Origin of the sequence: Blautia sp. NSJ-140 (assembly GCF_022868965.1) — a bacterium.
In the GTDB taxonomy this organism is placed as follows: domain Bacteria; phylum Bacillota; class Clostridia; order Lachnospirales; family Lachnospiraceae; genus Blautia_A.
Window position 1 is genome coordinate 230,687 of sequence record NZ_JALIFS010000003.1, and the last position, 57,671, is coordinate 288,357.

Annotated in this window: 57 protein-coding genes and 1 pseudogene (2 of these 58 running past the window's edge); 15 read left to right on the plus strand and 43 right to left on the minus strand. The window is 42.2% G+C overall.

Annotated features, from left to right (window positions below; genetic code table 11):
- Positions 1-563: the 3' portion of a bis(5'-nucleosyl)-tetraphosphatase (symmetrical) YqeK gene (gene yqeK / locus MUB50_RS05410; RefSeq protein ID WP_015525164.1), read on the plus strand. The gene continues 52 nt to the left of window position 1, outside the view; the window shows 563 of its 615 coding nt (coding positions 53-615); its start codon lies beyond the left edge, outside the window; the stop codon is at positions 561-563.
- Between the two features lie 5 nt (positions 564-568).
- Positions 569-934, plus strand: a complete 366-nt coding sequence (gene rsfS, locus MUB50_RS05415) for a ribosome silencing factor (protein WP_118515429.1) — start codon at positions 569-571, stop codon at positions 932-934.
- 173 nt (positions 935-1,107) lie between these two features.
- Here the strand turns inward: rsfS and lexA are convergent, their stop codons facing one another.
- Positions 1,108-1,728, minus strand: coding sequence for a transcriptional repressor LexA (lexA, locus tag MUB50_RS05420; RefSeq protein ID WP_015525162.1), 621 nt, complete (start codon positions 1,726-1,728; stop codon positions 1,108-1,110).
- Between the two features lie 214 nt (positions 1,729-1,942).
- Here lexA and MUB50_RS05425 point away from each other — a divergent pair, with 214 nt between their 5' ends.
- From MUB50_RS05425 to MUB50_RS05475, 11 genes are all read left to right on the plus strand, one after another.
- Positions 1,943-3,385 carry an HlyD family efflux transporter periplasmic adaptor subunit gene (locus MUB50_RS05425; RefSeq protein ID WP_118515431.1) on the plus strand — a complete coding sequence of 481 codons (1,443 nt, stop codon included), beginning with the start codon at positions 1,943-1,945 and terminating at the stop codon, positions 3,383-3,385.
- A 19-nt stretch (positions 3,386-3,404) separates the two neighbouring features.
- On the plus strand, positions 3,405-4,097 hold the full coding sequence (locus tag MUB50_RS05430; protein ID WP_118515432.1) for a YggS family pyridoxal phosphate-dependent enzyme: 693 nt from the start codon (positions 3,405-3,407) through the stop codon (positions 4,095-4,097).
- A 24-nt stretch (positions 4,098-4,121) separates the two neighbouring features.
- A complete protein-coding gene (locus MUB50_RS05435; protein WP_244790390.1) occupies positions 4,122-4,775 on the plus strand; it encodes a cell division protein SepF in 654 nt (217 codons plus the stop codon).
- Between the two features lie 4 nt (positions 4,776-4,779).
- A complete protein-coding gene (locus MUB50_RS05440; protein ID WP_021652062.1) occupies positions 4,780-5,532 on the plus strand; it encodes a YlmH family RNA-binding protein in 753 nt (250 codons plus the stop codon).
- A 20-nt stretch (positions 5,533-5,552) separates the two neighbouring features.
- Positions 5,553-6,644 carry a 3-dehydroquinate synthase gene (aroB, locus tag MUB50_RS05445; RefSeq protein WP_244790392.1) on the plus strand — a complete coding sequence of 364 codons (1,092 nt, stop codon included), beginning with the start codon at positions 5,553-5,555 and terminating at the stop codon, positions 6,642-6,644.
- Positions 6,641-7,177 carry a signal peptidase II gene (gene lspA / locus MUB50_RS05450; protein WP_244790394.1) on the plus strand — a complete coding sequence of 179 codons (537 nt, stop codon included), beginning with the start codon at positions 6,641-6,643 and terminating at the stop codon, positions 7,175-7,177. The genes aroB and lspA overlap by 4 nt, the downstream gene beginning before the upstream one ends.
- Positions 7,178-7,228: 51 nt before the next feature.
- Positions 7,229-8,143 carry an RluA family pseudouridine synthase gene (locus tag MUB50_RS05455; RefSeq protein ID WP_118624686.1) on the plus strand — a complete coding sequence of 305 codons (915 nt, stop codon included), beginning with the start codon at positions 7,229-7,231 and terminating at the stop codon, positions 8,141-8,143.
- 102 nt (positions 8,144-8,245) lie between these two features.
- Positions 8,246-8,887, plus strand: coding sequence for a cytidylate kinase-like family protein (locus MUB50_RS05460; RefSeq protein ID WP_021978034.1), 642 nt, complete (start codon positions 8,246-8,248; stop codon positions 8,885-8,887).
- A 142-nt stretch (positions 8,888-9,029) separates the two neighbouring features.
- Complete coding sequence (locus tag MUB50_RS05465) at positions 9,030-10,457, plus strand: AI-2E family transporter (RefSeq protein WP_138277544.1); 1,428 nt, start codon at positions 9,030-9,032, stop codon at positions 10,455-10,457.
- Positions 10,454-10,903, plus strand: coding sequence for a D-aminoacyl-tRNA deacylase (dtd, locus tag MUB50_RS05470; RefSeq protein WP_118515445.1), 450 nt, complete (start codon positions 10,454-10,456; stop codon positions 10,901-10,903). The genes MUB50_RS05465 and dtd overlap by 4 nt, the downstream gene beginning before the upstream one ends.
- 134 nt (positions 10,904-11,037) lie before the next feature.
- The gene (locus MUB50_RS05475) at positions 11,038-12,099 is read left to right on the plus strand and encodes a tyrosine-type recombinase/integrase (protein WP_118369250.1); all 1,062 of its coding nucleotides are present in this window, start codon (positions 11,038-11,040) and stop codon (positions 12,097-12,099) included.
- Between the two features lie 197 nt (positions 12,100-12,296).
- On the opposite strand, the gene MUB50_RS05480 is transcribed toward MUB50_RS05475, so the two are convergent.
- The 7 genes from MUB50_RS05480 to MUB50_RS05510 all read right to left on the minus strand — a co-directional run bounded on the left by MUB50_RS05480 (position 12,297) and on the right by MUB50_RS05510 (position 18,583).
- Entirely contained in the window at positions 12,297-12,554 is a 258-nt protein-coding gene (locus MUB50_RS05480) for a hypothetical protein (RefSeq protein WP_059085862.1), read from the minus strand.
- 159 nt (positions 12,555-12,713) lie between these two features.
- Positions 12,714-13,544: a rhamnulose-1-phosphate aldolase gene (gene rhaD, locus MUB50_RS05485; protein WP_118624684.1), complete on the minus strand. Its 831-nt coding sequence runs from the start codon at positions 13,542-13,544 to the stop codon at positions 12,714-12,716.
- A 284-nt stretch (positions 13,545-13,828) separates the two neighbouring features.
- The gene (locus MUB50_RS05490) at positions 13,829-14,701 is read right to left on the minus strand and encodes a DegV family protein (protein WP_118515451.1); all 873 of its coding nucleotides are present in this window, start codon (positions 14,699-14,701) and stop codon (positions 13,829-13,831) included.
- Between the two features lie 23 nt (positions 14,702-14,724).
- Positions 14,725-15,366, minus strand: a complete 642-nt coding sequence (locus MUB50_RS05495; RefSeq protein WP_177272860.1) for a GNAT family N-acetyltransferase — start codon at positions 15,364-15,366, stop codon at positions 14,725-14,727.
- Between the two features lie 199 nt (positions 15,367-15,565).
- Positions 15,566-16,576: a sensor histidine kinase gene (locus MUB50_RS05500; protein WP_118624680.1), complete on the minus strand. Its 1,011-nt coding sequence runs from the start codon at positions 16,574-16,576 to the stop codon at positions 15,566-15,568.
- On the minus strand, positions 16,573-17,244 hold the full coding sequence (locus MUB50_RS05505) for a response regulator transcription factor (RefSeq protein ID WP_118515457.1): 672 nt from the start codon (positions 17,242-17,244) through the stop codon (positions 16,573-16,575). The genes MUB50_RS05500 and MUB50_RS05505 overlap by 4 nt, the downstream gene beginning before the upstream one ends.
- Positions 17,245-17,254: 10 nt before the next feature.
- Positions 17,255-18,583, minus strand: coding sequence for a uracil-xanthine permease family protein (locus MUB50_RS05510; protein ID WP_118624678.1), 1,329 nt, complete (start codon positions 18,581-18,583; stop codon positions 17,255-17,257).
- A gap of 303 nt (positions 18,584-18,886) precedes the next feature.
- Here MUB50_RS05510 and MUB50_RS05515 point away from each other — a divergent pair, with 303 nt between their 5' ends.
- Positions 18,887-20,269, plus strand: a complete 1,383-nt coding sequence (locus tag MUB50_RS05515) for a citrate/2-methylcitrate synthase (RefSeq protein ID WP_227752265.1) — start codon at positions 18,887-18,889, stop codon at positions 20,267-20,269.
- Between the two features lie 220 nt (positions 20,270-20,489).
- Here the strand turns inward: MUB50_RS05515 and MUB50_RS05525 are convergent.
- The 6 genes and pseudogenes from MUB50_RS05525 to MUB50_RS05550 all read right to left on the minus strand — a co-directional run bounded on the left by MUB50_RS05525 (position 20,490) and on the right by MUB50_RS05550 (position 26,505).
- Positions 20,490-22,243: pseudogene (locus MUB50_RS05525) on the minus strand (alpha-amylase family glycosyl hydrolase).
- A gap of 175 nt (positions 22,244-22,418) precedes the next feature.
- The gene (locus MUB50_RS05530) at positions 22,419-22,649 is read right to left on the minus strand and encodes a hypothetical protein (RefSeq protein WP_015525138.1); all 231 of its coding nucleotides are present in this window, start codon (positions 22,647-22,649) and stop codon (positions 22,419-22,421) included.
- Between the two features lie 75 nt (positions 22,650-22,724).
- Positions 22,725-23,957, minus strand: coding sequence for an MYG1 family protein (locus tag MUB50_RS05535; RefSeq protein ID WP_177272862.1), 1,233 nt, complete (start codon positions 23,955-23,957; stop codon positions 22,725-22,727).
- 167 nt (positions 23,958-24,124) lie between these two features.
- On the minus strand, positions 24,125-24,544 hold the full coding sequence (locus MUB50_RS05540; RefSeq protein ID WP_177272863.1) for a twitching motility protein PilT: 420 nt from the start codon (positions 24,542-24,544) through the stop codon (positions 24,125-24,127).
- Between the two features lie 128 nt (positions 24,545-24,672).
- Positions 24,673-25,914, minus strand: a complete 1,242-nt coding sequence (locus MUB50_RS05545) for a DNA polymerase Y family protein (protein WP_118624674.1) — start codon at positions 25,912-25,914, stop codon at positions 24,673-24,675.
- Between the two features lie 42 nt (positions 25,915-25,956).
- Complete coding sequence (locus tag MUB50_RS05550) at positions 25,957-26,505, minus strand: hypothetical protein (RefSeq protein WP_118624672.1); 549 nt, start codon at positions 26,503-26,505, stop codon at positions 25,957-25,959.
- Positions 26,506-26,700: 195 nt separating this feature from the next.
- On the opposite strand from MUB50_RS05550, the gene MUB50_RS05555 reads away from it, so the two are divergent.
- Positions 26,701-27,222 carry a hypothetical protein gene (locus tag MUB50_RS05555; RefSeq protein ID WP_173753640.1) on the plus strand — a complete coding sequence of 174 codons (522 nt, stop codon included), beginning with the start codon at positions 26,701-26,703 and terminating at the stop codon, positions 27,220-27,222.
- 82 nt (positions 27,223-27,304) lie between these two features.
- Here MUB50_RS05555 and MUB50_RS05560 read toward each other — a convergent pair whose 3' ends face one another.
- The 29 genes from MUB50_RS05560 to MUB50_RS05700 all read right to left on the minus strand — a co-directional run.
- The gene (locus MUB50_RS05560; RefSeq protein WP_173753641.1) at positions 27,305-28,474 is read right to left on the minus strand and encodes a D-alanyl-D-alanine carboxypeptidase family protein; all 1,170 of its coding nucleotides are present in this window, start codon (positions 28,472-28,474) and stop codon (positions 27,305-27,307) included.
- Entirely contained in the window at positions 28,471-29,646 is a 1,176-nt protein-coding gene (locus tag MUB50_RS05565; RefSeq protein ID WP_118369262.1) for an FtsW/RodA/SpoVE family cell cycle protein, read from the minus strand. Before MUB50_RS05565 ends, MUB50_RS05560 begins: the two co-directional genes overlap by 4 nt.
- 3 nt (positions 29,647-29,649) lie before the next feature.
- Positions 29,650-29,889, minus strand: a complete 240-nt coding sequence (gene minE, locus MUB50_RS05570) for a cell division topological specificity factor MinE (protein WP_015525127.1) — start codon at positions 29,887-29,889, stop codon at positions 29,650-29,652.
- Between the two features lie 45 nt (positions 29,890-29,934).
- The gene (minD, locus tag MUB50_RS05575; RefSeq protein ID WP_015525126.1) at positions 29,935-30,723 is read right to left on the minus strand and encodes a septum site-determining protein MinD; all 789 of its coding nucleotides are present in this window, start codon (positions 30,721-30,723) and stop codon (positions 29,935-29,937) included.
- Between the two features lie 57 nt (positions 30,724-30,780).
- Positions 30,781-33,678, minus strand: coding sequence for a penicillin-binding transpeptidase domain-containing protein (locus tag MUB50_RS05580; protein WP_118369264.1), 2,898 nt, complete (start codon positions 33,676-33,678; stop codon positions 30,781-30,783).
- The gene (mreD, locus tag MUB50_RS05585) at positions 33,663-34,190 is read right to left on the minus strand and encodes a rod shape-determining protein MreD (RefSeq protein WP_021652034.1); all 528 of its coding nucleotides are present in this window, start codon (positions 34,188-34,190) and stop codon (positions 33,663-33,665) included. Before mreD ends, MUB50_RS05580 begins: the two co-directional genes overlap by 16 nt.
- On the minus strand, positions 34,180-35,076 hold the full coding sequence (gene mreC, locus MUB50_RS05590) for a rod shape-determining protein MreC (RefSeq protein ID WP_118515481.1): 897 nt from the start codon (positions 35,074-35,076) through the stop codon (positions 34,180-34,182). The genes mreD and mreC overlap by 11 nt, the downstream gene beginning before the upstream one ends.
- A gap of 13 nt (positions 35,077-35,089) precedes the next feature.
- Positions 35,090-36,103, minus strand: a complete 1,014-nt coding sequence (locus MUB50_RS05595; RefSeq protein ID WP_118515483.1) for a rod shape-determining protein — start codon at positions 36,101-36,103, stop codon at positions 35,090-35,092.
- 16 nt (positions 36,104-36,119) lie between these two features.
- Positions 36,120-36,827 carry a RadC family protein gene (gene radC / locus MUB50_RS05600; protein ID WP_118515485.1) on the minus strand — a complete coding sequence of 236 codons (708 nt, stop codon included), beginning with the start codon at positions 36,825-36,827 and terminating at the stop codon, positions 36,120-36,122.
- A gap of 105 nt (positions 36,828-36,932) precedes the next feature.
- Positions 36,933-38,534: an NAD(P)/FAD-dependent oxidoreductase gene (locus MUB50_RS05605; protein ID WP_118515487.1), complete on the minus strand. Its 1,602-nt coding sequence runs from the start codon at positions 38,532-38,534 to the stop codon at positions 36,933-36,935.
- The gene (locus tag MUB50_RS05610) at positions 38,531-39,736 is read right to left on the minus strand and encodes an NAD(P)/FAD-dependent oxidoreductase (protein ID WP_118515489.1); all 1,206 of its coding nucleotides are present in this window, start codon (positions 39,734-39,736) and stop codon (positions 38,531-38,533) included. The genes MUB50_RS05605 and MUB50_RS05610 overlap by 4 nt, the downstream gene beginning before the upstream one ends.
- Entirely contained in the window at positions 39,733-41,007 is a 1,275-nt protein-coding gene (locus MUB50_RS05615; RefSeq protein ID WP_244790400.1) for a methionine gamma-lyase family protein, read from the minus strand. The genes MUB50_RS05610 and MUB50_RS05615 overlap by 4 nt, the downstream gene beginning before the upstream one ends.
- Positions 41,008-41,028: 21 nt before the next feature.
- Positions 41,029-41,982: a tRNA (adenosine(37)-N6)-dimethylallyltransferase MiaA gene (gene miaA, locus MUB50_RS05620; protein ID WP_118515493.1), complete on the minus strand. Its 954-nt coding sequence runs from the start codon at positions 41,980-41,982 to the stop codon at positions 41,029-41,031.
- 27 nt (positions 41,983-42,009) lie between these two features.
- Positions 42,010-44,121, minus strand: a complete 2,112-nt coding sequence (gene mutL, locus MUB50_RS05625) for a DNA mismatch repair endonuclease MutL (protein ID WP_244790402.1) — start codon at positions 44,119-44,121, stop codon at positions 42,010-42,012.
- 5 nt (positions 44,122-44,126) lie between these two features.
- Complete coding sequence (gene mutS, locus MUB50_RS05630; RefSeq protein ID WP_118624914.1) at positions 44,127-46,745, minus strand: DNA mismatch repair protein MutS; 2,619 nt, start codon at positions 46,743-46,745, stop codon at positions 44,127-44,129.
- Between the two features lie 168 nt (positions 46,746-46,913).
- Complete coding sequence (locus tag MUB50_RS05635; protein ID WP_244790404.1) at positions 46,914-48,191, minus strand: tyrosine-type recombinase/integrase; 1,278 nt, start codon at positions 48,189-48,191, stop codon at positions 46,914-46,916.
- A 70-nt stretch (positions 48,192-48,261) separates the two neighbouring features.
- Positions 48,262-48,567, minus strand: a complete 306-nt coding sequence (locus MUB50_RS05640; RefSeq protein ID WP_244790406.1) for a helix-turn-helix transcriptional regulator — start codon at positions 48,565-48,567, stop codon at positions 48,262-48,264.
- Positions 48,561-49,097 carry a hypothetical protein gene (locus tag MUB50_RS05645; protein WP_244790408.1) on the minus strand — a complete coding sequence of 179 codons (537 nt, stop codon included), beginning with the start codon at positions 49,095-49,097 and terminating at the stop codon, positions 48,561-48,563. The genes MUB50_RS05640 and MUB50_RS05645 overlap by 7 nt, the downstream gene beginning before the upstream one ends.
- Positions 49,039-49,326 carry a hypothetical protein gene (locus tag MUB50_RS05650; RefSeq protein ID WP_244790409.1) on the minus strand — a complete coding sequence of 96 codons (288 nt, stop codon included), beginning with the start codon at positions 49,324-49,326 and terminating at the stop codon, positions 49,039-49,041. Before MUB50_RS05650 ends, MUB50_RS05645 begins: the two co-directional genes overlap by 59 nt.
- Before the next feature lie 381 nt (positions 49,327-49,707).
- Complete coding sequence (locus tag MUB50_RS05655) at positions 49,708-50,586, minus strand: ATP-binding cassette domain-containing protein (protein ID WP_244790411.1); 879 nt, start codon at positions 50,584-50,586, stop codon at positions 49,708-49,710.
- A gap of 3 nt (positions 50,587-50,589) precedes the next feature.
- Positions 50,590-51,246: a transporter gene (locus MUB50_RS05660; RefSeq protein WP_244790413.1), complete on the minus strand. Its 657-nt coding sequence runs from the start codon at positions 51,244-51,246 to the stop codon at positions 50,590-50,592.
- Complete coding sequence (locus MUB50_RS05665) at positions 51,243-52,313, minus strand: ABC transporter permease subunit (RefSeq protein WP_244790415.1); 1,071 nt, start codon at positions 52,311-52,313, stop codon at positions 51,243-51,245. Before MUB50_RS05665 ends, MUB50_RS05660 begins: the two co-directional genes overlap by 4 nt.
- Positions 52,314-52,429: 116 nt before the next feature.
- Positions 52,430-53,608, minus strand: coding sequence for a sensor histidine kinase (locus MUB50_RS05670; RefSeq protein ID WP_244790417.1), 1,179 nt, complete (start codon positions 53,606-53,608; stop codon positions 52,430-52,432).
- Positions 53,596-54,270, minus strand: coding sequence for a response regulator transcription factor (locus tag MUB50_RS05675; RefSeq protein WP_118516246.1), 675 nt, complete (start codon positions 54,268-54,270; stop codon positions 53,596-53,598). Before MUB50_RS05675 ends, MUB50_RS05670 begins: the two co-directional genes overlap by 13 nt.
- Before the next feature lie 93 nt (positions 54,271-54,363).
- Positions 54,364-54,966, minus strand: a complete 603-nt coding sequence (locus tag MUB50_RS05680; RefSeq protein WP_244790419.1) for a helix-hairpin-helix domain-containing protein — start codon at positions 54,964-54,966, stop codon at positions 54,364-54,366.
- Positions 54,957-55,496: a hypothetical protein gene (locus MUB50_RS05685; RefSeq protein WP_244790421.1), complete on the minus strand. Its 540-nt coding sequence runs from the start codon at positions 55,494-55,496 to the stop codon at positions 54,957-54,959. The genes MUB50_RS05680 and MUB50_RS05685 overlap by 10 nt, the downstream gene beginning before the upstream one ends.
- 23 nt (positions 55,497-55,519) lie before the next feature.
- Positions 55,520-56,179: a single-stranded DNA-binding protein gene (gene ssb / locus MUB50_RS05690; RefSeq protein ID WP_244790423.1), complete on the minus strand. Its 660-nt coding sequence runs from the start codon at positions 56,177-56,179 to the stop codon at positions 55,520-55,522.
- Between the two features lie 36 nt (positions 56,180-56,215).
- Positions 56,216-56,524 (minus strand): hypothetical protein, encoded by a 309-nt coding sequence (locus tag MUB50_RS05695; RefSeq protein WP_015525087.1) that lies wholly within the window; start codon positions 56,522-56,524, stop codon positions 56,216-56,218.
- Positions 56,525-57,006: 482 nt separating this feature from the next.
- Positions 57,007-57,671, minus strand: partial view of a DUF4179 domain-containing protein gene (locus MUB50_RS05700; RefSeq protein ID WP_118515513.1) — the 3' portion only. It continues 439 nt past the right edge of the window; only the last 665 of its 1,104 coding nucleotides appear in the window; its start codon lies off the right edge, out of view — the gene reads right to left on this strand; it ends in the stop codon at positions 57,007-57,009.

Consider the following 57,671-nt stretch of genomic DNA (forward strand, 5'->3'; position numbering starts at 1 on the left):
ATGAGGCCAGATTTGAGCATACAATGGGGGTTATGTACACTTGTGCTGCGCTTGCCATGGTTTATGATTATGATCTGGAGGATGCACAGGCTGCAGGACTTCTTCATGACAGTGCAAAGTGTATTCCTAATAAAAAGAAACTGAAGCTGTGCAGCCAGCATGATATTCCGGTATCAGATTTTGAAAAGGATCATCCGTTTCTTCTTCATGCCAAACTGGGGGCTTATGTGGCCAGCAGTAAATATGATATTAAAGACGAAGAGATCCTGACAGCGATCACTTATCATACAACAGGAAGACCGGGAATGAGTCTTCTTGAGAAGATCGTATATATTTCAGATTATATTGAACCAATGCGTGACAAGGCTCCGAATCTTGCGAAGGTGCGAAAGATTGCTTTTGAAGATCTGGATGAGTGTATGTATGAGATTTTAAAGGATACACTGGAATATCTGGAGGAAAATCCCAAGGAAATCGACAGTACGACCAGGGATGCTTATGTTTATTATAAAGAACTCCATGACAGAAAAATGCAGGATGCAGCCAACAGACAGGAGGATTAAAATTTATGAGTATCGAAAAAGATATGGTCCGGATTGCCTGCAAGGCACTGGATGATAAAAAAGCAAAGGATATCAAGATCATTGATATCCATGAGGTTTCCGTGATCGCAGATTATTTTGTGATCGCAAGTGCTTCCAACCAGAATCAGGTACAGGCAATGGTTGACAATGCAGATGAAATGCTTGGCCGTGCCGGATATGAAGCAAAACAGATCGAGGGAACCAGAAACTCCAGCTGGGTCCTCATGGATTACGGTGATATGATCATCCATATCTTTGATGAGGAAAACAGACTTTTCTACGATCTTGAGAGAATCTGGAGAGACGGCAAGATTCTTGATGCGGAAGAATTTCTTGGTGAGAATGAATAAAATTCGTTATATTAGTTTACTGTAAAAATATTATGTAAACTAAAAAAGGAAATCAAAAAGCAGAGGTTTTCTGCTGAAAAAGAAAAGAGAGATATCTTTGTGGGGCAGTACAGCTACCTTAAAGATATCTCTCTTTTTAGATCACATTACATTGGGATCAGTTGTTTATGCTTTCATGAAAAGAAACGAAATACACCAAATACTTTGCCGAGGATCTGCAGATTGCCGGTAATGATGATCGGTTCCATATTGTCGTTCTCCGGCTGAAGTCGATAATAACCATTTTCTTTGTAGAAAGTCTTAACTGTTGCAGAATCATCGATCAGAGCAACCACCATGTCGCCGTTTTCTGCTGTTGCCTGCTGCTTTACAAGAACCTGATCTCCATCAAAAATACCTGCATTGATCATACTGTCGCCTTTGACAGTCAGCATGAAACTTTGTTCATTGGGCATATATTCAGCCGGGATCGGAAAGTAAGCGTCGATATTTTCCACTGCCAGAATCGGCTGTCCGGCAGCAACAGTGCCTACAAGAGGAACATTGACAACCTCGCGGCGGACCAGATTGAAATTATCATCAATGATCTCGATCGCACGGGGCTTGGTGGCATCTCTGCGGATATATCCGTTTTTTTCCAGAGCTTCCAGATGGGAGTGAACGGAAGATGTGGATTTCAGGTTTACTGCTTCACAGATTTCACGGACGGAGGGCGGGAAACCTCTGTTAAGGATCTCGTTTTTCATATAATCCAGTATTTCCTGCTGCTTTTTACTGATTCTGCCATATGTCATGTGTACTTACCTCCCTGGGTTGATTTTATCTGCTGTCGACCATAATATGACAGCATCACGAAATTATATTTTAAATAGTATAACATACTTTTGAAAAAATGGCAAACGGATATTCGGAAAGTATGTTCGCACGTTTTAAAGCTTGTATTCATTTAAATAAAATGTTACAATAAAACGAACTTTAAGAGATGAACGATGTAAAGGAGGCATTCATTTGCCGGACAATAAAGTACATTCCGGAAAAACTCCGGGATTCTTAGCAAAGCTTCGTAAAATTTTTGGCCTGAACATTGGAACTGTAATGTTCGGAGCAATTTTTATCTATATGATCTTTAGTGTGATTCTTTATCTTACAGCTTCTCATATGGAATCTTATCAGGTTCCCTCCGGTCCGTTATCCATGAATGAGACATACACAGGGCTGGCGATCATGACAGAGAACGTAGTGCAGGCAGATGCAGGCGGTTACGTTACATATTACGCAAGGGAAGGTACCAAGATCAATGCCAACGGTGCTGTCTACAGCCTGAACAGCTCAAGATCTGCAGACAATGTAACCTCTCTGAGCAGAGAGGAACTGGCGGATATACGCAGTAATATGCAAAGCTTTTCCAAAGGATTTGATCCCAGCAAATTTAACAGTACCTATAGTTTTAAATATCAGCTCAATGGAAGCATCCTTCAGTATGCTTCAGATAGTTCGGGAGCTTCTTCTGCAAGTACGACGTCTGAAGATGGAGAAGAAGCCACAGTTACAACAATAGTTTCCAGTGATCCGAATATCCGCCGTGCGCAGACAGACGGAGTCATCCTGTATTCTACAGATGGCTACGAAACAAAAACCGTTGATAATGTCACAGCTGCTGATTTTGATCAGAATTCCTATCAGGAAACGGATCTGAAAACAGATGGACAGATAAAGGCCGGAGATGATATTTATACGATTATTACAGATGAACGCTGGAGTCTTTTGATCCCTTTAAGTGAGAAGCAGGCTGCTAATCTGAAGGAGCGTACATCGATCCGCGTCAAGTTCCTGAAAGATGATCTGACGCAGACAGGAGACTTTTCGATCATGGAGATCGATGGGGCTAAATATGGCAAGATCGATTTTAATAAGGGGCTGATCCGATATGCGTCAGACCGGTTTCTGGAAATAGAGCTTGTCACGAACAATGTGACAGGTTTAAAGATTCCGTTATCTTCTATCGTAACGAAGGAGTTTTATGCAATACCTTCCAAATATCTTACGACGGATGCTGAAACACAGCAATCGGGATTTATGCTTTCCGGCAGAAATAAAAAGGGCAACAGTACAAAAACCTTTGTCAGTGCCGGTATCTATGGCCGTGATGAGATCACAGACAAAGAAACACAGAAAACAAGCTATATTTATTACGTAGACAAGAATAAATTTAAAGAAGGCGATGCTCTTGTTGATCCGGATAGTGGAGAGAAGTTTATCATCGGAGATACAGAAGTTCTGGAGGGAGTTTTCTGTATCAATCAGGGATATGCGGTATTCCGCCGGATCGAGATCCTGGATGAAAATGAGGAATATGCAGTTGTATCAAAGGAAACCTATAATGGGCTTGTCCGATATGACCGTATTGTGAAAAATGCAGATAAAGTAAGTGAACAGGATATACTTTACTAATTAAAGGAGGCTTTATATCATGGTAGCGGAAAATTTGGCACAGGTGCAGAAAAATATTAATGAATCCTGCAATAAAATAAACAGAGATCCGAATGAAGTCACACTGATCGCAGTAAGCAAAACCAAACCGGTGGAGATGCTGAAGGAGGCTTATGATGCCGGAGCACGTGTCTTTGGAGAAAATAAAGTGCAGGAGATTGTAGATAAATATGATCAGATGCCTTCAGATGTCAAATGGCATATGATCGGACATCTTCAGCGTAATAAAGTAAAATATATTGTGGATAAAGTTGCAATGATCCATTCTGTAGATTCGCTTCGCCTGGCCGAGACGATTGAAAAAGAAGCAGCGAAAAAAGCGGTTATCGTCCCGATCCTTATAGAAGTAAATGTAGCGCAGGAAGAAAGTAAATTTGGTCTGAAACCGGAAGAAGTTTTACCGTTTATAGAACAGATCGCAGATTTTTCACACATTCAGATAAATGGGCTCATGACAATTGCTCCCTATGTTGATAATGCAGAGGAAAATCGCGAAATTTTCCGTGAACTTAAGAAATTAAGTGTTGACATTGCTGCTAAAAACATTAATAATGTTATTATGAGTGTTCTGAGCATGGGAATGACCGGAGATTACATGGTTGCCGTGCAGGAGGGCGCTACGATGGTGCGGGTAGGCACTGGTATTTTTGGTGCAAGAAATTACGCATTATAAGACTAATAAGATTGGAGATTTAAAATGGGCGTTTTAGACAAGTTTTTAGATGCCATCAAACTGAACGACGATTATGACGATGACGAATTGTTAGATGATAGCCTTCTTGAGGATGAGGACGATTATGACGACGATTTCCTCGATGAAGATGATGATATGGAAGAGAAACCAAAGAAGAAATTTTTTGAGAAATTTTCCAAGAAAAAAAATGACGAGGAAGAGGATTTTCTGGATGATGAGCCGGAAGATGAAACGGTTAAGGCACCTGTTGCCAAGTCATCTGCAAAGACAGCTGCAGCCAAGGCTCCGGCAAGACAGGACCGTATTTCCAGACCGGCACCTTCTTCCAAGATCACTCCGATGCGTACAAGCAAGCGTTCTTCCCAGGCTGCAAATATGGAAGTTTGTGTGATCAAGCCTACAACAATGGAGGAAGCAAGAGAAATTGCGGATACACTGGTCGATAATTCTACTGTTATCCTGAATCTTGAAGGAATCGATGTGGAGCTTGCACAGAGGATCATCGATTTTACTTCCGGTGCATGTTATTCACTTGGAGGAAGCCTTCAGCAGGTATCCAGCTATATTTTTGTACTTGGACCATATAATGTAGATATTACAGGTGATCTTCAGAATATCCTTGGCGGTTCTGTGCCGTCTGTAAGAGTGGGTTATTAACCTCATGGATAAAGAAGAACTTTTTGTTAAGAGAATCCGTGAACTGGCAAATCTGGCCTATCAGAGAGATATTACCACATTTACGGATTTTCTTAATTTAAATGAACGGAATATTTTAAACAGTCAAAATTTTCATAAGCTGGGTGTTACAGCGGAAGGTTTTGGCGGATACGAGAATGCAGAGCGTCAGATGGTAGCCTTTCACCCTGATGCTCTTGCTTTTACATGGGATTATCCCATTGATTGTATCCGGCTCGAGCCAAAAGCAGTGAAATTTTCAGAAGATCTGACACATCGGGATTATTTGGGAGCGATTCTGAATCTTGGGGTTGACAGGAGTGTTGTTGGGGATATTCTTATAGAAGATCATACTGCGAGCTTTTTCTGTCTGCGTCAGATGACAGATTTTTTTCTGGAGAATCTGTGTCGTGTAAGACATACCACAGTTGTGGCGTCGAAGATAGAAGATCCGGGTGATCTTCCGAGACCGGAACTGAAACCAGTTAGTGGAACCTGTGCATCCGTACGCCTGGATTCTCTGATCGCGCTGGCTTTTGGAACTTCCAGAAGCAGTATTGTGCATTGTATTGAAGAAGGGCTTGTTTTTGTAAATGGAAAACTGATCACATCCAATGGTTATGAGCCAAAAGAGGGAGACATCATATCCGTTCGGAAAAAGGGACGTTTTATTTATGATGGAGTATCCCGTCAGACAAAAAAAGGACGTCTTGGGGTACGGATTCTGCTTTATATCTGAACAGCTAGGAGGAAAACGCAATGGCAGCATCAAAATTACTTGTAAAACGAGAAGGTGATTTTCATTATCCCATCTGTTTTGAAGAAGATTTTTCTAATCTGGCACAGGTTATGAAGGAAGAGGGACTTGTCGACAGAAAAATCTGCATTGTGACAGATTCTAATGTGGGACCACTGTATGAAGAATCTGTAAGGCGGGTTTTAAGTGAGGTAAGTTCTGATATTTCTGTGTTCACCTTTGAGGCAGGAGAAAAAAACAAAAACCTTAATACCGTTTCGGCATTGTATCAGGTTCTGATCAAAAATGGTTTTGATCGAAAAAGTCTGCTTGTTGCATTAGGCGGTGGTGTGGTAGGCGACCTTACCGGATTTGGTGCAGCAACTTATCTCAGGGGGATTGACTTCATTCAGGTACCGACAACACTGCTTGCACAGGTAGACAGCAGTGTGGGTGGAAAAACCGGTGTAGATTTTCAGCAGTACAAAAACATGGTAGGAGCTTTTCACCAGCCACGTCTTGTTTATATGAATCTAAGCACTCTTTCTTCACTTCCGGCAGAACAGTTTGCCTGCGGAATGGGTGAGATTTTAAAAACAGGACTGATTTGTGATGGAGATTTTTTCCGCTATGTATGCTGTGAACAGAAAGAGATCAAAAAGCTGGACATGAAACAGATTGCCAGAATGGTACGCAGGTGCTGTGAGATCAAAGCCGGCGTTGTGGAGCGTGATCCAAAGGAACAGGGCGAGCGTGCACTTCTTAACCTGGGACATACTGTGGGGCATGCAGTAGAAAAACTTAAGAATTTCACCCTGCTCCACGGACAGTGTGTAGGAGTCGGATTGGTAGCTGCGGCATATCTTTCCATGAAACGAGGACTTCTGACCAGAGAAGAATATCAGGAAATCTGTCAGGGATGTTCGGATTACGATCTTCCGGTGCATGTAGAGGGCCTTATCCCGGAAGAAGTTCTTTCCGCAACAAAGAAAGATAAAAAAATGGAACAGGGACATATCAGGTTTATCCTGATGGATGGTATCGGAAAAAGCTTTATCGACAAAACAGTTACCGATGAAGAACTGCTTTCCTGTATTCAGGAGATAACTCTATGATCAGTCGTGTTAACCATCATCAGAAAATGTCTTTTAGTAAGTGTATGTCGGGAGACATTTTTTTACTGATCTTACTCGTGGCTGCAGATCAGGGAGCAAAATGGCTGTCATATCTGTATCTGAAAGGACAACCATCTGTTTCGCTGATTTCCGGCGTACTTGAACTTCATTATCTCTATCCTGAAAACAAGGGAATCGCGTTTGGAATGTTTCAGGGAAGTGTATTCTTTTTTGCCATTGTGAGTGTGCTGTTTCTGGGAGTGATCCTCTATGCATGGATCCGTATTCCGAAAGAGCGGTTTTATCTGCCTTTGCTCACCATTGCTACAGTACTTGCAGCCGGTGCACTGGGAAATTTTATTGATCGTTTTTTCAGAGGATATGTGATCGATTTTATCTATTTTTCCCTGATCGATTTTCCGGTATTTAATCTTGCGGATGTTTATGTGGTTGTAAGTGGAATTTTTCTGATCCTGTTTGTGTGCACGAAATACAGGGATGATGATTTTGCGTTTCTGAATATCAAACAGTAATTCGGGCAGAGAGACATATAATGCATTTGTCTGTTCTTGTAGGAGATATAAATGGAAATATATGATTATACAGTAGAAAAAGAAGAATCAGGTATACGAATCGACCGCTATCTTGCTGAGAAAGACAGCGGTCTTTCCAGGTCTTTCCTCCAGAAACTTCTGAAAGAAGGACAGATTACCGTGGGCGAGAAAGCTGCCAAATCTAATTATAAGGTTCGTGAAAATGACAGGATCCATCTGGAGATCCCGGATTCCAGTGAGCCGGATATCATTCCGGAGGACATTCCGCTGGATATTCTTTACGAGGATGAAGATGTACTGATTGTTAATAAGCCCAAAGGGATGGTTGTACATCCAGCAGCCGGGCATTATCAGGGGACACTGGTCAATGCAGTTATGGCACATTGTGGTGACAGCCTTTCCGGTATTAACGGAGTGATGCGGCCCGGAATTGTCCACAGAATTGATAAGGATACCACCGGAGCGCTGTTGGTATGCAAAAATGATATTGCTCACCGGGATCTGGCAGAACAGCTGAAATGTCACAGTATCCGCAGACGCTACCGGGCAGTTGTGCAGGGAAATCTGAAAGAGGATGAGGGAACAATAGAGGGACCTATTGGACGGCATCCGACAGATCGTAAAAAAATGGCCATCAATCATAAAAATGGTAAAGATGCAATAACACATTATAAAGTGCTGGAACGTTTTGGCGAGGCCACGTATGTGGAATGTCGGCTTGAAACAGGGCGTACCCACCAGATTCGTGTGCACATGGCCAGTATCGGACATCCGCTTCTTGGGGACACGGTGTATGGTTCATCCAGAAATCCTTATCATCTGGAGGGACAGGCACTTCATGCAATGATTCTTGGATTTGTTCATCCACGTACCGGTGAATATATGGAATTTACAGCCCCACTTCCGGAATATTTTGTTAAATTGCTGATAAAATTGCGAAAATAGCTGGAAAACACGTGAAATATATTGTATAATAACTATATTAAAGAGGAAGCAGAGTTAATATTTACAAATTCGCTGAATCTGGACAGAAAGGATGTGGCTGTTATGAGTAACAATACAACAAGTTCTATTATTACTATCGGTCGTAAATATGGCAGCGCCGGAAGGCAGATCGGCCAGGAAGTTGCTAAATATTTTGGAATCAAATGCTATGATAAAGAGCTGCTGGAGCACGCAGCCAATGACAGTGGGATCTGCAAGGAGCTGTTTGAGCATCATGATGAGAAGCCAACAAACAGTTTTCTTTATTCTCTTGTGATGGATACTTATTCATTTGGGTATTCCTCAGCCGGATTTACAGACATGCCTATGAACCATAAGATTTTTCTTGCACAGTTTGAGGCGATCAAGAAGCTGGCTTCAGAAGGTCCTTGTGTAATGGTCGGCAGATGTGCGGATTATGCACTTGCAGATAATCCGGATTGTTTCAGTGTATTTGTTCATGCAAACCTTGACTGGCGTATCAACCGTATTTCTCAGAAATACAATAAAAATGCTAAAGAGGCCAAGGACATGATCAACAAAACAGACAAAAGCCGTTCCAGCTACTATAATTATTACACCAACAAGAAATGGGGATCTGCGGACAGCTATAATCTTTGTCTGGATAGTAGCAAGCTTGGCATTGATGGAACTGCGAAGGCAATTATCGAAGCCATTCACATTTATGACAGCCTGAAAAAATAAACATCAGATTTCAGACACCCTGCCATTTTTTATGGCAGGGTGTTTCAGAATTATCCTATAAGTTATTAAAAGGAATGTTTATGTTTTTTTTAGACACAAACCAGAGATGCTATGTTATAATCACATGGTGGAGGAAATTACTATGAAAATTCGTTGGAACCATCGCTATGTGCAGTTAGGTGTGACTGCATTTCTGGTTATTGCTGCCAGTATTTTATTTTATTATGGGATTTTCCATATGAAATCTCTGATCACCGGAATTAAAACATTTTTCGGTATTATGGCGCCGATCATTTACGGAGCTGCCATAGCATATCTGCTAACTCCCATTGTTAATTTTCTGGAGCGGAAGATCATTTTTCCGATTTTTGAAAAAAGGAATAAAACACTTCAGAAAAAGGGGAGGAAAGTAGTACGCTGGATTTGTGTGATCCTTTCTGTATTTTTTATGTTTCTGGTCATTTATGCCCTTGTCATGATGATCCTTCCTCAATTGATTCGAAGCATCATGAATATTATCTACAGTTTTCCTCATTATGTAAGTGTAGTGGAAAAATGGTTAAACTCCGTCGTGGAAAAGGGATGGAAACTGAATCCGGATATGATCAGTCAGATCAATCAGTATTCCAGCAGATTACAGGAGTATTTGACAAATACGATCCTTCCCCAGATGCAGTTTATGATGAAAAATATATCTGCGAGCTTTCTGGATCTTCTTGTTTTTCTGAAGAATTTCCTTATTGGAGCGATCGTATCTCTTTATATATTGGCGGATAAAGAGGGGTTTATTGCCAAGGCAAAAATGGCGGTCTATGCAGCACTTCCAACCAAATGGGCAACTTTTCTTGTTCATTCCATGCGTTTTACGCATAAAACTTTTGGTGGATTTATCAGCGGAAAGATCCTGGATTCTGCAATTATTGGTGTATTGTGTTATGTTGGAACATCGATAATTGGAACTCCATATGCGATTCTGGTCAGTGTGATCGTCGGTGTTACAAATGTTATTCCGTTTTTCGGTCCATATCTGGGAGCAGTTCCATGTATTCTTCTTATTTTGCTGGTAGATCCCATTCAGAGTTTGTATTTCCTGATCTTTATTCTGATCCTTCAGCAGTTTGACGGAAATATTCTTGGACCAAAGATCCTGGGTGAGTCGACCGGACTGTCCAGCTTTATGGTTATTGTTGCAATCATGGTCGGTGGTGGTTTATTTGGAGTTCCGGGAATGATCGTTGGAGTTCCGGTATTTGCTGTGCTGAATGCTGCCGTATGGAAGCTGATCGGACGTAGTCTTGATGAAAAAGATATGTCTGCAGATGCTGAGTTTTATAGAGATATTGACTGTGTAGATCCTGTTTCCGGAAAGGTTCTGCCAATGCCGGTGAAAAAAAACGTATCAAAAGCACAGGAAGTTACAGTAAAAGCGGAAAAAAACAGAATCTGGTCCGGGGCTTGGGATGAAATTAAACGAATGTTTACATTTTTAGTTAAATTTATTCAGGCGAAATATGTAGGTTTTCGACTGAAGCAGAAAAACAGACGGAGACGGAGGAAGAACAGGTTATGAAGTTTGTAATTCAGCGTGTAAATCATGCAGAAGTCAAAGTAGACGGAGAAATTGTCGGAAAAATCGGAAAGGGTTTTCTTGTTCTGATCGGCGTTGGCCGAGAGGATACCAGGGAGGATGCAGATTGGTATCTGAAAAAGCTTCTGGGACTTCGTATTTTTGAGGATGAAAATGGAAAGACCAATTTGTCTCTGGCAGATGTAAACGGGGAATTGCTTTTGGTTTCACAGTTTACCTTATATGCAAACTGTCGTAAGGGAAACCGTCCAAGCTTTATAGAAGCTGGTGCACCGGATGAAGCAAATAAATTATATGAGTATATTATTTCGGAAGCCAGTAAACAGGTTCCGGTTGTGGAACATGGAATCTTTGGTGCAGATATGAAAGTATCTCTGGAAAATGACGGGCCGTTCACCGTTATTTTTGATGAAAATCTACGGAAGTAGCCGTTTACACTACCAATCTATTTGAAAAACTCGGGTTTGTCGTATAGATATAGATGGGTGCAAAACCACTTCTTTTAACAGGTGTTTCAGGTATTTCCTGCAAATTATGTAAATTTATATATTAAGGAGTTTTTATGGATAACAAAATTACTTACCACGAACAAAATGACATTGACAATACTTTAAAACTCCGTGAGGTTTTAAAAACGCTTCCGCCATTTTGCAGGGATTATTTCCGGGCTATTGATGCAACGACTACAACCAAGACCAGAATTTCCTATGCATATGATATTCGTATATTTTTTCAGTTTCTGTTAGATCAGAATCCAATGTTTAAAGACAAAAATATGTCGGATTTTACAGTTGATGTTCTGGATCAGATCAAAGCTGTTGATCTTGAGGAATATGAAGAATTTCTCAAAGTTTATAAATCCGCCGACTCTTCCAAAACGGAAACAAATGGTGAACGTGGCGTCAAACGAAAAATTTCTGCTTTAAGAAGTTTTTATGCTTACTATTATAAACATGAAATGATCACCACCAACCCGTCTGTTCTGATCGATGTGCCAAAGATCCATGAAAAGAATATTATTCGTCTGGATACAGATGAGGTTGCCATGCTGCTGGATTATATTGAGCATTGCGGAGATACGCTGACCGGGCAGAAACGGATGTACCACGAAAAAACGAAGGACAGAGATCTTGCTATTGTTACTCTCCTTCTTGGTACCGGGATCCGAGTATCCGAATGCGTCGGACTGGATGTTGAGGATGTAGATTTCAAAAACAATGGAATCAAAGTTACCCGGAAAGGTGGAAATGAAATGGTTGTATACTTTGGTCCTGAAGTAGAAAAAGCGTTGAAGAAATATCTGGAAGTCAGGGAGAATATTACACCTCTGGCAGGCCATGAGCACGCTCTCTTCTATTCTACCCAGCGTCGCCGGATCGGTGTTCAGGCTATCGAGAATCTGGTTAAAAAATATGCCAGAGAGATCACAACTACAAAAAAGATCACCCCGCATAAGCTTCGCAGCACCTATGGTACTGCCCTGTACCAGGAAACCGGTGATATTTACCTTGTAGCGGATGTTTTGGGACATAAGGATGTCAATACTACCAAGAAGCATTATGCGGCTCTGGATGATGCCAGACGGCGTCAGGCGGCCAAGGCAGTACGTCTTCGCGAGGACTGATATTTGGTATTGTTGGCATTGAGAAGCAGCTGTTTGGTAAAGAGCTATATAGTGAACCAGATGCTTTTATGTGCTTCCCTGTGTATGACATATAAAGATATAAAGAAATGGAGTTGATTTACATAATTATTATTACGTAAACCAACTCCCTCTTTTGTATTATATTCAATTTATATCCATACTCAAAACCGGTAGCATTATTTGTCAAAATCTGTCTCGAATACACCTTCCGGAGTACGCATGGTAAGAACACCCAGATTAAATTCACTGTCCATAATTGTGATATGATATTCAAAGATCACATCATCATCAAACTTGGAAAGCAGCACATAGCTTCCATTCTCTTTCCCATCGATCTGATCGCAGATGTCATCGTAAACTTCCTCTCCGGAAATCTTTCGCGGGTATCCGCTTGCCTTGATCTTCTCTTCGATCGCTTTATATAATTCTTCCATACCTTATCCATATCCTTTCTGATATTAATTTGCTGATAAACCAGATATGTTTTTATCATACCAGATTTATCAGCAAAAATCAGCAAATATTTGGTTGTTTCCGATAAAGTTTCAGATAGGAGTACAGTTATATGATATAAAACTGTGTAGCCGAAGAATTTATTTTTTCTCGTAGAGGAATTCTTCCGGCAGAGTTACTTTGAAATCCTTTGCAAGGGCGCGGAAGTCATTCGGTGTGATAGTCTGCAGCTTCTGTGGAGCCATAGATAAGATCTTAACCAGGATCTCTGCGGATTTTTCAACGGTATGAAGAAGTCCGAAGGTCAGGTCGAAATCTTCGCCTGAGCAGAACATACCATGATGCGCCCAGATAACAACATCATATTTTTTCATCAGTTCAGCGGTTTTGATCGCGATTTCTCTTCCGCCTGGAACCATCCATCCGATGACACCTACACCATCCGGGAATACTACCGGACACTCAGTTGCAGATTCCCAGAGTTCACGGGTAAATACCTTGTCATCCAGGGGAAGAACGAAGGTAAGTGCAATGGTATTGGTGGTATGTGCATGGTAAATAACACGATGTTTACCGTTGGTAAGTTTTTTCTTTACTTCATGGTTCATAAGATGTGTCGGAAGCTCGCTGGTCGGTCTTCCGCCTTCTACAAGACCCCAGCGGATACGGTAATTGGTTCCTGTCTCGTCAAGCTCAATGATCGCAAGACACACTTCCGGGTCAACGATGATATTACGGAAATATTTACCGCTTCCTGTTACCAGAAAAAATTCGCCTGCAAGTCCCGGAACTTCAACACCGATGGGGGTCCATTCTCCGGGTGCGTTCAGTCGTGGGCGGATCATTTCCACTTCTTCTGATTTCAGACGATAGCTTAAGTTTCCGCCGTTTCTTTCATGCCATCCCTGCTTATATCCATCATCTGCCATTTTGATAAAGCCCTGTACGAATTTAGACTCAAGAATTTTCATAATATATTCCCTCCGTGTTCTATGTGGTTTGTTGTTGAATTATAATTGTTTTAATATGGTTTCTTGTTGTTTGTGACTTTATTATATGACTGTTGATGTGGATTGTAAAGAGAAATTTGAAAAAAATATCAACAAATCCACATGTGAAGTATAAAAAACCATGTAAATATTCAACAAACCACATATGCGACAGATATAAAAGAACAGAGAACACAAGCGAGCAATGGTAATATTATGTGATTTAAATGTAGTTTAATGTTGTCTTATAAGGTATTGAGTCCTTTTTATAAAGGCATGCAGGAACATCCGATTCCCAGCCCATCCGGGCCAATATGGCAGGAAAGTCCAAGTGAAAGATCGTCACACATCACATCCATTCCCGGAAAGCTTTCCCGGATCTGTGAGATCCAGTCTGCGGTAACTTCCGCAGTACTGCTGGATGCAGCCATAAGATATACTTTTCCGGCATCATATTCTTTTTTGAAAGTTGTTTCCAATTCTCTGTGCATAGCATCGATCATGGCTTTTCTTGATTTTTTCATGCCTCTGCATTTCTGGAAAACATCCAGTTTACCGGTCCCAAATTTCATAACCGGTTTGATATTGAGAAGACTTGCGGCCAGTGCTGTGGTGGTATTGATACGGCCTCCCTTTTTCAGATATTCCAGTGTGCTTAATCCGACATAGATCACGGTTTTTTCACGGGAAGCTTCCAGAATATCCTTGATCTGCTGTGCTGTATATCCATCTTCCACCAGGTCTATCGCATCCAGAATGGAACGGTGAAGGGGTGTGGAAACACGCCCGTTATTTACCACAAACACCTTGTTTTCGTATTTTGGTTCCTGAGACAAGGCGGCAGCAGTCATGCAGGAACCGCTTAAACTACTGCTCAACGGAATGTAGAGGATCTGATCATAGGATAAAAGCATTTCGTCCCACATTTCCATAACTTCCTGTGGGGAAGGCTGTGAAGTTGAAACATCTGCTCCTTCACGTAGCTTTTCATAAAATCCTTTTCTGGAAAAATCCAGGTCTTCATGAAACAGTTCTCCATTCAGATAAAAAGGCATAGGAAGGACATGAATATCCAGTTCCTCTGCTTCTTGTTTTAAAATGCCACTGTGGCTGTCAGCCATGATTCCAATTTTTTTCATTTTCCATTTATCTCCTGCGTAATTCATGAATGTGTTTCGCAATGCGGTTCTTTTTTATAAAGAGCTACACTTTCCCGGAAACGTTTTTTGTTCAGCTCCCGCATCTGAGAAACCTCGTTTTTCTTTACGAAACCATGACTTTCCATAAATGTTCTTTGATCCAGCTGGTCCATATATATGGAATAATCCGTATCCTTCTCTGTTGAAATCTGTTTGAGAAGCCCGGTACCGATTCCGTTTCTGCGGTAATCTTTGCTTACATAAAGAAAGAGGATATTTCCGGGAGTCGGTTTCTCCGGGGAAACAGTCAATTGTTTTTTCATATCCTGAAGTTTGTTAAAATGCTCCAGATTCTTCCTGCCTTCCTTAGTAAATTTCAGGCGCAGGAAATGATAGCCTTTTTTCATACGGAAAACCGGGGCAAAATGGCCATGAGAGTCTTTACCGGTAATGAGCACCCCAACTACCTGATCACGGTAGGTTGCCACGGTAACGCTATCTCTGTATATCATATAGGTGTAAAAGAAAAGTCTGGTCAGACGTTTTTCGGTATGTGTTTCTTCAAACTCCCAGCGGTCTTTATAGTTTCTTCGGATAAATTCCCGGATCATTGAAAAATCTTCCTTTTCTGCTTTCCGGTAGGCAGGTGCTTTTTTTAATAACATATTCCATATCTCCTGTATTTTTTCATAAATAACTATTCTATACTTTAAAAGATGATCTGCAACTTAACATCAACTGTTTCTCAACAATTGTTGAAGTTTATGAAAAAGTTTATATAAAATAAAAAACAACGGAAGAACCTCATGAAAAATAAGGTGTCCGCTGTTTTTTGGGTTTATGGATATGTGTAAAGTATTTGTTTTACAGTATAACAGTAAAACGACAGCCGCTTCCGGGAATATTTTCCACGGAAACGGTTCCCTTGCACAGGTTCAGGATCTGTTTTACAAGGGCAAGTCCAAGACCGTTTCCTTCCTGTTTATGGGAACTGTCGCCCTGGTAAAATTTGTCAAAAATATGTTTCATGGAGTATTCACTGATCTGGGGGCCTTCGTTTTCTATGGAAAAACGGATCTTTTCTCCTTCCGGCATCATCCGGATATAGATCGTACCACCACAGGGACTGAATTTGATAGCATTGGAAATCAGATTGTCCCATACATGACAGATGAGATTTTCGTTTCCAAGATACTCCACATCCATCATGTCCACATCAAATTCAATTTCTTTTTCTGACCATTTCGGTTCCATCATAACAATGGATTGTCGGATCTGTTCATCCAGACGGTACCAATTCTGACGGGTCTGGATCGACTGGTGTTCGATTTTGGACAGCAGCAGGATATTTCCTGCCAGGTGGGAAAGCCTTCTGGTGTTAAAAAGGATTTTGTTGATGTACTGCTCCTGCTCTTCTGATATAGGCATGTCATCATCCTGCAGCAGAGTTGCATAACCCTCGATGGCACTGATGGGAGTTTTAAATTCGTGGGAAACATTGGAAACAAAGTCTGTCTGCAGAATCTCCGTTGCTTCCAGTTCCTGGACCATCAGATTGAAATTAGAATAAATATCCCGGATTTCCTTCATTTGCTTTTCAGTTTCCAGTCGGACGGAAAAATCGCCTTCTGCAACCTGTTGCATGGCTTTTTTCAGCTTTAGTACAGGCCCGAAATACCGGATACTGAGGAAGTTGTTAAGGACACCCCCTGCGGCCACGCTGGCCAGGATAATCCATACGATGTTCGGAACGTCTGAAATATGCAGCACATCCATAACGAGCCAGGATATCAGAGATACACAGACAAGCTCCGACATGATCATAAAGATAAAACGTAAACGAATGCTTAAATTTATGAAGGGTTTCTTTTTCATGCCTTTATCACCTTATATCCGACTCCACGGATCGTCATGATCTTAAAATCCGGATTATCGCGGAAGCGTTCCCGAAGCCTTCCGATGTGGACATCTACTGTGTGGGCATCACTTGCGGAATCATATCCCCAGATATCGTCCATAAGCTGTTGCCGGGTAAAGATTTTTCCCGGAAAGGAAACCATCTTATATAAGAGCATGAATTCTTTCTGAGGAAGTACCATACTTTCCGAGGAGGTGGATACCGTCAGGGAATCGCACTCCAAAATGGTATCTCCGATTCGCTGTTTCCGCTCATTGATCATCTGTGCTCTGCGGAGAAGTGCACCTACCCGCAAAACCAGTTCATTGATATTGACCGGTTTCACCATATAATCATCGGTACCGGACAGAAATCCCATACGCATATCATCAAAAGCATCTTTGGCAGTGACCATAAGTACAGGAATGGAATCTCCGGCATCTCTGAGTGAGCGGACCAGTTCATAGCCATCCATATTGGGCATCATTATGTCTGAAATGATCAGATCGTAGTAATCTTTTTCCAGGGCATCCAGCGCTTCCTGCCCGTCAGAGACCCCTTTTACTGTATAACCGTTTTTTAAGAGGACATGCTGGAAAAGCTGGCGGAGTTCCCGGTCATCTTCCGCAATGAGAATTTTAAACATTTTTACATTCCTATTCCTTGATTTTTTCAATGTCCATGTTTTCAGGCAGGATACAGCTTAAAACAATGGAGATGATAAATACAACAGCAACTACATTTTGCGCAAAAACGGACTGTATGATCGACGGGAAAATATTCCAGATCCCGCTCTCGCTTGCTGTGGTGAATCCGATTCCGACAGCAAGAGAAAGAGAAACAATAGTGATATTTCTCTGTGAAAAACCGCAGGAAGCGATCATCTGTACACCGGATGTCAGGATAGAACCAAACATCATAATGGTACATCCGCCGACAACAGAATCCGGAAGTGAGGCGAAAAAGTTTCCGATAGGCGGCAGCAGTCCGGCCAGGATCATACATACAGCTCCTGTCATAATGGTAAAACGGTTTACAACCTTTGTCATGGCAACTAGTCCTACATTCTGTGAGAAGGATGTTACCGGAGGACATCCGAACAGAGAAGAGATTGTGGAGGCATAACCATCACAGGCGAGAGAACCGGAAATTTCTTTTCCGGCGATCTCACGGTCCAGTCCGGAGGAAACCAGTGCAGAGGTATCACCGATGGTCTCTGCCGCAGATACCAGGAAGATAATGCAGGTGGAAACAATGGCTCCTGCATGGAATTCAGGTTTTACGGGAAGTAGGTGAGGCAGAGAGATAAGGCCACCGGATAAGATAGAACCAAGATCGACTTTTCCCATAAAGATGGCAATTATGTATCCTACTATCAGTCCAGCCAGTACAGATAACTGTTTTAAATACCCTTTGCTGAGGATATTCCAGAGAAGGCACACTGCAAGTGTAATGGTACCAAGAAGAAGGTTTCGGGCAGAACCGAAGTCTTCGCTATAGCCGCCGCCAAAGGATCTTGCGCCTACAGTAAACAGTGAAAATCCAATAGAAGTTACGACAGAAGCTGCTACAACCGGTGTAATGATCTTACGCCAGTATTTTGCAAGAAGACCAAGAGTTCCCTCCATGATACCGCCGATCATAACCGCACCGATCACGGCAGGATAGCCGTAATTAGCTGCAACAGTGCTTAAAACGGTGACAAAGGTAAAGCTGACTCCCATTACCACCGGAAGTCTGGAACCAATCTTCCATAATGGATACAGCTGTATCAGAGTAGCAATTCCCGCCACAAACATAGCATTTTGAAGCAGAATTGCGATCTGGGCCTGGGTAAGAGCCGGCTGAGCTGAGGCTGCGATCAGCGTGATCGGTGTCAGATTTGAAACAAACATGGCAAGGATGTGCTGAAGCCCAAAAGGAATCGCTTTGGCAATGGGAACGGTTCCATCCAGCCGGTAAATGTTGTTGATGCTGCTTTGCATTTCTTTTTAATTCTCCCTTCTACTATTATAAGAAAAGCCACAGAACAATCATAACACAGGTTCGGTATGGAAACCAGACAGATTTTGGTGAATAAATTTACTAATAGATGAAATAGGTCAGATTATGAATATTTATACACGAAAAAAAGAAATACCCTCTTGCATTTTCGGAGCTTTTACTGTAGAATTATTAACCAGGTGAACACAAATGTATGCCATACCCGAACACTGATTACAAAGATGTAACCAATCTTAACTGTATCAGTGTTTTTTAATATACAATGGGGAAACGAGGAAAAAATTATGGAAAAAAAGCATGAAATGATGAGTCTGGAGGACTCCGAACAGCTGAAAGGCAGAATGAAATTCTTTGAAAAGGAACTGGTAGAGAATCATCACATCGATCCCAACCTTTATGTGGAATACGATGTAAAAAGAGGACTTCGTGATTCCGCAGGTAAAGGTGTTCTCACAGGGCTTACTGAGATTTCCGATGTTACCGGCTATAAGCTGGTCAATGGCAGACGTATTCCTGCAGACGGTGCACTGTATTACCGGGGAATCAATGTGCAGGATATCGTAAACGGATTGAAGGACAGACGTTTTGGCTTTGAGGAGACGATCTATCTTCTGATTTTCGGTAAGCTTCCCAGCAAGGAAGAGCTTTCCAGATTCCTTGAGCTTCTTTCTGACATGGAGGATCTGGGAGGACGTTTTGTCCGTGACGTTGTCATGAAGGGAACCAATGCCAATATTATGAATGCTATGGAGCGCTGCGTACTTGCTCTCTATACATATGATGATAACCCGGAAGATATTTCTGTGGAGAATGTACTCCGCCAGTCTCTGGAACTGATCGCCAAGCTTCCTGAGATCGCGGTTTACTCCTACCATGCATATCGTCATTTCCGTAAAGATGAGACACTTTTTATCCGCAATCCGCAGAAGGGGCTTTCACTTGCCGAGAATATCCTTCTGATGCTTCGTCCGGACGGCAAATATACAGAGCTTGAGGCCAAGGTTCTTGATATCGCACTTGTACTTCATGCAGAGCACGGTGGTGGTAATAACTCTACTTTTACCACACATGTAGTAACATCTTCCGGAACAGACAGCTACTCTTCTACCTCTGCATCCATCGGTTCACTGAAGGGACCGCGTCATGGTGGCGCCAACCTGAAGGTCCAGAACATGTTTACAGATCTGAAGACCAATGTAAAGGACTGGGAAAGTGATGAGGAGATCACAGCATATCTGCAGAAAATACTGAATAAAGAAGCATTTGATCATGCAGGTCTGATCTATGGTATGGGACATGCAGTTTATACACTCTCCGATCCGCGAGAAGTGATCCTGAAGCGTTTTGCACAGGCTCTTGCAGAGGAAAAAGGAATGATGGAGGAATTTAAGCTCTATGATAAGGTTGAGAGTATTGCCGGAAAGCTGATCATGGAACACAGAAGGCTGTTCAAAAATGTTTGCGCAAATGTTGACTTCTACAGTGGTTTCGTTTACTCAATGCTTGGTATTCCGGAAGAACTTTTTACTCCGATCTTTGCCATCGCACGTATGCCTGGCTGGAGTGCACATCGTCTGGAAGAACTGATCAGTGCCAATAAGATCATCCGTCCTGCTTATAAGTATGTGGGGCATCATGCAGATTTTGTACCTTTTGATGAGAGATAATAAACAGAATGATAAAAGCAGTGGGGATTTCTGGCCTGTTTAAGGTAGAAATCTCTGCTGTTTTTTTATTCTCTTAAATTACAGAATAACAGGATCATAACTTTACATAATATATATTATGTGAAATAAATATCTTTTTTCACAAAAAAACAAGGCTTACCGCATAAGATATGATCGGATTGCCTTGTTTTTTATGGAATCTTACTTTATTATTTTTTTCCTATCGGAAGCTCTTCAGCCAGTTGACAAGTGAATCATGCCAGATGTTGTCGTATACGGTCTTTTTCATCTGGTCGTCTACAGGACCGTTTCCTGCCATTTTTGCAAGGATAGCAGCCTGAAGTTCGCCTACTGTCATTTCTTCCGGTGTTTTGTTTTGTGCGGATTTGGTGCAGCGGCCGTTTCCTGCAGATTGGAAGACTCTGCTTCAGGAGTTGACGGAACATCCGCCGGGTTTGCTGTATTGTCAGAAGCTTTATCTGTATTTTCAGCGTTTGAAGCTTCTTTTTCCGGGGCAGCTTCTGTTACAGTGTTGTTTTCAGCCTCCTGCTCCTCTTCTGCCTCAGATGCAGCGTCTTCGTTCTCTTTTGCTGCAGCAGTTTCCGGAACATCAGTCTGAACCGGTTTGTATTCCGGCATATCTCCTGCAGGAATCCAGATCTCACCGCTGTTTGCTGCAACACGGACACGGATCCGTCCGCTCTGTGCGGAAACCTTTTGACCTGTGAGAGCACCTACGTATTCCGGTGCACTTCCAGTTGGAAGGTTCATCTCTGCATCACTGTCATCATTATTCACAGTAACGATCACTCGTATGCCTTCCAGATCTCTTGCAAAGGCAAACTGACGGTTTGTAAGAGCCAGTTCTGCGTAGGAACCGTAGCTTAATGCAGGAGTTCCCTGGCGGACCTTTCCGAGGGCTGCGATCAGTGCAGTACATGGGTTCTTTGTTGCAGCATCCGCATAATCGTTAAGATCAAGTGCCGGACGTAAGCTGGCATCGGAAAATTTTTCTTTTTTTCCGTCAATACCGAATTCTGAGCCGTAATAAATGCTTGGAACGCCAGGTAAAGTATAAAGAAGTACATGTACAGGAGCAAAATGTGCTTTGTTCTGCAATTTGGTATGAATTCGCTCTACGTCATGGTTGTCCACGAAATTGTAGAGGTCAAGATCTCCCATATTCTGAAGATATTTTACTGTATGAGCGATTTCAAAATAGTTGTGGTCATTATGTCCGCTGTAAAGTGCTTTGTGAAGGGCATAGTTGGTTACACTGTGGAGAGTCTGCCCGTTTACCCAGCGGCTGTAATCTCCGTGAATAACCTCTCCCATAAGCCAGAAATCTTTCTTGACCTCGTCTGCGGTATGGCGGAGAATCCGCATAAAATCAAAATCCAGTACATCAGCGGCATCCAGGCGGATTCCGTCAATATCAAATTCGGAAACCCAGAAACGGATCACATCACAGATATAGTTCTGTACTTCCGGATTGCGCTGGTTCAGTTTTACAAGAAGATTGTATCCACCCCAGTTTTCATAGGAAAAACCGTCATTATATTCGGTATTTCCGCCGAAATTTACATTACAGTACCAGTTAACGTAAGGGGAATGCTCACGGTTTTTCTGGATATCCTTAAAAGCGAAGAAATCACGGCCTGTATGGTTGAATACACCATCAAAGATCACACGGATGCCTTTTTCATGGCAGGCTTTTACAAAATTGGTGAGATCTTCATTGGTTCCGAGACGGGAATCCAGTTTTTTGTAATCGGTTGTCTCGTAGCCATGTCCGACACTTTCAAAAAGCGGCCCTATATATAAGGCAGTACATCCGATCTCTTTGATGTGGTTGATCCACGGCAGCAGTGTGTTCAGTCGATGTACAGGAGTTCCGTAATCATTTTCTTTTGGAGCGCCTGTAAGTCCAAGTGGATAAATATGGTAGAAGATTGCTTCGTTGTACCAGCTCATAATATTACACCTCTGTTCTAAAAATTTATAATTTCCTGATAATTAGGGAAATTACACAAATATCTTCTCTATAATACCAGATTCCTATAATATAATCCAGAATAAATCAGCCAGTTTTTCAGCGAAAAATCCGGCAGATTGCTAATTGCCGGATTTTATCTGATGGATACTATGTTTATTCGTCAAATTCTGCAGTAACTATAAAGCCGCGTGGCGTATGCTCAATGCTTTTGATGATTCCCTCTTTGGATCTGATGCGGTCTGCGTTTCTGTAGCAGCCGGACATGGCTACTGCAGGCTCAATGATATAGCTGTAGTTAGTGGCAGAGAGAAATTCGGAGATTTTTACTTTATCTCCCACCTGGATCAGCCCCTGTCTTTCCATTTTAAATTTTTCTTCTCGCATAAATATGCCTTCTTTCTGTATAAATACGCAGTGCGAATATATCTGTAAATACAATTAATTACACGTTTAAGATCTTTAAGAACCGGATGGGATCCGTACCAGAAGCTTCTGTCCGTCTTTTTCTACTGCTGTAAGAACGGGAATATGTTTTTTTCGCAGAGCATGAACGATGGGATACAGGGAAAACATGGCATTATCTGCAAAAACTGCTTCTGGTTTGCAACTGAGGATTTCTTTAATCCTGTCTTTTATAAAGCTTTTCCATTCTGCCTTTTCCATGGAGAGTTCTCCATAGATCCCGTTCAGAGTCAGCTCCGGTAACCGGGGAACCGGCAGATGTACGATCCTGGCAGAAGAAAGATCCGGAAGCTTTTGAAGCAGTATGTCTGTTTCTTTATTTCCGCCAAGGCTTACGATCACAGCTTCTTCATGGAAGGCGGCAAGGCTGCTCCTGCAGGCAAGAACAGAATCCTCAAGGGTTCCGCATATCATGAGAAATCCTCCTTTATGACAAAAAGCTGCACTTTTAAGACCGGTTACCAAAGACAACTCCTCGCCTTCCAGGCCCAGCCAGGAAGAAGGAAAACTGCATTTGTAATTCATGGAATATTCTTTTTTCTGTGGCTGGATACAGTAACCGCCCCGGTTGGACGGAAAGATCACAAAAGCAATGTTGGTTTCCGAAAGGCGCTTTTGGCAGGGAATAAATTCCGGAAGTATAAGGATATTGGTATTTTCTGCCGGGGTATCGCCCGAAGCGAGGGAAGCAGCATGTTCTGTAAGAATTTCTTCCACCCGTCTGTCTGCACGTTCGTTTCCAAGGTAACGCTCGAATTTATTTTCCAGGATCATGCCTGCCACACTGACTGCCTGAAAAAAGGCTTCGTCATTGTTGCTTTTGGAATCCCATCCCGGGTTGAAATTGCCGATCAGTGTGGCAAGTTCATTTTTTTCACCGGTATTATCATTGATATCCAGAGGCTGGACAAAAGATTCATCAAATTTTAGTGCCAGCTCCTCACCTAGGATTTCCGGTCCAAGCTTCTCCCAGAGAAGGCCGAAGGCCGCATATGGGACGCCATTATCGCGAATACGGCTGTCTTTCTGATGATGATCATACTGTCCTCTGCCAATATCAAAAACAAGACCTTCATAGTTTTCAGGAACCTGGTTTCCACGTGTGATGGTGATCTCGGGATTCAGATATAAAAGCAGTGCGGCGGAAAAAACATCGTCTGCGTGAAATTTTCCGCTGTGGGTGAATGCGGATGCATTTTTCTGTTTGATTTTTTCCAGTAAATGATTCATATGAAACGCTCCTGTGTGTTTATTCTGCTCTTCAGTATACCACAGAAATGAAGAATAAACAAAGTCCTCTACAGTTAAAAAGGAATCCGTCCTGAAGACAGATTCCTTTAAAAATTTACGTTCTTTTATGCTTTATGTACAAAATAGGACGTTCATATTCAATTTTATTATAATGCGCAGATAATTTTATCCTGATATGCTTCCGGAACTTCTTCTTTATCCAGAGACATACTGATAATAAAGGAAACTTTGAAGGTTTTACCGATGGCACTTAACTGATCCAGTGTTTCGGTTGCGTCCTTTCCTTCAAGCTTGGCTGTTGTAAGGAAGCTGTCCAGATATATCTGCTCCAGATCATGATCCTGAGAGAGGATACCACAGATAAATCCTACAAATTCGTCCCCATTCTTAACCGGAAATCCGGAAACATCGATAAGGCGGACCTTGTTGTTCAGCTCATACATGTGCTTAGTACTCTTGTCTAAGTAAACAATACTGCCGTTGGCGTCTTTAACAGCTCCGTTTACTTTGTCTAACAGTACTTTTGTTTTTCCTTTGCCTTTCTTTCCTACGATCAGTTCAACCATCCTGTTTTCCTCCTTAGACACATATAATAATTTTGAATAAAATTGCTATTGATATGCTTCAAATTATAGTGCATTATGAATAAAATTGCAAGGGTTTTTTGAAAAAATCTGGTAATTTTAATCAGGTCTTACTGCTCTCTTTCATTTTCCATCTGTGCTTTTGCTTTCCTTCCGATCCGGGCAGTGCTGTTCATGATACTGGCCCGGGTAACCTTGTCGTTTCCGTACTTCAGACGGATTGAATCCAGTGCGGCATCCAGTTTCTGCTGGCGTTCCTTCCTGTGAGTATCCTCAAAAAAGGAAAGCTGTTCAAAGGAATCATCCGTAAGACCGGTCAGTGATACTCCCAGGAGCCGGAGTGGCTGTTTCATCCAGGATTCCTGAAAGAGATTTTGGGCATTTCTGTAAATCTCTTCTGTGATGTCGGTGGCATTTGGCAGTTTAGTCTGATGAGATTTGTTTTGAAAATCCAGGGTACGGAAGGTTACAGAAATGCAGGTGCATTTTTTCTTTTTGCGGCGCATGCGGGCAGCCAGAATATCGCATTGTTCCAACAGGATCGGAAGTGCCTGCTCCAGGGAGACAAGATCATCGTTAAAGGTAGTTTCCAGACTGAATCCTTTTGCTTCATCAGGTTTTGCTTTCACAGGGGAGTCATCCAGGCCACGGGCATACTGATATAACTGCTGTCCTGCCTTTTCACCGAGAAGTGCCTGTATTTTTGCTTTTTTTTCATGAGCCAGATCTCCGATGGTTCTGATTCCTGTATCCTGCAGCTTTTTTTCGGAGGATCTGCCAAGAAAAAGGAGTTCTCTCACTGGAAGAGGCCACATTTTTACAGGGATTTCTTCCGGAAATAAAGTATGCACTTTATCTGGCTTTTCGAAATCAGAGGCCATTTTGGCAAGAAGTTTATTGGTGGAGATGCCGATATTTACGGTAAAGCCGAGTTCTGTACGGATCTTATCCTTCAGTTCATGGGCAGTTGCCACCGGATCCGGGTAAATATAGGAGGTTCCGGTCATATCCAGAAAAACCTCATCAATGGAAAAGGATTCCATTACCGGTGCATAGGACGCACAGATTTTTTTGAAGGCTCTGGAACATTTATCGTATAATTCAAAGTCAGATGGAACGGCCACAAGATTCGGACATTTGCGAAAAGCCATAGCCATGGGCTCTCCTGTCTGAATCCCGTATTTTTTTGCGGGAATGGACTTGGCGACAACGATGCCGGTACGTTTACTGGGGTCTCCGCCAATACAGGAAGGGATGTCTCTCAGATCCGGAAGTCCCATCTTTACTCTTTTTGCTGCCTCCCAGGAAAGAAAAGCACTGTTTACATCAACATGAAAAATCAATCGTTCCATATAGGGTTCTTCTTTCAATTGTATAAAGTTTGTCTGTTATATCTATTTACAGATTTTTACAGACAACTGGTTAAAAAGGTTCCGATATTCCTCTTCCACCTGTGAAAAAGGGTATTGCCGGTATTGGATCGGAACATGGACAACCGGTTTTGGAGTGTCCGGTGTTTCATTCAGAAGATATTTCAGGTCATACCAGAGCAGGTCATTGTCGATCTCCTTCAGCTTCTGTTCTTCTATGGCAGAAAGTCCGGATCCTAGATATTTCTGATAGATAATGTTTAAAAGAGCTTCCTCCTGTTTCCGATACTCAGGAAGACTTTTCTTAAATGGTCTTGGAACATCGGACATATAACATTCGCTGGCATCGTGAAGAAGAGCCGCCAGTATAAGACGGCCGGAATAGCCGCGTGCCTCGGCTTCTTTGGCACAGAGGATGCAGTGCTGCCCTACGGAGAAAAAAGTCCGTACATGGCCATTTCCGCGGCATAGAAGAGAAAGCGCGTGTGCAATGTCCTCAATGCAGATCAGCTCTTCGGCCGGATGTGTCGGATCAAAGTGTTTTCCAGTGTATGTGGTAATGCAGTCGCCCATAAAATGTTACGCCTTTCTTTAAGCTTATGAATAAATATGATTATTTATTATAAACATCCAGAGAAAGTGTGTCTATATGATCGTGAAATAAATTCCGGGAACTGTTACAGAAAAACAAAAGAAATACAAGGCTGTTTTACAAATATGAGTGATTCTGTGCTATAATACAAAAAAACGACAGGGAGATCATCAGCGATGAAACATATGGAAGAAATGAAGATTGCCGGATTAGCCATGGCATTATGTATCGTGATGCTGGGAATCTATATTGTCGTCCCAAAGGATGGAACGGTTTCTCGTCTTACTGCTATTCCGGATAATAATGCGGCGGAGCCTGTTACAGATTCTACATCAGAGGGAACTTCTGATGCGGATTTTCCAATCTATACAGAGGACAGCTACAGCAGTGGGTCCGAGAGTTCGTATTCTTATGACGATACTGGGGACGGAGATTCCTATACGGAAGAGCCGACTTATGATCCAGGTGATAATTCTTACGATGGCAATACTGATAGTGAAGCGAATGGAGCAGATACCTCGGATACTTCAGATACATCTTCAGATGGAACCGGCGAAGGCGCAGGTAATTATGAAGATCCGGACAGTGGCTCCGGTGAAGTGGTCAATGACAATGATTACAGTGGTACTTCGGATACGGATCTTGATAGCAGTGAGCCCGAAGATACCGGCAGTGATGGCACAGTAGAAATTAACTGAATGTAAAAAAAGAATAAAAAAGCAAATCTGCGAAATAAAATTTCAAACAGATTTGCTTTTTTATTTTTGGTTTGTAATCCTGTCAGTTGATGTTCTGGAGCAAGGATGTCATTTCCTGATAAAGAACATCCTTTGAAGACGCACCCATGACGATGGAAATAAATGGCTTCCCATAAGCATTCTGGCTTAAAAGTGCGAGACAGTTACCGGCTTTATCGGTTGTTCCAGTTTTTCCTCCAAGGATAGTGACATCCTTAGGAGTTGCTGCCTCTCCGGTAAGATAATGATCTGTAGCGGGTAAGGTAGCACTTGCGTCGGAGCCATCGGAATGCTTATAGCTAACTGTATAAGATGCCATTTGTGTGATGTCTGTAAACTCCGGATAATTCAGGGCTTCTTTCAGCATCAGATAAATGTCATAAGGCGTTGTATAATGATTTTCGTCCTGAAGACCATGGGGATTGGTAAAGTGAGTTCCTGTACAGCCAAGTTCTGCAGCAAAGCTGTTCATCATTTCTACAAATTTATCTGTTGTTCCACCTATGTGTTCCGCAATGGCAGATGCTGCATCATTGGCAGAATAAACAAGAAGACAATGAAGAAGCTGATCCATGGTAACCTGATCTCCCGCCTGGAAACCAGCTACCTGAGAACCGGATTCCAGGGTAACATTCTCCTGTGAGATCGTTACTGTATCATCCATGTTCCCATATTTCAGTGCAAGCATAGCTGTCATGATCTTTGTGATGCTGGCAGGATAAACCTTGTTGTAGGCACCTTTTGCATAGAGTACCTTTTTATCACTGAGATTCAGAAGCACACCGGATTGGCTGTCATCCAGACTGACAGAATCCAGAGCAACATCTTTTGTAACAACACAGAGATTATGGGCGAAACCTGCCGCGCGCTGTTCTTCCTTGGAAGTCAGAGTATTATCAAATTCGGAGAATGCATTGAAAGAATTTGCAGGAGTGGAAAAATCACCGCCCTTCAGCATGTAAACGCCAAAACCGCCAGCTGTACATAGTACGATCAGCAGAAGAAGGAGAAAAATAGTGTTGCGGATCCTTTTACGACGCATCCGTTTCATCCGTGTATTCTGAGCTTTACGTCTGGCAGAAACAGTTCTGTCAGACGGCGTGGTGGAAGTTCTTTTTGTCCCCCTGGAGGCTGTATGTGCAGCCCGGGAAGCCTGACCTCTGGAAGGATTGCCAGAACGTACATGAGTTTTTACAGGTTCTTTACGTGTCATAAGTATTCCTCTTTCCGAAAGTAGGTATCCGATTTCTGACCTTTTTTCTGTAATTCTTTATTATATGCACTGCTCTGCAGTCCTACATTGAGAACAAGTCCCATACCCATAAACAGGCTGATCAGAGAAGTAAGACCATAGCTTACAAAAGGAAGCGGAGTACCTGTGTTTGGTGCAAGACCGGTAGCAACACAGATGTTGATGAAGCTCTGTATGGAAACAATGCTTCCAACACCGCAGCATATGATCTTACCGGCAAGATCCTTGGCCCGCAGGCTCATACGGATACATTCAAAGGTGATCAGAAACAGCAGCAGTACGATCAGAGTACAGCCGATAAATCCGTACTGCTCTCCAGCCACCGCAAAAATAAAGTCGGTCTGATTCTCAGAAACAAAGTTTCCATCATTTACGGATGTAACACTGGTGTCATTACTGAAAGCACGTCCCACAAGCTCTCCGGAGGCGATGGCTGTTTTTGAGTTGTTCTGCTGTTCAATATCATCTGCGTATTCTTCGTTCTCCGGATACAGGAATGACATGATACGGTTTCTCTGGTAATCCTGTATCAGTTTCTGATCCGGCTGCACGATAATGGACAGAAAGATGATGGCCAGAGGAATCGCGATCAAGGCTACACCGCCGATGATCTTATAACTAAGTCCTGCGATGTAGATCAGAATACAGAACAGAACAGTTACGGTGATGGTGTTTTTCATATCCGGCTGTACATAGATCAGCATCAGTGGGATGACCAGAAGGACAGCTGATTGTATCAGAGTCTTTAAAGTATTCAGATCTTCCTCATGATCCATAAAAAATTTGGCAAAAAACAGGATAATAATGATCTTTGAAAGCTCGGTAGGCTGGAATCGGATAAAACCTAAATCCACCCATCTGGCAGCACCATTGGCGCTGGATCCGAAGAACCGGACAGCCAGAAGCATAACGATATTAAATCCATACATGATCCATTGAAAGTTCAGCAGCCAGGAATAATCCATCAGTGAAAGGATCAGCATAAAGACCACACCGATGATCACACCCAGAAGCTGACGTGTGCGAAGGTAGTCGGCAGCTGTTCCTACAAGCTGAATTCCAATAAAGCTGATCGCCAGGAGAAAGGTCACCAGTCGAAAATTGTAAAACCGCAGCTTATACTGTTTAATCATAAATTATGCATCTCTTTTCTTAAGTACGGGTATGACTGCATGCAGAACAGGTGGTTCCTGTGTGATCTGTATGGTCACCCCTGGTTCATCAATTACAACGTATTTTTTTACGGCATGTATCAGATCGTTCCGTAAAAGCTTCATCATCTGTGGAGAACAGTCTATGCGTTCCGATACAAGAAGAAGCTTCATCCTGTCGCGTGCATAGCCTGCAGAGTGGTTTTTCCCGGAGAAAAATCCCATAATCATTCCTCCTGTGATGAAAAATGTCAGACAGCAAAGTGTCTCTTATTTTCGAAAAATGCTGCCAAGACGGTGGAATACACCATTTTTCCGACGGACAGTAACATAAGGGACTTCTTCGCCCATAAGCCTCCGGCAGATATTGCGATACTCTTCTTCTGCCTGAGAATTTTTTCCGGATAAAGGTTCTCCCTGATTTGTGGAGATCACGATTTGTTCATCATCCAGGATCGCACCGATCAGATCCACAGCCAGGATTTCCAACACATCTTCTACAGACATCATATCACCTCTGGCGATCATTTCCGGTCGAAGCCGGTTGATGATCAGCCGGATATCCCGGAGCCCTCCGGACTCCAGCAACCCGATGATACGGTCTGCATCACGGATCGCGGAAACTTCCGGTGTGGTCACGACCAGTGCACGGTCCGCCCCGGCTACTGCATTTTTGAATCCCTGTTCAATTCCTGCCGGACAATCCAGAAGGACATAATCGAATTCTTCCCGGAGATCATCGGTAAGCTTGATCATCTGTTCCGGAGATACGGCAGTTTTGTCCTTGGTCTGGGCAGACGGAAGAAGATACAGTTCTGAATGCCGACGATCCCGGATCAGTGCCTGTTTCAGGCGGCAGCTCCCATTGATCACATCAACCAGATTGTAAACAATACGGTTCTCCAGTCCCATGACAACATCCAGATTTCGGAGTCCGATATCGGTATCTACAACTGCAACCCTTTTTCCCATGGCAGCCAGTCCGGTCCCGATATTTGCCACGGTGGTGGTTTTTCCAACACCGCCTTTTCCAGATGTAATGACAATGACTTCACTCATGTTTTCTGATTCCTCCTATAAAATGTTCCACACTTCTGGTATCCTCATAAAGTTTGTTTAGTCATTCGATACATTACTGGTATCGCTTGCTGCATAGCCAGTGAGAATGGTGCTTTCATCTGCAAGTCCGAAAATGTATTTAAAGATATCATTAGCTGCAAGGCAGGCATTACCGGATGCATATCCGTTTGCGATTCGAACAGATATTGCGTACTTGGGATCAGAAACAGGCGCATATCCGATAAAAAGTGCATTGTTCGGATGATAATAGTCAATCTCGGCAGTACCGGTTTTTCCTGCTGCTTCAACTCCAAGTCCGTTAAACTGATCATGAGTCTGCACCACACGATACATACCGTCATGGATGTCATCCCAGATATTGCTGGAAAGATCCAGCTGTCCAGCTGTTTCGGAAGGATATTCCTTTATAAGTTTTCCTTTGGAATCCGTCACACGGTCCAGAAGGGAAAGCTTATAGATCGTACCGGAAGTGGCGATCGTTGACGCATAACGTGCAAGCTGGCTGGTCGTAAACGCATTGGTACCCTGTCCAATATAGGAAGGGACGGCGTTTTTGTCAGAAACCTGCGGAGAAGCCTCGGAAATTTCAATGCCGGTTTTCTGATCCAATCCCATGAGGGAAGCATATTTCTGAAGCATTCCAAGACTTCTGGCTTCAGAAAAGTTACCTTCGGAATCTTTACCAAGTTCGAAACCAATCGTAGTGAAAAATACGTTACAGGACTGCTCAATGGCTTCACGGATATCAAGAGAACCGTGGCCCTGTTTATTCCAGCAGTTGATCGGAGGTGTTACAAGGTCAAAGCTTCCTGTACATTCAATATATGTGCCATCATCTATTACGCCCTCAGACATGCCGGCAACAGTAGATAAGATCTTTAAGGTAGATCCTGGAGCCGTCTTCTGCTGTGTTGCCTTGTTGAAGAACGGGCTGGAAAGATCTGTGGAAAGCTTTGCATAATAATCAGTATCCATATTGTTGGTCAGACGATTATTATCATATCCCGGATAGGAAACACATGCGAGAACATTTCCGGTTGCAGTATCTGTGATCACCGCAGATGCAGAGCACGGAGCCAACGCAAGCTGGGCCGGTGTGATCTCAAGATTTGCGATCTTGCGATACATGAAGGTGTAGGCATCAAGACCACCGGAGGCCATTGTCTGATACAGCTCGTCTTCTTTGGAAAGAACGCCCTGTTCATAGAGAACAAGACACAGATCTTCTCCACTGATGGTGTCTTCCTGAAGCATATATTTATACAGAAGCTTTGAAAAGCCTGTATCTGTTTTCAGGTAATCAATGATATAGGCGGTAAGAGCCTGATAGATCTCTTCAGAATCCAGATATTCTCCGGAGGTTGAGATCTGGGAAATATCGATCCAGTTCTGACTGGCAGCGTAGTTCAGATAATCCTTCAGACTGATACTCTGATCATTTTTCCAGGCTTTGTATGTTTCATCCGCGGTATCAATGGAATCACTTTTCAGTACCTTCAAGGTATTGGTAAGAAGATCATCACAGATATAGGTAAGATATTCCTGCATCTGCGTATCTTCATCCTTATAGGCTGGAGGATTGTCGCCTGTCAGCCTGTTACTTATTGTATCAAAAACCTGTTGCTGTTTTTGCTGAAATTTGACGTATAAATTTTTTTCTGTATCGGAAGCATCTGCATCACTGAATTTATTGATATCGATCACACTGTTTGCGATCAGTGCATTGTATACATCATAGATTGGGATGGTGATCTTACTTGCATCTTTCTCTGCTTCATAATCAAAGCTTTTATTCGGTGTCAGTTTAGAGAGGACAATACCAGCAACACGCTGTTCCAGGATCTGGTAAATACTCTTCTGCCAGTCGGAATCAATGGTCAGATAAACATCGTTTCCGGCCACAGGATCAACAGTTTTAGAATTGTCAATGTCAAGGACTTTACCAAGATTATCAACTGTGACCGTTTCTTCTCCGTCTTTTCCCTGAAGTTCAAGCTCCATATACTGTTCGATTCCGGCTTTTCCAACAACCGCATCATTGGAATAATCAGGATTATCCTTACGAAGGGTTTCCAATTCCTCAGAAGAGGCCTGGCCTGTGTAACCGAGGATCGGCGCCATACTCTCATCGTCCACATATTTTCTGGTGGAATCTTCTACAATGTCAATACCCTGGAGAGCGGCCTGATTTTCTTTTATGGCTGCCACAGATTTTTCACTGACATTTGTTGCAATGGTCACCGGCATATATTTCTTGAAACTGTTGGTGTTCAGCTGATAGCGCATGATCGCAATTTCGAGGATTTCCTGTTTAGTAAGTTCTTCCGGAAGAGAATGTGCGGCAAGTTCTTCCGGGGTGTAGGCATCTTTTCCGTAAAGAACGATAGAAAATCCGCTGCTTCCGGTAAGATGATCCATGATCTGGGCTGCGGTTGCGTTTTTCTGCTCATCACTGAGATCATCAATCTGTGCTTCTCCGTAAATATCCGCACGGAAACGGTTAAGAGTAAATCCTTCATCTACATCAAAAGCATAATCTCCATGATCATTGACGGTAATATGAAAATTATCAGATAAGCTGTCCCCGTTTTTGGAAAGAATCTGTAATACCTGATAGGCGATACCGTTCAGAGTCAGATTCTTTTCTCTGGTGCTGTTGTATGTACCGCTATCTTCGAATGTGACAGAATATGCAAGTACATTGGAGGCGACAACTGTGCCGTTACGGTCATAAATATTACCACGGGTGCTTTTGATCACGCGTGTTTTGGTGGTACGTGTCTGAAATTTACTGATGTAATCCTCTCCCTGTATGATCTGCAGACTGAAAAGCTGCCGGACCAGAACAGATGACAGAAAAATAAATACGATCACAAGAACTGTAGTACGTTTCAGACGGATTTTTTTGATGATTTTTTTTATTTTAATTCCCAAATAGACTCACTTTCTTTCCTTACAGTATCCATTAAGTGGTAGTTGATCCAGTAAAATACCCGGTATACGATGATGGTGAGAAAAACCGTATATACAATTTCGGGGATAATGATCCTGTATATGTAGGTCCAGAATCCAAGACGGCCTCTGAGCAGAAACTGGAGGCCATACACAGCCAGATTATAAAGAAGATCTGTTCCTGCTACAAGAAAAAGCGGAACTTTCAGATCATCATCATAAAAACTGCGGAATGCATAGCCGCTGATAAAACCTATATACATATAGATCAGTGCATAAAATCCAAACAATGATCCATAAAAGAGATCGACAAAAAGCCCGGAAAAAAATCCAGTCCACAGACCGACTTTTCTTCCACGCATAAGTCCCATGGATACACACAGGATCAAAAGCAGATTTGGAGTGATGGATCCAATGGAAATACGGTCCATTACTGTGCACTGAAGGAGAAAACAGACAATGATAGTGATAAATAATATAATCCTATTTTTCATTGGACGCATCCTCCGATTTGTCTATCGCGTCCTGTTTATTGGTGGTGATCACAAATACATCTTTCAGATGACCGAAATCAACCGGGGTAACGATCGTACCTGCTTTTGTCAGGTTATTGGGATCCTGTTGGATCTCACTGACATAACCAATAAACAGTCCTTCCACATATTTTTCACTGATATTTGATGTGACAATACGTTCTCCGACTGTTACCTTGTTATCCTGATCGTAAAGCTGCTCAAAGCTTAATTTACCTTCATCGATCAGTTTCAGATCTCCGGTGACAACGCAGTTGTCGGAGGTACTGACTGCCATAGCACTGACATTGCTGCTGTCATCGATGATGGAACGGACAGTAGCCCAGGAGGGCCCCACTTCTGTGACGATACCCACAAGACCCTTTCCGGCGATCACGTTGTTATCAACCCGGATCCCGTTATTACTGCCTTTGTTGATCATAAAGGTATCATACCAGTTTCCGGGATCTTTGGAGATTATCCTTGCGGCAACCTTGGGATAGTCGGTATATTCCTGATCAAGATCGTAAAGTTCCTTCAGGCGTGTGAGCTCTGTCTGGTCCTGGATCAGGATGTTGTTTTGCTCCGTAAGACTGTTGATCTGACTTTTCAGCTCTTCGTTTTCCTGAAGCACGTCCTGTTTGTCACGAAGATTGTTTTTTACATTTCCAAATATATCGCTGACACCGGCGATCCCCTTTTCAAAGGGAACGATAAGAAAACCGGCTACCTCCTGAAGTGGTGCGGAAGAGGTTCCGGAGGCTGCTGTGGCTACAATGCAGCTTCCACAGAAAAGTGTCATGATTACCAGAAGATGTTTACTTTTTAAATTAAAATGAAAACGCACTTTTTTTCGGATGTTTTTCATTATATATGCCCCTTTACAGTTTTTTCTGCTTTACCGGCTGGGCCCATTTGCGCAGGTTTCTGTCGCGGATGATTTTTTCCAGGCCGTATGCTGCAGAAGTTTCATACAGATCAGAAAGATTAAAGGCAAATCCTGTATAGCTAGCCAGATAGTTATCTATATAAGGTAGCCGTGTACTGCCGCCGGTCAGATAAATGCCCTCTTTTGCAATATGATAAGCGATCTGTGGCGGGGTACGTTCCAGAAAAGATTTCATCTCTGCTGCGATCTGGTTCACACAGTTGGCGATCCCCTCATTAACAACGTAGGCAGAAATAACTTCTTCTCGTGGAAGTCCGGAAATACTGTCGATCCCGACTACTTTTCGGGCTTCTTTTTTCTGATCGTTCAGTCTTCCCATAACTACTTTCAGACGTTTTGCAGTTCGTGTTCCAATCTGAAGATTATAATGTTTTCGGATCTCGCTGCAGATAGATTCGTTCATCTGTCTGCCTCCGATGGGGATCTTACGGCTAATGATGATCTTGCCGTCGGTTATGATGGAAAGCGCTGTACTCTGTGCACCGATGTTTACGATCATGCTTCCCTGATTTTTTTCAGGGTCGATTCCCATGGCAATGGCATCTGCAATAGGGGACTCCACCATAAAAACACGGTTTTTTCGCAGCCAGTGGCCATTGACCAGATAATAATATGCCCTCTTTTCGATAGCCGTCATATCAAGTGGCACGGAAAAATACATGTCTGCTCCGAGACCGGATGTATGATCGATCTTTTTTATCATGCTGTAAAGGACGATCTCCTGCAATTCCAGATTTGCCAGCATACCGAAAGCCATGGGAGAATTTACGGAAATATCCGCAGGTGATTTTTCAAACATTTCATAAGCTTCGTTCCCTATGGCAAGGATCCGGCGTCCTCTGTAGGCTACCATGTTCTTTTCTATGTAACTTTTGTTTCTGAAAAATGAATAGACTTTTACAGAGCTGCTTCCAAGGTCTACTCCGTAATTATTTCTAAAAAGCATAAATCCGTCCCTTCACTTAAGTATATTCATCAAAAATCCCTTTTTCGCGGAAACTGACATACCTGTGATCACCGATGATGATATGATCCAGAAGATGGATGCCGAGGAGTTCACCGCAATGATAAATCCGTTCCGTAACATCCAGATCAGCCTGACTGGGGGATGGATCACCACCCGGATGATTGTGGACCAGGATCAGGTTCACCGCACGATATTTTGCAGCTTCTACGAAGATTTCTCTTGGTGTGATCAGTGTGGCATTGACTGTACCGCGGCTTAAAAGCTGTTCACCCGACAAATGGTTATGTCCGTCCAGCATCATGCAGTAAAGCAATTCCTGTTCTTCATGCCGGAGCCGCTCCATATAATACTTCGCAATGGTTACCGGATGGTGAAAAGACAATTCCGGTTTTGCAGCTGCGGTTGCCATACGCTTGGAAAGTTCCCCGATACATTTCAGCTGTATGGCTTTTACCTTACCGATCCCATGGATCTTCATCAGTTCCTGCATGGAAATATGAAACAGTCCAAGCAGGCCACTGTATCCGGTCTGTTTCGATAAATTCAGGATTTTATCTGCCAGAGTCAGGGAACTAGATCCCTGTACGCCACAGCGCAGAATCACGGCAAGAAGCTCTCGATCGCTTAAGGACTGTTCTCCTTCCCGCAGACATTTTTCATACGGGCGCTGATAATCTGGCATTTCCATTATAGTATCTTTCATATGATTTCCCTTTTCGCTCTCGAAGAAGGGGATGCAAAATTGCAGAAGTTATTTTAGCATAAAAAGGCAGGGATGTACACTCTATCCCGGAAATTTCCACTTTTTTCATATTTTGTTTACAGGCAGGGCATAAACGGAAGCGACTGCTTCTGCCACCTTGATCCCGTCCATCGCTGCGGATGTAATGCCTCCGGCGTAACCGGCGCCCTCTCCGCAGGGGTAGATCCCTTCTATATTGGAAGTGAGCTTTTTCGGTTCCCGAACGATCCGTACAGGAGAAGAAGTACGGCTTTCTACTCCTTCCAGCAATGCATCCGGCCGGTCAAAACCGGAAAGCTTTTTTCCAAAAGCATGGATTCCTGCTTCAATGGAATCGCCGATCTCTTTCGGGAAAATACTGCGGACATCGGTAAGTGTATAAGCTCCTTTGATACAGGGGATCACATCTCCAAGCCTGGTACTTTTCTGATGTGTACAGTAATCTTTGAAAAGCTGTACCGGGATTTTTCCGTTTCCGGCTTCCCAGGCAGCGCGCTCCAGTTTTCTCTGCAGAGCGATTCCGCCGAGAACTCCCTCTTCAGGAAAATCAGAAGGGTTTACCGTAACGATGATAGCACTGTTGGCATTATGGCTGTCACGTGCCTGATAGCTCATACCATTCACTGCAAGCATATCTTCTTCAGAAGATGCATTTACAACATATCCGCCGGGACACATACAGAAAGAATAAACGCCACGTCCGTTTTCCAGTGTATGGGTAACTTTGTAGCTGGCTGCACCCAGACGGTCGTTTTCCGGTTCTCCGTAAAGATCCCGGTTGATCATGGTCTGAGGATGCTCCACGCGTACCCCCACCGCAAAAGATTTCGGCTCCATATTTATATTGTGTTTATCCAGCATGGCAAATGTATCTCTGGCGCTGTGGCCGGGAGCAAGAATACAGATTTCTGCTGGTATTTCCTCTTTTGCATTGACAATGACTGCGTTAAGCTTCCGGTCACGGATTATCAGATCAGTTACTGTGGAACGAAAACGGAATTCCCCACCCATTTCTTCAATCTGATGACGCATAAACTGAACGATACCTACAAGCTGATCTGTGCCAAGATGAGGCTTTTGCTGGTAAAGGATCTCGGAAGGAGCTCCTGCCTCCACAAATCGGGAAAGAACCTCCCTTCCTCTTCCAAAAGTATCTTTTACCAGAGTGTTCAGCTTTCCATCGGAAAAAGTCCCTGCACCGCCCTCTCCGAACTGTACATTGGAATCCGGATCCAGGATGCCGTTTTTCCAGAAATTTTCCACTGTTTCCTGTCGTTTGTCTGCTTCTTCTCCCCGTTCCAGTACCAGTGGACAGTACCCGGCTTTGGCCAGGTACCAGGCACAGAATAATCCTGCAGGTCCGCTTCCGATCACTACAGGACGATGGGACAGAGTTTCAGAGCCAGATGAGGGAAAATGATATTTCTTCTCAGAGGTTAACATAATATTTTTATTGTGAACTTTTTTGAGAACACGGGATTCGTTATCCAGTTTAATATCTACAGTGTAGACAAATTTTTTTTCCTCTTTGTGCCGGGCATCCAGAGATTGTTTTCGGATCTCATAGGTGAACGGCTGATTTCCAAGACGAAGTATTTTTGCTATTTTTCGGTGAAGCTGCTCTTCTGTATGGGTGATGGGAAGCTTCAGCTGTGTGATCCGGATCATTTTTCTTCCTCCTTTGCTGCCCAGATACCGGCGGCAGCTCCGCTTGACCATGCCCACTGCAGGTTATAACCTCCGCAGGTACCGTCAATGTCAAGGAGCTCTCCGGCAAAATAAAGACCTTTATGAAGTCTGGACTCCAAGGTTTTGCTGTGAACTTCAGACGTATCCACTCCACCGGAACAAACCTGTGCCTGTTCAAAGGAAAGGCCGTTTTTTACCGGGAGACGAAAATCGGTGATCCCGCGGATAAGATCCTTCTGTGCGCATAAAACACGGATCAGTTTTTCAGGAAAAAGTCCGATTAGAAGTTCTTTTTCTGTTTTGTAAGGGCAGGCTGCTTTTCTGTGCTCCAGGTATTCTTCCAGCTCTTTCCGGCTCAGTTCCGGAAAAAAATTTATGGAAAGCTCCACATTTTTGTTTTCATGGACGGCACGGATAGCATAGCGGGAAATCTGGAATACCGGGATCCCGGATACACCGTAATCGGTAAGCTGCAGCTCTCCCTGCTGGGAGACTGTCGGTGTGCCGTCTATATAAAGTGTTATCGTCCCTTCTGTTCGTACACCACTCCAGCCGGAAAAAGAATTTCCCTTACATTTCAGAGCTGTCAGAGCTGGAAGGGGTTCGATCAGATGATGTCCAAGACTTTTTGCAATTTCGTATCCGCTTTCGCAGGAACCTGCAACGGAAGAAGCACGGGAACCATTTGCAAGGATCACGGCATCACCACTGTAGGTCCATCCGTCAGTATGGATCTTCCACCGTCCGTCTGCAAAAGACACGCCGGTAACAGTCTGATTGGTTTTCAGCTTTACCTTCAGGCTGCGTGCCTTCATGACAAGAACATCTACTACACTCTGTGCCTGGTTGCTTCGGGGATAGATCCATCCGTTGCGGTCTGTGGTACAGATTCCCAATTCCTGAAAGAATTTCAGAGTTTTTTCCACAGGAAACTGTGCCAGAGCATCTTTGGCAAATTCAGGATGAGATCCCCGGTAAGCGTTTTCATCCTGATTCAGGTTCGTCATATTACAACGGCCATTTCCCGTAGCACAGATTTTTCTGCCGGGACGGTCATTTTGTTCCAGAACCGTAACTGCAGCTCCGTTTATAGCAGCCTGAATAGCTGCCATAAGACCGGAAGCACCGGCTCCTACGACAAAGATCTGTTTTTTTAAGTCCGGTCCTTCGGATTTTTTCATAATTTCACAAGTTCCTTATCAACCATATACTGAAGAGATTTCAGGATTCCCAGCTTTGCATGCTCCCAGGTAAGACCACCCTGGAAATAAACTGCATAAGGAGGTTTCATGGGGCCATCGGCAGAAAGCTCAATGGAAGAACCCTGGATGAAAGCACCTGCTGCCATGATCACCTGACTGTCATATCCCGGCATATCCCACGGCTCTGGTGTCACAAAGCTGTCTACCGGTGCAGCAGCCTGGATACCCTGGCAGAATGCTACAAGACCCTCCGGTGTTCCGAGAGTGACCGCCTGGATGATATCCTGACGTGGCTCTGTGCTGTTGGGAACTACCGGGAAACCAAGCTTTTCATAAATGTTCGCTGCAAAAACAGCGCCCTTTAAAGCTCCTTTGGTGATCATCGGTGCAAGGAAAAATCCCTGATACAGAGAACGGTTTACACCAAGAGTTGCACCGACTTCCATGCCCAGTCCCGGGCAGGTCATACGGTAGGAGGCATTTTCCACACAGTCTTTTCTTCCTGCGATATAACCACCGATAGGAGCAAGGCCACCACCTGGATTTTTGATCAGGGAGCCGACCATAATATCCGCACCTACATCACTTGGCTCGATGGTATCTACGAATTCTCCGTAGCAGTTATCTACCATGCAGATCACATCCGGCTTGATCTTTTTTACAAAAGAGATCAGCTCACCGATCTGTTTTACGGAGAAAGAAGGACGGGTCTGATAGCCTTTGGAACGCTGGATGGTTACCAGCTTTGTTTTTTCATTGACTGCTTTTCTGATGTTTTCATAATCAAAGGTGCCATCCTCGAGAAGATCCACCTGACGATATTTTACGCCATATTCCGCAAGGGAACCATTGGATGGGCGGATACCGATCACTTCTTCCAGGGTATCGTAAGGCTTTCCTACAGGAGAAAGAAGCTCGTCACCGGGGCGCAGGTTTCCGAAGAGAGCAATGGCAAGTGCATGAGTTCCGCAGGTGATCTGCGGGCGTACCAGACAGGCTTCTGTGTGGAAGGTATCGGCATAGACCTGCTCCAGAGTTTCGCGGCCAAGGTCGTTGTAGCCATAACCGGAGGAAGCTCCGAAACAAGCCTCACTGACACGGTTCTTCTGCATGGCGCGGATAACCTTCATCTGGTTGTATTCTGCAGTCTTATCAAATTTCTCAAAACGTTCTTTCAGGGAATCTTCCACGGATTTACCGAAATCGTAAACTGAGGAAGAGATTCCAAGCTGTGCATATAATTCTTTCATGATCATTTTTCCTTTTTTATTTTATTTGGCATGGAGGATTCCCTTTTCCCTGCATACAGAAAGCATGTAGGAAAGGATCCTGCTGTCATCGTAATCAAAGTTATTTTTATCTACCCAGGTTACCTCGCCTTCTCTGCGGAACCAGGTAAGCTGACGTTTGGCAAAGTGTCTGGTGTCACGTTTCAGGACCCGTACGGCTTCCTCATAAGAATATTTTCCGTCCATCCAGTCCAGGATTTCCTTATAGCCAAGCCCCTGCATGGAAACCATTCCCCTGTGGCAGCCAAGCTCCCGAAGTTTTTTAACTTCTTCTGTCAGACCGTTTTTCAGCATTTCGTCCACTCTTGTGTCAATGCGTTCATAGAGAAGGGGGCGTGGTGCGTTCAGGACGAAATAAGCCAGTGCATAGGGACTGGTATGCTCCTTCTGTTCTTCATTATGCTCGGAGATCCTGGTACCGTTCTGTTTATAAAATTCCAGGGCACGTATCACCCGCTTGACATTGTTCTCATGGATATCTTTGGCTGACTTGGGATCGACCTTGGCAAGCATGTCATGGAGAAATGCAGGCCCCTTCTGCTCTGCCAGTTCTTCCAGCTCACTGCGGTAATGTTCATCCTGGTCGGAGCTGGTAAAATCAATATCTCTGGTCACAGACTGAATATAAAATCCTGTGCCGCCTACCAGGATCGGAATCCGGCCTTTGTCATAAATTTTGTCCATGGCATCTTTTGCCATCTGCTGAAAAAGAACAATGTTAAAATCTTCTGTTGGCTCCAGTACATCCACCAGATGATGTGGGACGCCATCCATTTCTTCCGGCGTGATCTTGGCGGAACCGATATCCATGTGGCGGTAAACCTGCATGGAGTCCGCGGAAATGATCTCTCCGTTTACTGCTTTTGCAAGGGCAATGGAAAGCTTTGTTTTTCCCACGGCAGTAGGCCCGGTAAGCACGATAAGAGGTTTTTTCATATATTTCCTCCGTTTATGTTAAGTATCTTACACGATACGTTTGAATTTTTTTTCGATTTCTGTCTTACTCATGGCAATGATCGTTGGTCTTCCATGAGGACAGTTATAAGGATTTTTCAGTGTCAATAATTCATCGATCAGCTTGTCAGCTTCCTGAGGCGACATAGAATGATTGCCTTTTACAGCAGCCTTACAGGCCATGGTCGCAAGCCTTGAGGCAAAAATTTCAAAGGCATCCTTGGAACCGTCTGCAGTGAGGTGGTCCAGCATTTCCAGAAACAGCTCTTCTTCTGTCATTCCCAGAAGGCTGGAGGGAACCGCACTGATACTGTACTCCCTTCCGCCAAAGGGTTCGATCTCAAAGCCGAAATCTCGGAAATACTTTTCGTTTGCCTTCAGCAGATTCTCCTCCTCAAGGCTGAGTGAAACGATCAGTGGCGGACTTACATACTGGGACTGGATGTTCTGGGACTGAAACAGCTTTACGAATCGCTCATAATATACTTTTTCATGAGCAGCATGCTGGTCAATGATATAAAAATTATCCTCGAACTGTACCAGCCAGTAGGTGTCAAACAGCTGTCCGATCAGCCTGTGGCGGCTTCTGGATTCAGGAGCAAGAAGCCGTTCTTCAAACAGTTCCAGCTGTTTTGGCGGTTCCTGTTCCTGAGATTTGATCGGCTCGTTGTCTACCTCAGGAGGTGCCGATTCAGCAGGCTTTTCAGAAATCACTCCAGAATCTGCTGTTTCTGCAGCGGAATTTTCATTTCTTCCGTCTTTTAATGTTCCGGAAAACATTTCCTCTTCTTCTTTTGTAAAAGGCTGTGATCCATATACGGGGTTTTCCCGCAGAGAATCCACATGTTTGTATTTATCTGCAGAAGAAGCAGAAGAACTGTGAGCTGTTTCAGCTGAGCCATAGGAGGCGGTACCATTTGTCGACTTATCATAAGGCATCGATGGAACCGGCGTTGTACGTACTTCAGAAGCTGCCGGTGCAGTATGGGAAGCTATATTTGCCGTCCGGTTCGGGTGACCGTACATCTCCTGACGCCGTTTTACTTCAAAAGGCTCCGGAATATTTCCTGGCTTTATCTGTTCTGTGCGGGATGTCGGTTCGTCTTTTCCCACAGATACCTGAGGGATCAGTTCTCTGTGGGTCAATGCCTTGCGGACAGTTTCATAAATGGCCGTATAAACTTCGGTTTCTCTGGCAAAACGCACCTCTCTCTTTGCGGGATGCACATTAACATCCAGGTCATTGCCATCCATTTCGATCCGAAGGGAGACAAACGGAAATTTATGCTGCATGACAAGTCCCTTATATCCGTCCTCAATGCCCTTGGTAATGATCTTGTTTTTAACATACCTGCCATTGATATAATAATTCTCAAAAGTACGGTTTCCTCTGGAAATCTCCGGTTTCCCCACAAAGCCCTCGATCTTCATGAAATCATTTTCATAGGAAACATCCAGAAGCGCCTTGGCGATCTCCCGTCCGTAAACACTGTAGATCACGTCTTTTACACTGTAGTTTCCGGAACTGGAAAGCTTTACCTGACGGTTCTGGATATATTTAAAGGAGATTTCCGGATGGGAAAGCGCCAGCTGCTCCATCAGAGTATTGATGTAACCGGCTTCTGTCATATCGGATTTCAGGAATTTGCTTCTTGCAGGTGTATTGTAAAAGAGGTTTCGAATTAGAAAGGTTGTTCCCTCGGGTGCCCCCATTTCCTCCAGAGACTGTTCTTTTCCGCCTTCGATCACATAACGGGTACCACTGATCCCGGAAGGCGTCTTTGTGATCAGCTCCACCTGGGAGACAGCGGCAATACTGGAAAGTGCTTCACCACGGAAGCCAAGAGAGGCAATGTGGGTCAGGTCTTCTACCTTTTCAATTTTACTTGTGGCATGGCGGAGAAAAGCAAGCGGAACCTGCTCTGCATCCATTCCGGAGCCATTATCCGTGATACGGATCAGCTTTTTTCCACCGTCTGTGATCTCCACAGTAATAGCGGTAGCACCTGCGTCAATGGCATTTTCCACAAGCTCTTTTACAACAGAGGAGGGGCGCTCTACGACCTCTCCTGCTGCGATCTTATCAATGGTATTCTGGTCTAAAACTGCAATTTTTTTCAAGGGTATCACCACCGGTTCTTAATTTTGTTCTGCAGGTTATAGAGAATATTCAAAGCTTCCATTGGTGTCAGATTTCCAATCTCCAGGTTTTTGATCTCTTCAATGATATCATTGTCCTGTACCGTGTCAAACAGTGACATCTGTGCCATATCTACCTGATCATAGGTGATTTTCTGCTTTTTCTTTGGAGCGGTCAGATCTTTTACAGCTGCGGTGATATCTGCATCACTGAGCTCCTCTACCAGTTCCTTGGCACGCTGGATCACGGAATCCGGAACTCCGGCAAGCTTGGCTACCTGGATACCATAGCTTTTATCTGCTCCGCCTTTTACGATCTTACGCAGAAATACGATATCGTCGCCTTTTTCCTTGACAGCGATACAGTAGTTGTTGACACCGGAAAGCTTACCTTCCAGTTCGGTAAGCTCATGATAATGGGTCGCAAATAAGGTCTTGGCGCCGCAGAGTTTGGTATTGCTGATATGTTCGATCACTGCCCAGGCAATGGAAAGACCGTCAAAGGTACTGGTTCCACGTCCAATCTCATCCAGGATCAGAAGACTTCGGGAAGTGGCATTACGAAGAATGTTGGCAACCTCTGTCATCTCCACCATAAAGGTACTCTGTCCGCTTGCAAGGTCATCGGATGCTCCCACACGGGTGAAGATCCGGTCAACCACACCGATATTCGCACTGTCCGCAGGAACAAAGCTTCCGATCTGTGCCATCAGTACGATCAGCGCTGTCTGGCGCATGTATGTGGATTTTCCGGCCATGTTCGGTCCTGTGATAATGGAGATACGTTTTTTGTGGTTGTCAAGATACGTATCATTTGGAATGAACATATCGTTTTCAATCATTTGTTCCACAACCGGGTGGCGGCCATTTCGGATATCAATGAGGCCGGTTTCATTGATCTTGGGCCGGACAAAGTTATTCCTCTGTGCAACCAGTGCAAGGGAAGCAAAAACATCCAGAGCCGCTACTGCCTTTGCAGTACGCTGGATACGGACAACCTCAGCTCCAACCTGATCACGGATATCTGAAAACAGTTCAAATTCTAATGCATAAAGTTTATCTTCCGCTCCAAGGATCAGATCCTCCAGATCCTTCAGCTCCTGGGTGATGTAACGCTCTGCGTTGGTAAGAGTCTGTTTGCGGATATAGTTCTCCGGCACGAGATCCTTGAAAGTGTTGGTAACTTCCAGGGAATAGCCGAATACACGGTTATATTTGATCTTCAGGCTCTTGATACCGGTGCGTTCTCGCTCTCTTGCTTCCAGTTCAGATAACCACTTCTTTCCATCTGTCCGGGAGCGGCGGAATTTATCCACATCTTCGTTATAACCTTCCCGAATGATACCGCCGTCCTTCTGGGCAAGGGGCGGATCATCAGCAATGGAATTACGGATCAGAGCGGTAATGTCTGACAGTGGATCCATGTCTTCGTTGATCTGCATAAGCAGCGGAGATTTAAATTCTGCAAGGATCTGCTTTATATACGGCAGCATTTCCAGGGAAGAGGCAAAGGAAACCAAATCTCTTGGGTTGGCGGATTTATAGCTGATACGACTTATCAGACGTTCCAGATCGTAGATCGGATTTAAGTATTCCCGGATCTCATCACGTTCCATAGGTTTTGCGTTCAGTTCTTCCAAGGCACCAAGTCTCTTTTCAATTTCCTCTGCATCGATCAGAGGCTGTTCCACATAAGAACGAAGGGTTCTTGCACCCATGGCGGTTTTGGTCTTATCCAGAACCCAGAGAAGAGAACCTCTTTTCTGCTTTTCGCGCATGGTTTCCACAAGCTCAAGGTTACGACGGCTGGAGCTGTCGATGAGCATATATTTTTCAGCAGAGTATGGGCGGATGCTTGCCATATGGGAAAGTGCTGTTTTTTGTGTTTCCTTCAGATACAGGAACAGTGCACCGGAGGCAATGATCCCGCTGTCATAATCTCCGATCCCGAGACCTTCCAGATTTCCTACGTGAAAATGCTCTTTCAGGGTTTTCTGACACAGCTGGTCGTCAAAGTACCAGGGATCCAGAGCAAATACACAGATCCCAAGACGCCCCTTCAGATCCGCTACATCCACACCGCTTAAAAGAAAGGCGTCGTTGCAGATGATCTCTGCAGGTGTAAACTTATTGATCTCATCCAGAAGCTTCTGTGGTTTATCCAGTTCTGTGAGAAAACAGTCACCGGTTGTGATATCTGCAATTGCACAGCCAAAATGATCTCCGATGGAGACAATGGACATCAGATAATTGTTTTTGGACTCGTCCAGTGACATGGTATCCAGAGTAGTTCCCGGTGTGACAATGCGGACAACCTCTCGTTTAACAAGACCCTTGGCTTTTTTCGGATCTTCTACCTGTTCGCAGATGGCAACCTTATAGCCCTTTTCGATCAGCCGGTTGATATAAGTTTCCGCAGCATGAAAAGGAACGCCACACATGGGCGCTCTCTCTTCCAGTCCGCAGTCTTTTCCTGTAAGTGTAATTTCCAGTTCCCTGGATGCAGTCAGTGCATCCTCAAAGAACATTTCATAAAAATCGCCCAGACGGTAAAAAAGGATACAGTCGCTGTACTCTTCTTTGGTCTTTATGTATTCTTTCATCATCGGTGATAATACACTAATATCCTCCGGAAACCCAGTGTTTATGCGGCTTTTAGAAGTCCCAAGTGTTGATTTGACCACATTATTACGATAGTTTTTTCCCTCGTTAGTGTTTTTGTCTATACTCAAGTATTTAAACCTCTCTTTAAAATTTTATCTCCATTTGCAAAATCAGGTTTCTGTTCCGTATTTTTGAATATACAGTTCGTATTCGTCATCTATATGTTCTTCTTCAATGTGTGTATAATAATTAGTCATTTTTTCATCAGAGTGTCCAGCTATTTTCTTTACTGTAGCGGCATCCATTCCCGATTGAATGCATCTTGTTACAAAAGTATGACGGAAAATATGAGGATGAACATCCATTAAATTCGGATCTCTGTTCTCTTTTTCTGCCAGAGCAATTTCATGCTTATTAACAATCCCAACAATCCGCCTGCATTCTGTTTGAGCTGATGATGGAAGATAACTTCTTCCTGAAGATGTTGTAAAAATCAGACCGGGATATTTTTTTAAAAGCATATTTGGTTTTCCCCAGTTTTTTCCCAGTTTTTCTTTATCACGATCCTGTTTTTCCTTCCAGCTCATAAAAGCAGCAATCACTGCATCCGTTAATGGAACCTTTCTATTGCTGGCACTTTTCTTTGGTGTTGTAATCTGAATAGTAGAATACCTTTCAGGAAGTTCATTTCCTTTCGAATCATAATATTTTGTAACTCTGTTTAAGGTTTTGTATACACGAAGCTTTTCATGCTTAAAGTCAAGATCACACCATTCTAGGGCAAGTGCTTCCCCTATACGTAATCCTGTATGAAGAAGAATAAAAAAGAGTTCATAATACCGGGTATTCTTGCAGCTCTCAAGGAAACGATGAGTGTCATATATACTAAGACATTTTTCAGCTTCTTGTTCCTGCAGTATCTTCTCATCAGGTAGTTCACCCGGTTCTTCTTTAGGCAGTTTAATATCGGCTACTGGATCTATGGGTATCATTTTTCCACCATATGCCTTTTGGAAAAGCTGACGGACTACACTTAATGATTGTATTACCGTTGTACGTGCATATCCTTCTTCTTCGAGTCCCTTTATCATGTCAAGAATATGTGTTGGACGGACCTCTATTAACCTCATGTAACCAATATATTCTCTTACTCGCTCAAAACCATTTACATAGTTACTTAAAGTGGTTGCTTTAACAGAATGCACCACATAAATAAGCATCCATTTTTCATACCACTTTGAAACAGAAATTCTAGGATCATATCCTGCAATTCCGGGGAAAACATTAGCAAGGTAGGCATTTCTTTCTTTTTTTAGATGTTGTAAATTTGTACCATAAATTGAAAACGTTTTTCCTGTACCGCGAACGAAAATTCTGGCCTCATATCGTCCATCTTTTCTTTGATATAATCCTTTTCCTAATTCTTTACCCTTTAAGTTTTTTCCCATAACACCACCATCCTTTCTGATGATAATGCATGGCACTGGATATATATTTTAGCACAACAAAAAAAAGCTTTCAAGACTGCCAATCTATCCAATTTTGAAATTTTTTCTTATCAATCAGTGTTCTGCGCCCAATCCGTACCATGAAACAGTTTTCATTCATCAATGATCTCATTGTTTTCTCAGAAAGTCCTGTAAGCTCACAGGCTTCTTTAACGGATATAAGAATTTTATCGTTGTTTGCTTCTGGCTGTGTTTTTTTTCGCAACATATATAACCGGTTAATTACACTGCTTTTATTTATTCCTAATTCCTCACAGCATACTTTAAGCGATGGATAAACAGTTCCACGATATTCAAATTCCGGGTTACTTAACATTTTTTCCTTTTTCTCGTCATAAAATGTGTAAACGATTCTTCAAGAGAACAATTCTTATCTCGTGCTCTTTGTCTCACACATATATCATCAATACCATATTTTTGACAACATGCACGGAGACTTCGATATTCTATTCCTTTAAATGTAAATTTTTGTATTCTTTCGGCAATCATATCTTTATTTTCAATAAAATGCTCCAATGATTCTTCCATAGTACAATTTAATCTATATTTTCTTGAAGATACACTGTCAGCGTTGACTCCATATTCCAGACAGCATTCATCCAAAGAACTATAGGTTTTGTCTCTAAAAATAAATACCGACGGCTGTGTTTCCATTCTGGCTTTCTTTATGAAATGTTCCAAAGATTCTTCAATGCTGCATTCGGTTGTTTTGGCACGGTTACGCACACTGGAAGCATTAACGCCGTATTCAGCACAACATGCTGAAACACTTTTATACTTTTTCCCTTTATAAAAGAATTGCATTTTTGGTGTTTCTGTTTCTTTTTTTTGAATATAATATTTCACAGCTTCTTCCCATGTACACTTTTTCGCCAAGCTCTACTGCGTACACTAGATTCATTAATTCCATAGAATTCACAACATTGTCCAAGTGAGATATATTTATTCCCTTCATAAAAAAAGCCTCTTTCGCACGGTGTCTTTCTTTAGACATAACCTGATTTTCAGAAATTTCTTCTTTTTTCGTTACTTCTTTTGGCATACAACCTTCCATATGAGAGATAATTTCTTCCATAACATCTGCGTGAGGACGTTTCGTTTTAAATACTGCTGAACTTACTGATTTTGGATTTAATCCATACGCAAGACAACATTCCGTAAAATTTTTGTATTCTTTTCCACGGAATTCAAAGGCTCTTTAGCTTATCATTATATATAGTTTATCAAAGTATAAAAGAAATTGATAGGCGATTTCTTTTAATATTTTCCGGACAGTATTTACGCCTCTTCTATTTTGACCTGAAATCTCAATGAAGAAAAATATTTCTTATTAGATAATGAGATTGAGTTTACCAAAAAGATTAATTTATTACTTAAGTGGTGTTTGATGCTGAAAATACTTCATTGGTTGGATATTTTCCATTAAATAATACATGACACATTACACGAATATCCTTTACTCTCGATTATTCGTCAAATAAATATACGCATCTTCCAAAGTGATATCATTATCCAGGACACAATTCTCATTTGGCTTTTCTTTGCTTAATACTTTCATATGAATTCCATTTTCTACATACTGCTTAGATGAAATAGAATAATTGGCTTCTAACAAACGGGCTTCTTCTGCATTTTGTACCGTACAATTCCAAACACAGCCCTTTGCATTTTCCAGCAATCCACTCACGCTTCCGGAATATAAAAAACTTCCTTTTTTCATAATGGCAAGCTGTGTACAGGTTGCTGCTAAATCTTCTACTACATGAGTGGAAAACAGCACCGTTCTATCCTTTGAAAAATCAACCAGAAGATTGCGGATCCTAATTCTTTCTTCCGGATCTAACCCAGTTGTTGGTTCATCAATAATCAAAAAATCCGGATTATTAAGAAGTGCCTGTATGAGTCCGACACGTCTCTTCATACCACCAGATAATTGTCGCATTTTTTTATTCTGATGCTCTGTAAGAGAAGTCTTTTTCAGATAATAGGTAATTCTTTGCTCGAGGTCATTTGTGGATACTCCTGATAGTCCTCCCATATATACAAGGCATTCTTTCACTGTAAGATTCGGATATAAGTCGATTTCCTGTGGAAGATAACCAATCTTTTTCTGTATTTTCTCATAATTTCCCTCGTTATACAGAATTCCATCAAGGGAAACCATTCCTTCCGTTTGTTTTAAAACAGTTGTAAGAACCCTCATCAAAGTGGTTTTTCCAGCACCATTCTCACCCAAAAGTCCGTAAATTCCCTTAGGTATTTCAAGAGATGCCTTATTTACTGCAACTACACCATTTTTAAATCTAACTGTTAAATCATTTATTCTAATACTCATAATCTATCCTCTTTTCTTTAAAGCCATTGGTAATACTGCAAATAAAAATAGCCCCGATATAAAAGACACAAGCGTTCCATAAATCCAACTCTCGGACATTAATTGAGTAGGTTCACAAAAGCTGAAAGAAAACAATCCCAGATTTCCGAAAAATGAACTGCCCGCTTTCGATATAAGACCAATGACAATTCCAAATAAACATCCAATACCTGCCCACATATTTCGAAGCAATGTGCACAAAATCACAGTGCATATACTCCAAAACCAGATAGTTCCAAACATTGCAATGAAAAATAAAAGGAATATCTGAGTGCCCGAAACGCCTTCGTTTACACTGCCCGGTTTTTGCCAGAAAAACAAAACATATCCAACACAGGAAAGTATTAATAAATATAATATTTGAACGCACACTCTCTGTGATATTACTTTTAACTGTTTTTTTTGATCATACAAATGAAATACATCGGCACGCTTACTTTTTACTTCCATCAAATATGTGTCACTACAAAAAATAATTGTTAAAAATGCTATTGGAGACTGAATTGCTGAACCGATTTCTTCATAGTATATAATCGGATGAATAACACACAATATCAGTATAAATGCACATGAATAAAAAATCTTATATAACGACAGGCAGTTTTTTAATTCCGTTTTCAATGAACCCTCCTCCTTTTCCAGATTGCAACAGAAATACATACTAATATAACAGATGAGATCACAAGCATAATCTGATTTATATTTGACATTTTGGCTGCATGTGTTTCAAAAAACCTGCCAGGAAATCGCACCATAATAGAGAACGGTCTCATATAATAAATATCATTCTTCTTGGTCAGCATATTCGAATATATAATGTGTAAAAACAAAACTGGTGCTGCCGGAAGCGGATTTTTAAATATTAATGCTGTAATTGTATAGACACAACATATCATCAAAAGATTCGGCACAATATAGATCAGAGAATTCACGCAAAAATCAATTGGTGTTACCGGAAAGTCTGATTCTAAAGACGTTTTCAAACACAGCATAAAGAATATAACATTCAAAATCACTAATACGCCCAACATACTAAAGAATCCGCTTATTACTTTCCCGCCTATATATTGGATTGCCGTAACAGGCTTTGTATGTAATAATTCATAGGTATTTTTTCGTGTATCCTGAATAAATAAAAATGATAGCAAGACTGTTGCAAAAAAGGCCATATGCAATCCTGCAAAATCCGTGAACTTTTTGGCAAAGTACCAGGAAAAAGAATGTTCGGATAATTTCCGCTCGATATAATGATTGATTTCTTCTGCTGTCCCCTTATGAATTTCAAGGTCCTCATAAGAATATATTGCATTATAATAGCCATATTGGGATTCCAAAAACTCAGAAGCAGTCTTTACATCCATGTTCTGAATTTCTTTCATTACATGATCTGCTTCCTGCCTGCTAAATCCAAAACCATTTTGGGAGGTGTCCATTAACGTCTCTTTGATCGTATCTTCCCACTCCCTTCTTCTTTCTTTATCATCAGATGTGGGAATGTACCCATTCATAACATCAGCATCCTCCAATGCTACGTCATTTTGTGTGATCTGTTCATTCTGTTTGATATAATGAATTTGCAAATACGGTGACAGACATTGATACATACTGGCAACTATAATAATCAAGCCAATCCACAAAACAGGGTTCTTTAAATAATCAAGTATACTTCTTTTTATGATTGTTTTCATTGTGTCTCTTCCTTTCTTTATTTCTTTAACAACATCATACAAATCAATTCTCAATAAATTCACAACAAAAAAGACTAAAATCACTTTATTTGTGATTTCAGCCTTATAAAGTATTTTTATTCAGCTTTGAAAAGAGCTTCTACATGAGCACCGCCTTGTCTGGCATTATATATTTTCAAATTTCCTCCATGCTTTTCACAGAAAATACGAGAAATATACATACCAAGGCCAAAATGCTTTAAATCATCTTGTGGATTCTTATGATAAAATGGCTCTGTTACTTTTTCCTCAGTATCCACAAATCCTATTCCATCATCTTCAACAGAAATTATAAGAAAACCATCCTTTTTCTTTATCTGCAAAGCAATACTTTTTTGTGCATATCGAACCGCATTTTCCAGTAAATTGTCTGTCACTTCCATGACAAGTTCCTCATCCACTTTCACAATGTTTTGTTCCTGCGCTCTTTCTACCTTACATAATTTACTTTCCTTCTTGGACAGCATGGCAGCTTCTGCCTCAATCTTTTTTACCAGTTCCGATAATTCAATCTCTGAGCATTGCAGTTCCCTCTGTTCTAAATGGGACATTTTTCTCATGTTTTCCGTGAAATGCTCTATACGGTCAATCTGATACATGCCTGTTTGTAAGATATCAATAACATCCTCTGTTTTTATACTCTCAGAAGAAACAAACTCTAAGAGCATTTCCTGATACCCTCGCAATATGGAAAGTGGAGAACGTATATCATGTGCAATTGCATTCCGCAAAGCCTTCTCGTCATCAATCATTCGCCACATCTTTCTGTTGTTATCTGCTAAAGCACTTCGCATCATTTCAAATTCTTTACACAAAGTTCCCATCTCATCTTTATTTTCATAGGACACATGAAAATCCAGTTCATTATCTGCAATCATTTGCGAGGCATCTTTTAGTTCCTGTAGAGGTGTCTTTAACTTATTTTTATAAAAAAAGAATACCGCAGCAACACTCCCAACAATCGAAAAAATCAGTACCGAATATGTTTCTATAAAGTCACACATTTCCGAAAGATGATAGTCCAAACGATTCATCTGCGATTGATTAGGTCTTGATATCTCAATCTCGTATTTCTTTCCATATTGCTGAAACACGTCCGTATAATCTGCATAATCAATATATTTTTCCCATATTTTATTCTGCATATTTCCTGCAAAATGAACTGTAAATCCAGATAACAGAAATGCTGCCGTTAAGCTGATCACAAAATAAAGCAGAATTGTTTTTTTCAGTGACAAGTTTCTTATTTTTTCCATCGGTATCCAATCCCCCATACAGTTTCTATGTATTCTTTTTCTGAATAATCCGCTATTTTTTTCCTTATACGCCGTACTAATTCCGTTATCGTTCTACTGTCCCCTTCCGCATCATATCCACAGACTTGTGCATATATACGTTCTTTATCAAACACCTGCCCTGGATGCATGGATAAGAATTCAATAATCTGATATTCAATTTTTGTGAACTCCATCCTGTGTCCAGCTATAGCTACTATTTTTTCAGAATAATCAATCAGCATTTCATCCATGAAACGGTATTCCGTTTTTTGTTGATGCCTTTCTTCTCTCTTTATGTTTGTGACAATCCTTGCTTCCAACTCCCGAAGACTAAATGGTTTCGTAATATAATCATCCCCACCCGAAAGCAACCCATTAATTTTATCATCTTCATCAACTCTTGCTGTTAGAAACAAAATCGGACATAACACTTTACTGCGTATCAGACGACATACTTCAATCCCATCCATACGTGGCATGTTGATATCCAATAAAATAATATCCGGTTTCATTTTTATTTTATTTAATGCTTCCATTCCATCTGTAGCCGTAATGGTTTCATATTGTTTCATACTAAAATAACTACAAAGCATTTTCACCAATTCTTTATCATCATCGACAACTAAAATCTTGTATTTCATCCAAACCACCTCCAGTATCCATATTATACGATAAAAAACAATGAAATCACAACAAGAGTACATGAAGAACGTAAGCACAATATATTTTTTTTCTCAATTCCAGCTCAATTTCCCCTCAATGCCTTTTTCTTCCGATTTTCGTATGCTTATCTCACGGCAAAGAAGTACCACACCGGTATGACCTGCTGAATGCAAAATAGCAGCCTTAATGCGAAGGGGATCGTCTGCACGGAAATGTTTTGCCTTTACTGCAATCTGGTCAACAGTCAAAAATCCAAATCTATGAACCTCACAGAGCCGGAAAGGCTCCTCTTTCACGATCATAACTGCAGAAGGACCAAATTTCTCCTGTATTTTTGATACTTTTGCAGGAGTCACCCCAAAAGGGGACAAATACATCATCAGTTCCCGGATGGCACTGCTTTTTTGATATCCTTCCAAAATGTCATCTAAGCGTTTCTGCGTAATTCCTTTTACCTGAAGAAGTTTCTCCGGGCTGTCATTAAAAACATTTAGTGTATCTTCCCCAAACATTTCTACGATGCGGGCTGCCATTGCCGGTCCGATCCCTTTGATCAGGGATGACGACAAATAAGTCCGAATACCTTCTTTTGTGGTTGGCATGGTTACTGAAAAATTGCTCACACTATACTGCATTCCATATTTTGTGGGTTTCCAGTCTCCCGTCAGTTCCACATCCAGGCCTTCGTTCGTCGGAAGTTCGGTTCCAAATTCCTTTTTCCAATGGAAATACTGCAGATTCCTTCCCTGTTTACTGAAAAACGGTTTCGATTTTCAGATTTCAGAGTTTTCCGAATCGCCTGGATCCGCTCAAAGCCTTCATTTTCGTACCATATGGCAGCCTGTGCCCTGCATCTTGCCTGCTTCTCCTGATTATCGAAATTTACCGTTTCCGATCCCTTCTCATGATTTTTCGGTAAATCCTCGGTCGTTTCAGCATCTGCATGTACTTTACGGGCATCTGCATGGTTCTTTTGCTGTTTGTTGTTATCATCATTCTCATTCGTTTCCTCCTTGTCCTTTTTCATAATAAATTTTTCATAGAAAAACAGTCCTGCTGCAACCGGAATGACCAGTGAAAGGGAATGTATGATCACTGCCAGAAATACCGGCCATAAAAATGGTGATACTAACAGACCAAAAATTCCAGTTATCACGCACAGCTTTTTATGTGCAGACAACCATTTGTTCATTTTCTCCATCATAAGCATTTTCTCCTATGATTTGCTCAGTCAAAATCCAGTTTTTCATCATCTGTTTCCATGTACCGGTCATCAATATCCTGACTACGCTCCCGGCTTCTTGCCGAAGTTCCTCTGGATCTTGTCCCGCCAGAATTTGATCTCTGTCTGTCATCCGATGCATCTGTTCTGGTATTGCTTCTGTATCTTCCACCTTCACGTTCCCTGTCATAGTCACGGTCATCCATTTCTGCTGCTCTTTCACTTCTGGTGCTTCTGGAAGCTGAACGCTGGTTTTCTGCACGGTCAGAACGGTTTCGATTAGAAGATGCCCTTGTTTCTCTTTCCGGTTCTTCCCGTTCGTCATTTCCAGATTCTAAAGCTTTCTTACTTTCTGCAAAAGAAATCTCTTCTATCATAAGCCGCATGCCGTAGACATTTTCACCAGCCCGATTCTTGTAGTTGTCATTCTGCATACGACCTTCTACCAGAATCTTGATCCCCTTAAACAGATATTTTTCCGCGAACTCTGCTTTTCGGCCAAAAGCCGTACAGCTGAAGAAATCTGCTTCCGGATCTCCTCTTCGTACAAATTTCCGGTCTACCGCCAAGCGAAAGTTTGCGATTGCAAGTTCACCATTCTCTGTCTGTGTGTAGCGTAAATCAGGATTTTTTACTACTCGTCCCATCATGATTGATTTATTCATAGTTGTCCTCCCATAGCCTTATAAGGTTTTCCAGTTTCATTCCAGATGCTCCCGCATACATTTGACTAATGCTCCCATACCATTTTTTCGGATCTCGCGGGCAGCAGAGTCAGCCGTACATAAATTTTTCGCCATCTCCAGTGATTCTTCTCCAGGATGTGTTGCAAACAATACCGGTATCAGATAAAACAGAGATTTTTTGACCAGCATATCATATGCCATCTTAAAAGATTCAGGCGAAGTTTCTTTTCCATCTGGATTACATACAATCTGCCATACTCCTGGATATTCGATAATCCATTCAAGAAGGTGCACAACCTCCTTTTCCATCTTTTTTCGTTTCATAACGCCCTCCTTGCATTCTGAGTTTCCTTGTGTTTTTTTGTGATCCTCCTTTCCTTATTTGCTGATCTGTACTTGTTGTCTGCCATATTTTTGCAACAAAAAAAGGCCATTTAGAAATTTTCATTCTAAATGACCTTATTCATTACAAAGGCAGGAGGCTTTTGGCTCCTTAATGTTTTACTTCCGGTCAGATCCGGAACCAGCGTTTCTTATCTGTGTCTACAGATACAAATACAAATCTCACAATCATATTAACACAAGATATTGTTGGCGTCAATCGTGCTTTTACTATATTTGGTGTTTTCGATTTTCAAAGATTTAATCAACTTCTCTTATTACTTACGGAAATGTAATTTTACCATTTTTATTTATACGAATCTTAAATGTACCACCAAACATTTTATTGTTATTTTTTTTATCTTTACAGTAAAAATATCCAATTGCGGTATCTCATACCTCTCTTCGATTAAATTATTCTTTTGTCATCTGACTTTAATTTCTATTTTTCCTTCCACTTGGCTATATAAATCCAGAGGATCTTCATCACTTTCATAAACACATCCTTCGCCTTCTCCGTAAGTATCTTCTATTCCTGTTTCATATTTTTTATATGTTGTTCTGTTTTTTTCTTCTTTATTTACATATAATTCTAATGTCACCGTGTTAGCATCTGGAGAAATTCCTTTATATTTTGTATTATTTCTGCTTTCTTCAAACACGGTCTCTGTGCCTCCATAATTTGTCATTCTATAAAGCCCCTGATTTCCTTTATCATCGGTTCCTATTAAATAATAATCTTCATATTCTTTATTATCCAAATTTCCATAAATTGTACTTGCCAAATCGTTTAAGCTCATTTTTGAAATCGTCAGATTTTGATTTGGAGATATCTTTATTTTTTTATTCACATTTACATTTATGGTATTCTTCTCCAGTTCTTCCCAATTTGATGAAAATTCAAAAATATAGTCATCCGTATCTTCTGTATCAGCAGTATCCATTTCTGTTGGATCAAATAACCATACTTTCATTTTTATATCTGCTGTATTATCTATAATAGTTGTATCTTCCAACCTATAATGACAAACCTGACCATCTGTTCCGTTCTCCTTTTTCTCCAGAGCATATGTTCCATCTAACTGTGCCG

Excerpts from the sequence above, each read along its gene's own strand:
- rsfS (WP_118515429.1), top strand. The coding sequence starts at position 569 with ATGAGTATCGAAAAAGATATGGTCCGGATTGCCTGCAAGGCACTGGAT.
- lexA (WP_015525162.1), bottom strand. The coding sequence starts at position 1,728 with ATGACATATGGCAGAATCAGTAAAAAGCAGCAGGAAATACTGGATTAT.
- MUB50_RS05430 (WP_118515432.1), top strand. The coding sequence starts at position 3,405 with ATGGTAGCGGAAAATTTGGCACAGGTGCAGAAAAATATTAATGAATCC.
- MUB50_RS05435 (WP_244790390.1), top strand. The coding sequence starts at position 4,122 with ATGGGCGTTTTAGACAAGTTTTTAGATGCCATCAAACTGAACGACGAT.
- MUB50_RS05440 (WP_021652062.1), top strand. The coding sequence starts at position 4,780 with ATGGATAAAGAAGAACTTTTTGTTAAGAGAATCCGTGAACTGGCAAAT.
- aroB (WP_244790392.1), top strand. The coding sequence starts at position 5,553 with ATGGCAGCATCAAAATTACTTGTAAAACGAGAAGGTGATTTTCATTAT.
- lspA (WP_244790394.1), top strand. The coding sequence starts at position 6,641 with ATGATCAGTCGTGTTAACCATCATCAGAAAATGTCTTTTAGTAAGTGT.
- MUB50_RS05455 (WP_118624686.1), top strand. The coding sequence starts at position 7,229 with ATGGAAATATATGATTATACAGTAGAAAAAGAAGAATCAGGTATACGA.
- MUB50_RS05460 (WP_021978034.1), top strand. The coding sequence starts at position 8,246 with ATGAGTAACAATACAACAAGTTCTATTATTACTATCGGTCGTAAATAT.
- MUB50_RS05465 (WP_138277544.1), top strand. The coding sequence starts at position 9,030 with ATGAAAATTCGTTGGAACCATCGCTATGTGCAGTTAGGTGTGACTGCA.
- dtd (WP_118515445.1), top strand. The coding sequence starts at position 10,454 with ATGAAGTTTGTAATTCAGCGTGTAAATCATGCAGAAGTCAAAGTAGAC.
- MUB50_RS05475 (WP_118369250.1), top strand. The coding sequence starts at position 11,038 with ATGGATAACAAAATTACTTACCACGAACAAAATGACATTGACAATACT.
- MUB50_RS05480 (WP_059085862.1), bottom strand. The coding sequence starts at position 12,554 with ATGGAAGAATTATATAAAGCGATCGAAGAGAAGATCAAGGCAAGCGGA.
- rhaD (WP_118624684.1), bottom strand. The coding sequence starts at position 13,544 with ATGAAAATTCTTGAGTCTAAATTCGTACAGGGCTTTATCAAAATGGCA.
- MUB50_RS05490 (WP_118515451.1), bottom strand. The coding sequence starts at position 14,701 with ATGAAAAAAATTGGAATCATGGCTGACAGCCACAGTGGCATTTTAAAA.
- MUB50_RS05495 (WP_177272860.1), bottom strand. The coding sequence starts at position 15,366 with ATGTTATTAAAAAAAGCACCTGCCTACCGGAAAGCAGAAAAGGAAGAT.
- MUB50_RS05500 (WP_118624680.1), bottom strand. The coding sequence starts at position 16,576 with ATGAAAAAGAAACCCTTCATAAATTTAAGCATTCGTTTACGTTTTATC.
- MUB50_RS05505 (WP_118515457.1), bottom strand. The coding sequence starts at position 17,244 with ATGTTTAAAATTCTCATTGCGGAAGATGACCGGGAACTCCGCCAGCTT.
- MUB50_RS05510 (WP_118624678.1), bottom strand. The coding sequence starts at position 18,583 with ATGCAAAGCAGCATCAACAACATTTACCGGCTGGATGGAACCGTTCCC.
- MUB50_RS05515 (WP_227752265.1), top strand. The coding sequence starts at position 18,887 with ATGGAAAAAAAGCATGAAATGATGAGTCTGGAGGACTCCGAACAGCTG.
- MUB50_RS05530 (WP_015525138.1), bottom strand. The coding sequence starts at position 22,649 with ATGCGAGAAGAAAAATTTAAAATGGAAAGACAGGGGCTGATCCAGGTG.
- MUB50_RS05535 (WP_177272862.1), bottom strand. The coding sequence starts at position 23,957 with ATGAATCATTTACTGGAAAAAATCAAACAGAAAAATGCATCCGCATTC.
- MUB50_RS05540 (WP_177272863.1), bottom strand. The coding sequence starts at position 24,544 with ATGGTTGAACTGATCGTAGGAAAGAAAGGCAAAGGAAAAACAAAAGTA.
- MUB50_RS05545 (WP_118624674.1), bottom strand. The coding sequence starts at position 25,914 with ATGGAACGATTGATTTTTCATGTTGATGTAAACAGTGCTTTTCTTTCC.
- MUB50_RS05550 (WP_118624672.1), bottom strand. The coding sequence starts at position 26,505 with ATGGGCGACTGCATTACCACATACACTGGAAAACACTTTGATCCGACA.
- MUB50_RS05555 (WP_173753640.1), top strand. The coding sequence starts at position 26,701 with ATGAAACATATGGAAGAAATGAAGATTGCCGGATTAGCCATGGCATTA.
- MUB50_RS05560 (WP_173753641.1), bottom strand. The coding sequence starts at position 28,474 with ATGACACGTAAAGAACCTGTAAAAACTCATGTACGTTCTGGCAATCCT.
- MUB50_RS05565 (WP_118369262.1), bottom strand. The coding sequence starts at position 29,646 with ATGATTAAACAGTATAAGCTGCGGTTTTACAATTTTCGACTGGTGACC.
- minE (WP_015525127.1), bottom strand. The coding sequence starts at position 29,889 with ATGGGATTTTTCTCCGGGAAAAACCACTCTGCAGGCTATGCACGCGAC.
- minD (WP_015525126.1), bottom strand. The coding sequence starts at position 30,723 with ATGAGTGAAGTCATTGTCATTACATCTGGAAAAGGCGGTGTTGGAAAA.
- mreD (WP_021652034.1), bottom strand. The coding sequence starts at position 34,190 with ATGAAAAATAGGATTATATTATTTATCACTATCATTGTCTGTTTTCTC.
- mreC (WP_118515481.1), bottom strand. The coding sequence starts at position 35,076 with ATGAAAAACATCCGAAAAAAAGTGCGTTTTCATTTTAATTTAAAAAGT.
- MUB50_RS05595 (WP_118515483.1), bottom strand. The coding sequence starts at position 36,103 with ATGCTTTTTAGAAATAATTACGGAGTAGACCTTGGAAGCAGCTCTGTA.
- radC (WP_118515485.1), bottom strand. The coding sequence starts at position 36,827 with ATGAAAGATACTATAATGGAAATGCCAGATTATCAGCGCCCGTATGAA.
- MUB50_RS05605 (WP_118515487.1), bottom strand. The coding sequence starts at position 38,534 with ATGATCCGGATCACACAGCTGAAGCTTCCCATCACCCATACAGAAGAG.
- MUB50_RS05610 (WP_118515489.1), bottom strand. The coding sequence starts at position 39,736 with ATGAAAAAATCCGAAGGACCGGACTTAAAAAAACAGATCTTTGTCGTA.
- MUB50_RS05615 (WP_244790400.1), bottom strand. The coding sequence starts at position 41,007 with ATGAAAGAATTATATGCACAGCTTGGAATCTCTTCCTCAGTTTACGAT.
- miaA (WP_118515493.1), bottom strand. The coding sequence starts at position 41,982 with ATGAAAAAACCTCTTATCGTGCTTACCGGGCCTACTGCCGTGGGAAAA.
- mutS (WP_118624914.1), bottom strand. The coding sequence starts at position 46,745 with ATGATGAAAGAATACATAAAGACCAAAGAAGAGTACAGCGACTGTATC.
- MUB50_RS05635 (WP_244790404.1), bottom strand. The coding sequence starts at position 48,191 with ATGGGAAAAAACTTAAAGGGTAAAGAATTAGGAAAAGGATTATATCAA.
- MUB50_RS05640 (WP_244790406.1), bottom strand. The coding sequence starts at position 48,567 with ATGTTAAGTAACCCGGAATTTGAATATCGTGGAACTGTTTATCCATCG.
- MUB50_RS05650 (WP_244790409.1), bottom strand. The coding sequence starts at position 49,326 with ATGGAAGAAATTATCTCTCATATGGAAGGTTGTATGCCAAAAGAAGTA.
- MUB50_RS05655 (WP_244790411.1), bottom strand. The coding sequence starts at position 50,586 with ATGAGTATTAGAATAAATGATTTAACAGTTAGATTTAAAAATGGTGTA.
- MUB50_RS05665 (WP_244790415.1), bottom strand. The coding sequence starts at position 52,313 with ATGAAAACAATCATAAAAAGAAGTATACTTGATTATTTAAAGAACCCT.
- MUB50_RS05670 (WP_244790417.1), bottom strand. The coding sequence starts at position 53,608 with ATGGAAAAAATAAGAAACTTGTCACTGAAAAAAACAATTCTGCTTTAT.
- MUB50_RS05675 (WP_118516246.1), bottom strand. The coding sequence starts at position 54,270 with ATGAAATACAAGATTTTAGTTGTCGATGATGATAAAGAATTGGTGAAA.
- MUB50_RS05685 (WP_244790421.1), bottom strand. The coding sequence starts at position 55,496 with ATGATGGAGAAAATGAACAAATGGTTGTCTGCACATAAAAAGCTGTGC.
- ssb (WP_244790423.1), bottom strand. The coding sequence starts at position 56,179 with ATGAATAAATCAATCATGATGGGACGAGTAGTAAAAAATCCTGATTTA.
- MUB50_RS05695 (WP_015525087.1), bottom strand. The coding sequence starts at position 56,524 with ATGAAACGAAAAAAGATGGAAAAGGAGGTTGTGCACCTTCTTGAATGG.